Raw genomic sequence first — 57671 nt, 5'->3', positions numbered from 1 at the left:
CGTATCTGCGGAGATCATGGCCGAGCTGGAACGCAGCGGCGAGGCCTGCGTCTACCTAGATGCCACCGAATTCGGCGACGATTGGCGAACTACTTTCCCGCTCATCTTGCAGCTTTGTAACAGCCGAGGCGTCGATCCGATCTCCTCCCCCATCCCGATTCATCCCGCAGCGCACTATTCCTGCGGGGGTGTCGAGGCGGATCTGGACGGGCGCACCAGCGTCGACGGACTCTACGCGGTTGGCGAAGTGGCATCAACCGGAGTGCAGGGTGCCAACAGGTTGGCTTCTAATTCGTTGACGGAAGCTCTCGTGGCCGGCGATCGGCTGGGCGCGGCTCTAGCGTCTGGGGCTTTCCCCTCTCCTGGCACGCCGGTTGCTCGCCAGCCAGAAGATTTCGTCTCGGCGGAATCGATCGAAAAGATAAAGTCGAATATGCAGAGCCATGCATTCGTCACCCGCGACGAAGAGGGTCTGCTGCGCCTGAGCGAAGAGCTCGGCAGGCTGGGCGCCGGTTGCTACAGCGATCGCGCGCTGACCGCGACGAATCTGGCTACCGCCGCCGAAATAATCGGCTTCGCTGGTTTAGGTCGGGAGGAATCGAGGGGCTGCCACAGGCGCAGCGACTTCCCCGACAGGCGGGACGAGTTCCGCTATCGGCAGGCCGTCGTGCGCGGAGTGCATGGCATGGAAATCATCAAACAACCGATCACCGGAGGCCTCAAATGAGCGACTATTTTGCAAGCGACGTTGAGCGGGCTGTCGACGCCGCTCTGGACGAGGATTTACGGCTCGGCCCCGACGTCACGACTCAAACCACCGTGCCAGCCGACGCAACCGGCGTCGCGTTGGTGGTGGCCCGCGAACCGGGCGTGATCTCAGGCGTTACTCCCGCACTGCTGGCGGCCAAAAAGGTCTCCGAGCGGCTGGGGACGCCCATCGAGGTGGAGAAGGTTTTGGACGACGGTGCCCGCGTTAAAGAGGGCGACATCGTGCTGAAGGTCAGCGGCCCGATTCAGGCGATCCTGACCGCCGAACGCACGATGCTCAACTTTTTGGGCCAGCTTTCCGGCGTCGCCACGGCAACCGCGCGCTGGGTGGACGCCGTCGCTGACACCGGCGCCAAGATCCGCGATACCCGAAAGACCGTGCCGGGCCTGCGCCTGCTGCAGAAGAAGGCGGTCGTAGATGGCGGAGGCGTTAATCACCGCATGGCTCTAGGCGACGTCGCGCTCATCAAGGACAACCATGTTGCGGCGGCCGGCGGCGTGAAGGAGGCGTTCGATGCCGTGCGGGCCAAGGCTCCTGATGTGCCCATTGAGGTCGAGGTGGACACGCTCGAGCAGATGCGCGAGGCCATCGATGCCGGCGCAGATCTGATTCTGCTGGACAATTTTACCCCCGAGCGGATGCGCGAGGCTGTCGAGATTTGCCGTGCTGCCAACGTGAAGACCGAAGCCAGCGGCGGTTTGCATTTCGATGTAGCGAAGGCGGTTGCCGCCAGCGGGGTGGACTACATCTCCATCGGTGCCCTGACCCATTCCTCCAAGGTACTAGATCTGGGCCTGGACTTGCAGTAGCAGAGTTGGAAGACTGTTCGCGCCGCAGAAAATTTAGTTGGTAACATGATTTTGGGCCGGCAAACCGGCTCAGATTCTAGCCCTTTCTAACTAACTGGAGAATCGATGAGCCAGGACAATTTTCCTTACGGCCAGGACAACAACCGGGCCCAAAACAACGAGAATTATCTGTACGACAGCTACCAGCCGAACCCGCAAGATGACGACCTAGACCTAAACCTGCGCAACGAGCAGCCCAGCCAACCAGATTTTCAGCAGTCGGGAGCCTCTCAGCAGAATTTCTCCAACCCTGCGCCTACGGATGCTTACCGCCAGCCTGGATACCAGACGGCGGTGAATCAGCCTGCGCAAAGTCAGCCCGGCTATCAGCAGCCGCCCGCCTATAACCAGCAGCCGAGCTACGGCAATTTCCAGCCCAACTACGCCGTCTCGCCGGCTCAGCAGTACCCTCCGGCCCAACAAAAGTCGAAGGTTGCTGCCGGCCTTCTCGGAATTTTCTTCGGCTCGCTGGGCATCCACAATTTTTATACCGGGCGCACCAATATTGCTCTGATCCAGCTGATTGGTTTTCTCGGCAGCTTTATCCTCTACATAATTTTCATCGGCCCGCTCATTCAGATGGCCATCGGCCTTTGGGCATTCATTGAGGGCATCCTCTACCTGTGCGGCTCGGGCTCCTACGCCTACGACGCCAAGGGCATCCCACTAAATTAACTGCAGCAGATGACCTGCTGGGTGGCGATGTCGCTGTAGAGCACCTGGCCATCCAGCTTCGCCACGTGGAGGACGTCGGCCAGGCTAGCTAGGCCCGGTTCGACGTCCACCAAATGATTTGGCAGGTCAGTTATCTTTTCGATGTCGAAGACGACGTCCCTAGATTCGGTGAACAGGGCCAGGTAGAACATTCCCTGCTCGACGATCTCCTGGAAGAAGTGGCTGCCTTGGCTCAGCTCCGGGCGGAAATTGCCCTTCGGGTAAGTGAATTCGGCAAGCACCCCGGCGTTGTTCAGCTCCGTGAAGTGGCTCGGCACGCCCAGCGAGGGAGTTGTCGTCCCCCAGCGCCCAGGCCCGGCGATCATGAACGACGTGTCCGAAAGCGCGCGGTTCAACCGCCCGATTCCGCGGGCAACCGAGTAGCGCTGCTGGGTGGAAAGCTGCAGATAGGCTTCCGGACGCACGATAACCGCGTATTCGATGGGCATCCGCACATTGCCGCCCATGAAGTTGCCGCGCTGCTTGATCAGCACATCTTTCGGGTCCTTCGGCATCTGGACGCGGCTGCCCAGGCCTTTTGTCTGTAAAGGACGGCACTGAACCAGGTTGATTAACGGGACTCCTTCGGCGTCGATGTTCACCGTGAATTCGGTGTCGACCGGGTAGTCGTACGCATTCGCCAGGGTGGCAAGCATCTCGCAGATGGTTTCGGCGAAGTCCGTGCCCTCCAACAGGCCCTTGAAATCCAGCACCTTCGGGGTCTGATTCAGCTTGCGTCCGGCGTGGCGAAGCCGCATGACGGTTGGGTGGTCGACGGACGCGAACAGCCTCCAATCGGCGTCGATCGGGGTATCGATCAACGTGTTGAGCGCGATCGTCGAAAGTTTAGAGTTCTGCAGGTCGAGCACGTCCACGTATCGCTGGCTGTGGCTGCTCGGGTCTCGGACGTCGACGGGCAGTTCGGGTTTGTCGAGCGCCACCAGCTTCGGGTAGTCGCTGAGAGTGCGGTCCACCGCCCTAGTGCCGAGCCCGAACACCAGCCGCATCAACCCGGCCTGCGGGTCTAGCGTGGCGTCCCACACGTAGATGTTCGACGAGTTTCCGACACCCGCCGCGTGCGGAAAGAAGAGGTCGCCGTGGCGAGCCCCCGAGACGCGCTGGACGAGGATCGACATCTGTTCTGGCGACTGATCCAGGCCCCTGTTTAAACGGTAGACGAGCGCCTCATCGCCCATGACCGACGCATAGACGGTTCGGATGGCGTCCTCAAGTTCCTTCAGCTGGCTTTCTCGGCTGCCCTGATTGGTGCAGAATACGGACTCGTATTTGCCCGCGAACGCGTTTCCGAAGTTGTCCTCGAGCAGTGAACTGGAGCGAACGATGATCGGTGCCCCATCGAAATATTCCAGCATCTGCGAGAATTTTGCCCGCACACTAGGCGGAAACGTGCCGTTTTTTAGGGCTGCGTTCAACTGGGCTCCAACTGGAAAATAGCTGGTGGGAGTCTTCTGCTCGCTCCACAGCTGCCACAGATCGTTGGCGATTATGTACTCGAAGAACAGGTCCGAGCCGAGAAAATAAGAATCGTGGGCCTCCATTTTGCCCTCGAAGCGCCCCGTGTGCTCCAGAATCGAGCGTGCCACTAGCACGCCGACGGACTTTCCGCCGATCGGCCCAGAGCCGATCTCGCGTTCCGCTATTTTGACGGCGTCGCCCAGCGTCATGTTGCGTTTCGCCAGCTCGACGAGGTCGCCCTCGGAACCCATCGTCGTTTCGATTAGCAAGTCGCGGTTCGCCTCCCCGGTTTCTCCGGCGGCAAGCAATCGTTTGGATTCCTCAATCAGCGAATTCCAGCCGTCCAAGCCAGCTGGGTCGACGACCGTAGGGGTCTCGACGGCCTCGCCCGCTAGATTTACCGGCCCAGGAGTCTTCCGTAGCCAGAGCTTCAGCGGGTTGATTCGGCACTCGTCGCCGAAGCCGAAGACGTCGCAAACCACCTGAGCGCTGTCCAAAATCTTGTTCAGAGCAGGGTTTGTGTGGGCGCTCTTTTCCAGACCGAACGCGCTGACCGCGTTCAGCTCAAAAAGCCGCTGGGAGGTCACGTGGAAGAAGTTCGCGATGGAAAGATCGGAAAGCCAGCTCGATTTAAGTTCGCTCAGCGGATCGAAGACGTATGCTCCGCCGGTGCCATTGCCCAGCAGCAAACGATTTATCTGGGATGTAAACGACTCGAAATTGTTAGCTTCCAGCTCAAAAACCCGGACCTCGGAATCCAGCAGAACAGGGTTGGAACCGAACCGCACGTAACTGACCTCGACGCCATCGTCGAGAGCGGCACCGGCGAATGCCCTTACCAGGGCTAAGTATTCGGAAAAATCCGAGTACTGCCAGACGACGTTATCGCCTGGCAGGAAACGTCCCAAGACGTGATCGAGCCCAGCAAAACCGGTACTTAACCGTTCGTAGCTCATGGCTAGAACATACCGCGCTTTGCTGGGCTCAGATAAATTTACGCAGCCACGACCTCTACGGTTACGTGGGCAATAACAGCGTCGGTCAGTTCGATCTCGATGGTGTGCTTGCCAACCTGCTTAACCGGCTTGGCGGTGGAGATGATGCGACGATCCAGATCCGGGCCGCCGGCCTTCTTGATGGCCTGAGCCAGGTTCTTGGTGGTCACAGCGCCGTACAGGCTGCCAGACTCGTCAGCGCGAGCCGGGACGGTGACGTCCAGGTCCTCGAGCTGAGTGCGAATGGCCAGAGCGTGCTCGTTGTCGCGAATGGTCTTCGCGGCGCGGGCGCGCTTGATGCCCTCGATCTGCTTTGCGGTGCCGCGGTTGTACGCAATAGCGAGGCCCTGCGGAACCAGGTAGTTGCGGCCGTAGCCGTCACGAACGTCAACGACGTCGCCGGCGATGCCCAGGTTTTCGACGGAGGCGGTCAAAATTAGCTTCATTTTATTCCCCTCTTATCGGTTGTTGGACGTGTACGGCAGCAGTGCGAGCTCACGCGCGTTCTTGATGGCGATGGCCACCTTGCGCTGATCCTGAACGGACAGGCCAGTTACGCGACGGGCGCGAATCTTGCCACGCTCAGAGATGAACCTGCGCAGCAGCGCGGTGTCTTTGTAGTCAACTTCGCCGATGCGCGTCGTCTTGACGGGCACGACCTTCTTTTTGCTCACAATCTTGCGACGATTTGCCATTGTGGTGCTCCTTAAATGGGCCCGGCGTGATGCCGGAATGGTCTCGGGTAATTACTGAAATTTATGGATCAGAACGGAGGCTCTGAGCTCTGTGCGTCGGCCCAGGGATCTGGGTTGGTGCGGTTGAAGCTCTCGTCCTGGCTAGGCTGCCAGGAGTTGCCGCCGTCGGAGGGCTGAGAGAACTGCTCGCCAGACTGGGACTGATCCCAGTTACCGCCGCCAGCGTTGAAGCCGTCGTTGTAGCCGCCGGACGAACGCCCCGAAGTGCGGTTGACGGTTGCGGTGGCGTAGCGCAGCGAAGGACCGATCTCTTCAACGTCGATCTCAATGGAGCGACGGTTGTTGCCCTCGCGATCTTGATACGAGTTGCTCTTCATCCTGCCGCTGACGATTACCCTCGAGCCCTTTGTTAGGCTGTCGGAGATATTCTGCGCCAGGTTCCGCCATGCAACACAGTTCATGAACAGAGCCTCGCCGTCGCGCCACTGGTTCGTGGTGCGATCGAACGTGCGCGGAGTGGATGCCACGGTGAAGTTCGCCACAGCGTCTCCGCGCTGGGTGAAGCGGATCACCGGGTCCGCCGTCAGATTGCCGATGAGAGTGATGATTGGTTCACCAGTCATTGTCTGCCCTTCCAGTTGTGCTGCATTGAGTAATAGCTAGCTTGCCACCAGCCACTGACAATTTCGGATCTGGAATCTGAAATTGTGGATAACTTATGCAGCAGCAGGCTTTACTTGCTGTCGGTGCGCATGACCTTGGCGCGCATGATCTTCTCGTCGATAGCCATCAGACGATCGATCTCGGAAACAGTCGCCGGCTCGCAGGTGAGCTGCAGAACGGCGTAGATAGCCTCGGCCTTCTTGTTGATTTCGTAGGCCAGACGACGCTTGCCCCAAACGTCAACGTTGTCGACGACACCGTTCTCGCTGGTAACAACCTTGGTGTACTTCTCGATCAGCGCGGGAACCTGACGTTCGTCAACCGCGGGATCGATAATGACCATAATTTCGTACTTGCGCATGCTTGACCCCACCTCCTTCGGACTAAACGGCCACGAGACGTTCCCGTGGCAGGAGGGATATTGCTTGCGAAAGCTAATAGTACCTGCTGAAAACTTCGAAAGTCGAACGTGGGTTACTTCGGCTTGCCAGGCACCAGCGGCTGGCCGTCGGCGACCCAGGCCAGCAGGCCACCAGCCAGCGACTTTGCGTCGAAGCCCTGTTCGCGAAGCATATGCGCGATCGCCGACGCGTGCTTGGGTGTGGCGCTGACCACGACGATGGTTTTGTCGGTCTCCGCGAACGGGTCGTTGGCCCAGATGGCGTCGACGGGAGATTCGCGCAGCGCGCTCAACTCGACGAACTTGGCTCCGGGAATGTGGCCCCGCTCGTAGTCAACCTCCGAGCGCACGTCGATGAAGACGCCGCCCTCAAGACGCGCCTGCAGTGCGTCCAACAGGCTGAGTTCGTCTGGCCCGGGCTCGGGCGCGGCCGGCTTGAACAGATCGCTAAATGCCATGAGCCAAGCTTAAGGCCTTAAACTTGCACCCATGAGAATTTCTCGGTTGTCCTGCGCTGTGATGCTCGCTTCTTGCCTGGCGCTATCTGCGTGCCAGTCGCAGCCATCGCAGCCGGCCCCATCCACGCCGTCGTCGACGCCGGTGAAGGTGAAGATGCTGTGGTGGGGAACGCAGCAGGAAGAAAGAGTGCTTAACGACCAGATAGCCGGGCTGGGGCTTGACGTCGAGGTTGAGAAAGTGGCCGCCGACGAGGTGGAGGACGTTCTGGCTGAGCGCGTCGAGGCCGGGGACACGCCCGATATCGTTCGCACGCTGCGTCCCCGAGAGGTCGAGACCAAAGAGTTGAGCATGGAGTGGGACTTCGTCGACGAGGCTAAGGCGGCGGCAACCGACGACGGCTCGCTGATCGCCGCCCCCTACGACGCGGCCATGACGGCTACGTACGTGAATAGCGAAGCCTTCGCCAGGGCCGGCGTCGATGTGCCACCTTCCGGGCATCCGTGGCGCACCTGGGAGCACCTGATAGCCGACGCCGAGCGCGTGAAGGACGCAAACGGCATGTCCAACGCTTTTGCGATAAGCAACGATCCGCAGACGCTGGCAGCCTTCTTCGGCAGCTACGACAATTCTCTGATGGGAAAGAACCCGCTGCACGTGTCTTTCGACGGCAACACCGCCGTCAAGAGCCTGAAAAATCTGAAGGGCTGGGTGGAATCTGGCGTGCTGAACGCCGATGTCTTCCCCAAATACGTGGCGCCGGACCCCGATTCGACTCCCACCCCCTCTCCTAGCGCCTCGCCCAGCGCGACTCCGAAGCCTTTCGAGCCGGCAACCGCGACCGCTCTGCAGCTTTTCGAGCAGGGCAAAGTGCCGGTGGTGATAGTGCCAGCCAGGACGCCCGCGCCAAGCAATTCCGTCCGTGTGGATAATCCCTGTCAAGAGGTCTGTGGTGGCTTGCCGCAGTTCAGCTATCTCGCCGCGCTGACTTCAGACGGTGTCGCCTCTAAAGTGATCGAGGCGCTTACCAGCGTGGACGCGGATTCGGCGCGCGTCCAGGCAACCGGCGGGCTGCCCGTCCATCCGGAGCTAATCCCGCAGGACGTGCAGGACGAAGAGGGGCTGCTCGGTGAGTACGCCCGGCTGAGTGTCCAACAGATGTCCAGCGGCATATCCCCCATCACCGCAGGCTTGACGGATTGGCCCGGCGAACAGATCGCCAAGCTGTTGGCCGATGAAGCCACCGAGCTGGAGGCAGCCAGTCAAATGCGAGAGGTGTTGACCAAGAGCGTCAAGGCTTATGAATAAATAAGTTCCTAAATGCCCTCCGCAAAGCGCGGGTAAATAAAAATGTCGGTGCTCACCGATAGCCTTGAATCGTAACTTCGACGATTGGTAATCGATGGCACAAAAGATATTTTCCAGGCTAGCAGCGGCCGCTCTGGCTTGCCTTTTTATTGCGGGCTGCAGCAAGCCCGGATACACCCCGCCCGATGGTGCCGAGGAGATAGGCGAGGCTTTGGCAAATGTGCTAGCCAGCGGCCAATTCAATGGTCTGCAGGTGGCCGGAGACACCCAGGCAGCCGAGGCCGATTTCGACGAGGTCATCGCGGGAATGCAGGGGCTGCGTCCCGAGGTCAAAGTCGGCGAGATCAAATACGAAGGCACGATGGAAAACCCGGCGGCTCAGGTCTCGCTGAATCAGAACTACACGTTCAGCCGCAACGTCGAGCCGCAGGACGAGTCCGCCAGCCCCGAGCCCACCCCTTCAATTAGCCGTTGGGCCTTCACCAGCAAGGCGAATCTGGTCTACGAGGGCGGCTGGAAGGTGTCGTGGGCCCCCAGCATCGTCCACCCGCAATTGGACGAATACACCCGCCTGGTTTATGAACGGACCAGCCCCAAGCGTGGCATCATCACGGACCGTAACGGAGCCGCGATCGTTTCCGAGCAGCCGGTATATAAGGTCGGTGTCGACAAAACCAAGCTGAATGGTGCCGATGGCGACGAATCCGCGCGCAGACTCGCCGAGTTGGTGAAGGTGGACGTCGACGCCTACGTTTCTCGTTTCCAGGCCAGTGGGCCACAGGCTTTCGTCGAGGCGCTCACCGTGCGCTCCGAAAAGCTGCCCGAGGGCATCGAGGAGATCCCGGGCGCGATCGCGCTGGGCGCCAACATGCCCCTTGCCCCGTCGGAGAACTTCGCCGGCAACATCTTCGGCACGGTTGGAGAGGCAACCGCAGAGGAGATCAAGAATTCCGACGGCCTGCTCAGCGCCGGCGATCAAGTGGGCAAACAGGGGTTGCAGAAGAGCGCAGACGCCAGGTTGCGCGGAGACACCGGCCACAAGATTTCGCTGAAGTTCCGAAAGAGCGTCAGCAAACAGACCCAGGAGGAGCTGGCCAAGCCGGCCACTCCCTCGGCAGAGCCCATAGTCGAGGCCGATCTGTTCTCGCTTTCCCCTAAGGGCGGCGAGGCCGTTCAGACGACCCTGAACATGTCGATCCAGACTAAGCTCGAGGCCGCGCTGGCGAAGTCGCCGGGCAAGATCGCCGTCGCCGTCTTGGACAAGGATGGCGGAATCCTCGCCGCCGGCACGTCACCGGATGTTGGGAGCCAACCGCTAGCCACCGTCGGGCAGTTCCCGCCGGGTTCGACGATGAAGGTCGCCAGTTCTCTGGCCTTGCTGCGTCGCGGCGAGAAACCGACGTCGAAGGTGGACTGCTCCGAAAAGGCCGAAGCCGGAGGCCGCGAATTCACCAATTATCCGGGTTACCCCAAGGTGTTTATCGGAAAGATCTCGCTGGCCAATGCACTCGCCCAGAGCTGCAACACCGCATTCGTCAACGCGAAGATCACCAGCAAGGAGCTCAGCTCGGCGGCAGCCAGCCTGGGCATGGGCGTGGATTACGACGCTGGCTTCGACTCGTTCTACGGTTCCGTGCCCGCCACCGAGGACCCGGTGGTGGCCGCAGCCAATTCCTTTGGCCAGGGTCACGTGCTTGTCTCACCGATGGCGTTGGCCGCGATGTCCGGGTCCGTGAACTCTGGCAAATCGCTGGTCGCCCACCTGCGCACGGACGTCGTCCCCACCCTGGATGCCAGCCCGATCACCGAGGACGAAGCAGCCCAGCTCAAAGAGATGATGGAGGGCGTGCTCAAGGGCACTGGCTCCAGTTACGCTAAGTGGTTAAGCGGCGCCAAGACCGGCACCGCGGAGTTCGAAGAGGGGTCCGAAACCAAGACCCACATCTGGGTGACAGGTTTCTCTGGCGACATTTCAGTAGCGATAATCGATTATGACGCTAAGGATGGCAAGAATTTCGAGCCGATCCTAACCGCTATTTTCAAGTAGTTAAGGATATTGATGATTCCCGCACAGATTAAGTTCGTTTGGCCCCAAACCCTGATCGAGATTTTGATCATCCTGGCGATAATCATCGTCGCTCGCTGGACGCTGCGAAAGGCTGTGAAGGAGCTGGTCCATACAGCCGAAGCCAACCCAGCTAAGACGTTCAAGCGTCTGGGTGCCAAGGCAACCAAGACCATGAAGGGCTCCAAGGACCCGACGGAAATGTTCATGAGCGTGGATCCCAAGGAAGACGAACGACGTCACGCGCGCATGAAGACGCTGGCGTCCATCCTCAACTCGGTGATCACGGTTAGCGTCGTCATCATCGGTTCCTTTTGGCTGCTGCGCGCAGTGAACATTGACATCACGCCGGTGCTGGCCTCCGCCGGTCTGGGTGGTTTGGCGATCGGCTTTGGCGCGCAAAGCCTGATTAAGGACGTCATCAGCGGCACCTTCCTGATCCTCGAAGATCAGCTCGGTGTCGGCGACATCATCACCATCGGCGACGTCACCGGCACAGTTATTGCAATGCAACTGCGCGTCACCCAGGTTCAGGACATGAATGGCGAGATGTGGTACATCCGCAACGGCGAAATCACCACCTTGGGCAATATCTCGCAGGGCTGGTCGAACTCCGTCATCAGCATCCCGGTCAATATTGACGAGGATCCTTTCAAGATCATCAATCTGCTCAAGCAGGCAGTCAAGGAGCTCGAGGGCGATCAGGAGATAGAGAAGGTGCTGCTGGATGAACCCGCAGTGCTTGGCCTGAGCAATTTCGATTCTTACATTGCCAACTACGGCATATTGGTCAAGTGCCGTGGCAACCAGCAGTGGGGCGTCGAGCGCGCGATCCGAGCTGCCTCTCTGAAGGTGTTCCAGGAAAATGGCGTAGACACCCCCGCAACTCCGGTTCGCACTGTGGACGAAAAGTCGAACTAGACGTTGAGCAATAAGCAGATTTGGGGGTCTGCCTTAGTCGCGATCTCGTCGATAGCTGCTATGAACTTTGGCGTGTCTTGGGCGAAGACTTTGATGCTCAAGACCGGTGCCGACGGCGCTGCCGTTTAACCTCGAGTTGATCGTTCTGTCGAAAATCCCGTCTCCGGCTCTTCGCCATTCTGCAGGCCAGCGCACCCGGCGATCGCATCTTTGATGGCTTGGCTGGTCATCGGTGAAGCACTTTCGACGCTGTAATGGCTGGCCATCGCAGCCGTCATCGGGGCGGCGCTCGGGGCCACAGTGTCGACTTCTCGCAACTAGCGGACGCCTCGAAACTTTATCTGTCGGTGGTTGAAGCTAGAATCAGCGCTTATGGCCATGAAGAAAGCTCTCGCTGCTCTGTTGCCCGCGTCCGATGTCGTAAATAAGATCGGTGCGGCTTTCGGCGACGCCGGACACGAGATTTACCTGGTTGGCGGTTCAGTCCGCGACGCGCTGCTTGGCACGCTCGGACACGACCTAGACTTCACCACCTCCGCGCGCCCGGACGACACCGAGAAGCTGCTTCGTTCTTTGACCAGGCAGACTTGGGACACCGGCCGCGAGTTCGGCACCATCTCGGCGAACATTGCCGCCGAGGGCCACGTTTGGCAGGTTGAGGTGACGACGTTCAGGGCTGATTCTTACCGGTCGGATTCTCGCAAACCCGAGGTGGCTTTCGGCGAGAACATCGAAGAGGACCTGATCCGCCGAGACTTCACCGTGAACGCTATGGCGCTGAACGTCACCGGCGGCAAAACCGACGAGTGGCGATTCGTCGATCCGCTGGCCGGCATGGAAGACCTGGCTGATCAGCTGCTTCGCACGCCCACCAGCCCGCAGGTCAGTTTCGGCGACGACCCGCTGCGCATGATGCGCGCCGCCCGTTTCTCCTCCCAGCTCGGTTTTTTGGTCGAGGAAGAAACCCTCAAGGCGATGGGTGAGATGGCCGAGCGCATCGATATCATCAGTGCCGAGCGCGTCCGTGAGGAGCTGAGCAAGCTGCTGCTCACCGATCGTCCCCGCGCCGGCCTGGATCTGCTGGTGAGCAGCAAGATCGCGGACCGAGTGCTGCCGGAACTGCCTGCAATGAAGCTAGAGCGTGATGAGCACATGCGTCACAAGGATGTCTACGAGCATTCGCTGACCGTTTTGGATCAGGCGATCGAGCTCGAGAAATCTCGCGACCTGGTGGACGGCAAACCCAACCCCAACCACGAGCCAGACCTGACGCTGCGCCTGGCCGCGCTGCTGCACGACATCGGCAAACCCGTCACCAGGGCATTCGAGAACGGCAAGGTCACGTTCCACCACCACGACGTGGTCGGCGCCCGAATCGCCAGAAAGAGGCTGCGCGCCCTGCGCTACTCCAAAGAGACCGTCTCGGATGTCAGCAAACTGATCGCGCTTCACCAGCGTTTCCACGGCTACGTCGAGGGCTCGTCTGGCGGCGCAACCTGCGGATGGAGCGATTCCGCGGTCCGTCGCTACGTCCGTGACGCCGGCGATCAGCTCGAACGCCTGCACATTCTGACCCGCTCGGACTGCACAACTCGAAACCGTCGCAAGGCAGATCGGCTGCGCAGGGCTTACGACGAGCTTGAGTTCCGCATCGACGAGCTGGCCGCCCAGGAGGAGCTGGAGGCGATTCGCCCCGAGCTCGACGGCAACCAGATCATGAAGCTGCTAGATATCGCGCCCGGCCCGATGGTCGGCAAGGCATACAACCACCTGTTGAGCCTGCGCTTGGATCAAGGGCCGATGGGCGACGAGCGCGCGGAGGAAGAACTTAAGAAGTGGTGGGCCCAGCAACAGGGCTAGCCAGCACGGCTATTTTCCATTTACTAGCTATTGGCAGCTCTTTCCGATAGAGTTTTCCGGCTGTTTACTCAGCATCTTTCGCGTCTTGGCCGACGCACAAGCCACATAGATGTCGTTTCTAGGGACGCCTGTGGCTTTTGGTTAGGAGAATTCATGGATGACGACATTATTCGCGTAGAGGGCGTGGATAGGGTTTTCTCTAGGAAGAAGATCCTGATCATTTTGCTCTTTGGCCTGGCGTTGGCCATGATGTCGATTAGCTCTGTTAACGTCGCGCTGCCGTCGATTCAAAAGTCGATTGGCTCCTCGGATACCGATCTTCAGTGGCTGCTTTCCGGCTACGCTTTGACGTTCGGCATCGTGCTCGTCGCAGCCGGACGAATCGGCGATCTGCTCGGGCGCGGCATCACCTTCATAATCGGTATCTTTCTTTTTTCGACTTCTGCTCTGATCTGCGGTTTGATTCACGATCCGGGCCTGCTGAACATTGCACGCCTGGTGCAGGGCATCGGCGCGGGGTTTTATTCGCCGCAGACCAACGGCATGATCGTGCAGTACTTCCGCGGCCAGGCGCGAGCAACAGCTAACGCGCTGTTCGGCCTGGTGGTTTCCGTGGCTGTTGCGATCGCCCCGCTGCTCACCGGCTTCCTGATCCAGTGGTTCGGCCCCGACTTGGGGTGGCGGGCGTCCTTCCTGTGGAGCTTCCCGGTTGGTGTCGTGACGATGATTCTGGCCATAATGTGGCTCCCTTTTGAGTCTGAACGACGTCTGTGGAATCACCGCAAGCTCGGCATGGCCCGCGCTGCTCGCTTGGACCTCGACCCGGTCGGCATGATCCTGATGGCGCTGAGCGTGATGTGTGTCATGTTGCCTTTCATGATTAAGACTGCGCTTTCGTTCGCGCTTCTGCCGCTGGGTGGCCTGCTGCTTTACATCTGGTACCGCTGGGAGAAGGCGTACAAGAAACGCGGCAATCAGCCGATGGTGGATCTGCACCTTTTCAAAGTCCGTTCGTTCACGAACGCGACGATGGTTTCCGGCATGCAGTTCTTGGGCGGCACCTCGGTGTTCGTCATCATCGCGCTTTACCTGCAGAACGGCCTGGGTGCCAGCGCGCTTGTCTCCGGTTCTATCGGCCTGCCGAACGCTATTGGTTCTGCGGTTGCCGCGATGATCGCCGGGCGTAACGTGCTGCGCCGCGGACGCACGATGACGATGCATTCGCTCGGTATCTACATCGTCGGCCTGCTGATGCTGATCACTTTGATCCAGTTCGTGCCCGCTATCAGCTACTGGTGGCTGTCGATTCCGCTGGTGTTCACCGGCATCGGCGTCGGCGCGTTCAACTCCGCTAACCAGACCCTGTCGATGCTCGAGTTGACCCCTGACATGGGTGGCACAGCTGGCGGTGTCAAGCAAACGATCGAGCGCACCACAACCGCGATCGGCAACGCGATGCTCACCGCGATCTGTTTCATGTTCGTTGCGCAGGGCTGGCGGATCGCGGCAACAATGGCCTATAGCGTCATCACTTTGATCATCGTGCTTTCCTTGTTGCTAGCCTGGTACGACAAACGCAAGTTGGGAGACCCGGAGCCTCTCGCATAGGAGCCGAATGGGACGCAGGATCAGCCTTTTCCTGGTCGTCTTGATGACGATCTTGTGTGCTGGCGCACCCTCTTTCGCCGACGAGCAGGCTCCCCGCCTCGACGTCGTTGTGACGCAGATGAGTCCGCAGTACGTGACTACCACGGGCGAAATATCCATCATTGGCACGGTGAAGAATCCTGGCTCGAGCGCGTTGAACAACGTTTCGGTGGGGCTTTGGCGAGACGCCACCCCGCTCACCACGCCTGCGCAATTGAAGACTGCCCTCGATCAGCCCGGTGGTGGAGCGGTAAGCAACGCCTCTGGTGCCAGCATGAACCTGGGCTCTGTAGAGCCAGGCGAGACAAAGAATTTCAAGGTTTCTGCGAGCCTAGACCCAGGAAACGACAGCGAGCCTCTTTGGTTGAGCCAGCAGGATGCCGCATACCGAATCGGCGTAGAGGCCCGCTCAGATGGCCTGCTGGTTGGCGCAGCGCGAACCGCCATCGTCAACCCCGGCAGTTCCGCAACCACCGCCCAGCTAGTCGTGTTGAACTCGAAACCCGCGCTGAATCCGCTGACCCACACTCCCGGCTCCGAGCCGGCGACCGCTGACCTGCTGGACGCTGACGCGTTGAGCGCAGACCTGAGTCAGCGCCTGGAGCCGCTGCTGAGAGCAGCAGACAGTTCCGATGTTCTGGTGGACCCTGCGCTTATCGATCAGCTGACAGCGCTCGGCACCCCGCAGGCGACGGAGTTCCTAACCCGCTTAAAGGCTAGGATTTCTAAGTCAGGTGCCTATCGGGGCCTCTACAATTCTCCTGATGTCGCAACTGTTCGCGCCTCTGGTACGGATAAGTGGCTAGATGCCGCCAACCGCGTAGACGCCGAAGGGGTCGTCGAGAGGCTGCCGCTGATTGTCTCCGCTGGTGAAGTTAGCGGCCAGGATGTCGAGGTGTTGGCTGCTGCCAAGCCCGTTGCGGTGCTCGCTAGGAATTTGGTTACTGGTCCTGCAGTTTTGGATGGCGTCCGTTTGGTGGCGGCGGATTCCGTGCCGTCGAATAGTTTCTCTGCGGCTGGTATGCGTGCCCGGCAGCTGATTTTCGGCAAGGAAAATCCGCTCGTCACGCTCGTAGCCAGCCCTCAGGCCATCGTTGACTCCCGATCGGGTTGGCTCGAAACGGTCTCGATCGACGGCCTGCTCAGCTGCCAGCCGGAATCGGAGATCAACCTGTCCTCGACGTCTCAGCCCTCCAAGATGCCCGATACCGAGGTCCTCAGCCGCTGGGTGACTTTCACGGGTAACTCGAAGAATTACCAGAAGATTCTCGATTCCGTCGCTAACGCTTATGCCTCCAGCGCGTTCACTGGCTCGCAGCGCGATGCCTGGCTTGCCAAAGTGTTAGAGCCTGCGCGTGCGCTGGACAACCCCAACGCCGTCCAATTGCTTGCCACGGACACGGTCACCACGTCTGAAAAGGACAACGCTTTGCCGGTGACTATCGTCAATTCGACGGGCTCTCCTGCGCTGCTTCGGGTCAGGTTCGACTCGGATAACGACCAGCGCGTGTGGATTAATGACACTTCTTTGGTCGAGTTGGATGCCGGTGAGCAGTTGACCCTGCGCGTGAACCCCCACTCGAAGGCCAACGGGCCGGTGGAGGTGAGGGCCCAGCTGGTTCTGGAGGACGGCCAGCCCATCGGTGAGCCGGTCTCGTTTCTGGTGACGGCCACGAAGGTCGGGAACGTCGCCTGGGTGTTGATCATCGCCTCCGGCGCGGTGCTGTTGACTGTCACCGCATGGCGGGTTCATCAGGTAAGACGCAAAGGTTCCACGCACGTCGAGGACTAACAATGTGCCGTTTCCCGCTAACATGGTTAGCTGTGGGAGGAAATGATGGCAAAAACTAAGAAACTTGGGGTCACTGCGACCTTGCTGGCGCTGCTGCTGGCTTGTTCTCTGATTGTTCTGATCGCCAGCCTCGCTATGGTCTTCTACAGCCAGGCCTCTCTCGTTATCACGGTTTTGACGATAGTTTTGGGCGGTTCTTTGCTGGCCTGGCACATCCGCGTGCTGATTGGCGGGTCTGGACGCACGAAGTCCACCATCACCACCAACTTCTCGATCGCCCTGATTGTTATTGGTTGTTTCGCGATGATCACCGGCTTCGGTCTTTTCGATGTGCTGGGTGGCAGGGTCGAACCGACCCGTATCGTGCTTGCAATCGCTGGTTTTATCGGTCTGGTCTGCGCGCTGATTGCCTTCATTCGTGACACCGGCCAGGAGCATGAGGCCCGCGAGTCTGAGGAGAAGAAGGAAGAGCTGGGAGAATCCGAGTCCGATGATTCTGCTCTTGAGGCGGGTGATGATGTGCTCGAGTCCTCCGACGATGGTTCGCTCGAGTCCTCGGACGATGATCTGGGGGCTACCCCATCCGAGCCCACCGCCGTCGAGGAAGCCGAATCGGCTGCGGAGGTCGAGGAAAGCGACGTCGAAGACTCCGACGAGCCGCTCGATAGCACCGTCGCTCTTTATGAAACTCCGGGCCCCGAAACTGAATCGGATGTGGACGATTTCTCCGCTGCCGAGATGACCATGATTGTTCCGCCGCCGAGCCCGCGTGCCCGTCGTGCGGCCGCCAGCATGGACGATTTGACCTGGCTCTACGACTCTCCCGAGGCCGCCAAGGCCGAGGAGGAAGAGCCGCGCCGAGCCCGTCGCGGAATCTAGTAAAACCGCCTTTTTAGCCTGCTGGAATCGACGCCGTTTTAGGGGTATCGTCGCTTCTCGCTATGACTTCTTCCGCCTTCGAGCGAATTTCTCCTGCCTTCCCCCGGCGAGCTCCGTGGGGCACGTCTGCGTCCCTGCGCGCGTGGCAGGCAGAGGCGCTGGAAAAGTACATGGACGAGCAGCCCCAGGACTTCCTCGCTGTGGCTACCCCGGGCGCGGGCAAGACGACGTTCGCGCTTAGGATCGCCTCCCAGCTGATATCGCAGCGCATCGTTCATCGGGTGATTGTCGTGGTGCCGACAGAGCACCTAAAGACGCAGTGGGCTGATGCCGCCAGCCGCGTCGGTTTGCAGATCGATCCAACCGGGCGCGGTGGTCGGGCTGGACGCAGCCGCGAGTACGTCGGGGTGGCCACCACTTACGCAGCCGTCTCGGTTCGGCCGTGGCACTACGAGGCGCTGTGCGCAAACAACAAGACTTTGGTGATCTTCGACGAGATTCACCACGCTGGTGATTCCCGCAGCTGGGGCGAGGCTGTGCACGATTCTTTCCAGTACGCCACCCGTCGCCTCGCGCTGACCGGCACCCCGTTCCGCAGCGACGACAACCCGATTCCGTTCGTCGAGTACGAGATGCGCGACGATGGTTCTCAGATCAGCCGCGCAGACTACGTCTACGGATACGCGGATGCGCTGCGGGATCACGTAGTTAGGCCCGTGATTTTCATGGCCTATGGCGGCCCGATGCGCTGGATCACCAACACTGGCGACGAGATCGCGGCAAACCTGGGCGAGCCGATGACGAAGGCGTTGACCTCCCAGGCTTGGCGGACCGCGCTAGATCCGAAGGGCCAGTGGATATCTTCGGTCCTGCAGGCCGCGGACAAGCGCCTTACGCAGGTGCGTCGTCACCTGCCGGACGCCGGCGGTTTGGTGATTGCGTCGAATCAGTCCACGGCTAGGGCGTATGCCCGGCTGCTCGATCAGATTAGCGGCGAAGAAACCACTGTGGTGCTCTCAGACGATGCCAAGTCGAGCGCAAAGATCGAGGAGTTTTCGGGCTCCGAGACACGCTGGATGGTGGCCGTGCGGATGGTCTCCGAGGGCGTCGACGTGCCTCGCCTGGCTGTCGGTGTCTACGCCACCAGCACCTCTACCCCGCTTTTCTTCGCCCAGGCCGTCGGTCGTTTCGTGCGTGCCCGCAAGCGCGGCGAGACTGCAACGGTATTCCTGCCCACGGTTGCGACCATCCTCGATCACGCGGCAAGCCTGGAACTGCAGCGCGACCACGTCCTCGGCGGCCGCAAACCCGACGAAGGCATCTGGGACGAATCCGAGGCCTTGTTGGGGCAGGCCAATGCCCGTGAGGCCGCCAGCGACGAGCTCAACAACGAGTTCAAGATGCTGGACTCGGACGCCACCTTCGATCATGTCCTCTACGACTCCCACACCTACGGCATGTACGCCGATCCGTCTAGCCGTGACGAAGAGGAATACCTGACGCTGCCCGGCCTTGCCGATTCGGATCTGATGGGCACCATGCTCGCCGATCGCCAGCGCAGGCAGCTCGCTAGGCACAAGCGCGAAATCAACAAGCAGGTGCGGCGGAAAGAAGTTCCCCCAGACGAGCCGTTGCACCGTGCATTGGCCAATCGCCGCAAGGAACTAAATACCCTAGTTAGCCGTTTCGCCAGGGTGCGGGGCGTGCCGCACTCACACATTCACGCCCAACTGCGACGCGAATGCGGCGGCCCGAAACTCGCCCAGGCAAACACTGGACAGGTCGAGGCGCGAATCAGGCTCGTCCAACGCTGGCTTAACCGCAACGGGTAGCCTAAAAGACATGCAGAAAATACTCTTTGTTTGCACCGGAAACATCTGCCGCTCGGCGATGGCCGAACAGATCGCCAATTACCTGAGCGGGCAGCGCGGCCTAGACCTAGAGTTCGACTCCGCCGGCGTCAGTGACGAAGAGCACGGCAACCCGATGGACTCCCGTGCGGTTCGTGTCATGAAGCAGCACGGCTACCCCGTCGGCCCACATCAGGCCAAGCAGGTCAGCCGTCGAATGCTCGACGAAGCCGACCTGGCCATCGGGTTCACCAACGCGCACGTTTCCCGCATGAAGCGAATCGCCCCCGACGCCAACATTCGTCTTATGACTGACTTCGACCCTGAAGCCGTGCCTGGCGCCGACATCAGCGACCCCTGGTACGGCGGCTCGGAAGACTTCGAGATCGCCATCTGCGAAATCGAGTCGGCACTCAAGGGGATGCTCGAAGAAATCGTCTAAACTCGCCCTTTACGGCGGGGACTTCCCGGCCCTTGAGTGAGGTGCTGGCAAACTGGTGGTGCAAGAAAGGAACCCACGTGCAATCTGATGAGCTCTTCTGGTGTCCGCAATCGGGCCAGATGGTTGGTGGCCGTTATCGGCTGAACCATGAGCTCTTCGTTTCCGGCCCTGAGGTCGACGGCTACCGTGCAGCCACGTGGCAGGCCACCGACAACGCCCTTTCGCGTTCGGTCCAGATGCAGATTCTGGGCCCTAGGGACCCGCGCGTCCCCCGCTTCTTGATGGCTGCCAGGCAGACGGCCGCCACCGACGATTGCCGCTTCTTGAGGGTTCTCGACGCGATGGAGGCCGAGGGGCAAGAGCTGCTCTCTTTCGTCGTGTGGGAGCATCCCGAGGGCAAGAAGCTGAGCGACGTTCTTTCTTCAACCAGACTGAGCAACGCTGAGGCGGCATACGTCGTTCGCGAGGTCGCGGCGGCTCTGGCCGCCCCGCACGCTGCAGGAAAGTTCCACGGCAGGCTCGGCTTGCGAAACATCCTGGTGACGCTCGAGGGTGACATCAGGGTGTGCGGTTTTCTGACCGACGGCGTCATTTTTGGCGACGAGCACGAGCAAAACTGGTCTAGGCGCGAGCAACAGGATCTTCGCGATTTGGGTGTGCTGCTCTATACCTGCCTGACTGGTTGCGCACCTGTTGCCGACGAGGCTTCGCGCGACGGGCTGCCCGCGGCACCCAGGCGTGGGGCCGGTGAAAAGCAGCACTGGGTCACCCCGAAGGAACTGCGCACATCCACAAATTCTGGCCTGGACAAGGTGGCGATGATGCTGCTCGGCGAGGCCAAAATGCGCTTCGGCACAGCTGATGAGCTTGCCACCACGCTCACCAGAATCTTGGCCAGCACCGAGCCGAAGGCCGAACTGCAGTCGAAGATGCGTGCCATGCGTTTTGCCAATTTGTCGCCCGAAATGCCGATGGCTAGCCAGGACGACAAAGCCACTGAGATCGTTTCCAATAAAACCTCTGTGACTAGGCAAGATGGCGCTTTTCAGGGGTCAGAAGCGCCAACCCAAGAGTCTCGCGAAGTGGTGCCCGACGAGGCACCGACGCAGATTGCCCCTGCCGTCGATGTGTCTGCCTACGAACCCCAATACGATGACCCCCCGACTGCTTTGCAGCCCGCTTACGTCGATGAGGTCTCTGACGTAGCGGAACCGGAGAAGTCCATCCCCATCTCTGCCAGGCAGAGTCCGGTGGCTCCTGCCAAATTCGCCCAGCGTAGGATTATCGCGCTCGTGGCGATCTTGGTGGTGCTCTGCTTGGTGCTGGTGATGGTCGTCCGTGGTTGCTCAGGTGCAGGCGAGCCCGCAGCAGCCACCGAGATCGTAAACGTTTTCAGCTTTGACCCTGTCGCAGACGGCGGCGGCGAAGACGAACGCTCCGAGACGGACCAGCTCGCCCACGACGGCGACCCGAACACTGCCTGGACCACCTGGACCTACTACGGCAGCGAGAAATTCGGCAATCTGAAGACCGGCGCCGGAATGGTTCTCGACCTCGGAAAGCCCCAGCCGCTCGGCGGGGTGCACCTATTGCTGGATAGCTCCCCCGTCGATGTTCAGCTGATGATCCCAGCTGCCGATCCTGGTGCCGATCAGCCTCCGATGGACACCGTCAACAGTTGGCAGACCGTCACGCAGGCGTCGCAGGCGGGTTCCGATATAGTTTTGCGCCCAGACCAACCGGTCACCACCAGGTGGGTGCTGGTCTACTTCACCACGCTGCCGGCCATCGCCGAGGGGCAATTCCGCACAGGTATTTCCGAGGTGAATCTCGTCGAGTAGAAACTCTTTGTCGTGCCAGGACATAAAACGGGCGATTCTTGCGTTGCATAGAGAAAGTTCTTAAGGAGAGATATGCAGTCAGTTCAGCTGAACACCGGCATCACGCTTCCGGACGCCTCCACACAGGCGGTTGACGTTTCTCAGGAGATCCGCGATGTCATCATTATCGGCAGCGGCCCGGCCGGTTACACGGCGGCTATTTACGCTGCGCGGGCCCAGCTCAAGCCCTTGGTGTTCGAAGGTCAGCTCGATGCAGGTGGCGCCCTGATGACCACCACCGAGGTCGAGAACTTCCCCGGTTTTTCGAAGGGCATTCAGGGCCCAGACCTGATGGCCGAGATGAGGGCCCAGGCAGAGCGTTTTGGCGCTGAACTGGTAGCCGAGGACGTCGAGAGCGTTGATTTGAGCAGCGACATCAAGCTGGTGACCGATTCTCGCGGCACACAGCATCGCGCCCGCACGGTGATTCTCGCCATGGGTTCCGCCTATCGCAAGCTTGGGATTCCAGATGAGGAAACCTACTCTGGCCGAGGCGTCAGCTGGTGTGCAACCTGTGACGGTTTCTTCTACCAGGGCAAGGACATCGCCGTGGTCGGTGGAGGCGATTCCGCGGTCGAGGAGGCCACTTTCTTGACCCGATTCGCTAATTCGGTGACGCTCATTCACCGTCGAAACGAGCTTCGTGCCTCCGCGATCATGGCTGAGCGTGCCAAGAACGATCCCAAGATTAAGTTCGCCTGGAATAGCCAGGTCGTCGGCATGGGTGGAGACGGTAAACTCGCTGAGGTAACTCTGCGCGATACGGTCACCGGTGAGGAGCGCAAGTTGGCTGTGGAGGGACTTTTTGAAGCTATTGGTCACGACCCCCGCTCTGCTCTCGTCAAAGATCAGATCTCTTGTGACGATTCTGGTTACGTTTTGGTTGCGGGCCAGAGCTCTGCAACTAACGTTTCTGGTGTTTTCGCCTGCGGTGATCTCGTAGACCACACTTATCGTCAGGCAATTACGGCTGCCGGCTCCGGAGCTAAGGCCGCGCTGGACGCAGAACGCTTTCTACTCGATAACTAATAAGGAGAAATATCTATGGCAGTAAAAGAGGTAACGGACGCTGACTTCGACTCCGTTGTGAAGGGCAGCTCAAATCTGGTCATTGTGGATTACTGGGCAGACTGGTGCGGCCCCTGCCGTCAGCTCGCTCCTATTCTCGACGAGCTCTCGGGTGAATACTCCAACGTAGATTTTTTGAAGTTGGACACCAACGCTAACCCCAAGATTCCGATGCGCGAAGGTGTCATGGCTCTTCCGACGCTGCAGTTCTGGAAGGACGGCGAGATAGTCAAGGTCGTTCAGGGCGGCAAACCGCGTAATGCCCTTAAGAGCATTATCGACGAGTTAGCTTAACCGTAAAGCGGTATACCTATAAAGCGCTATGTCGAAATGTCGACATAGCGCTTTATTTATGCCTTTTGGCGTCCTCGTTCGTTTCTATGCGCATCCAGGCCATTTGCTTTCCTGAAACGTTGCCGGTCGCCTTGCGGCGCTTGTTTTTGAGAGGCCGCTGGGCTTTGCAAACATCCTTCGACGTCTCGAGTAGTTGTGTTTCACGTGAAACATTTTCTCTTTAATTACTTAGTGTCACGCGAAACGGTCTCTTGAACTAGGTTGGTGGGGGATTCGATTGTTGCGTAAAGACTAGAGTTTGGGCTGGCTGCTCTTGTTTCACGTGAAACACTTTCAGTCGTTCTCCCTTAAATTCGAGCATTTGTCGGGAAAGCGAAAAAAGGCTCTAGGTGTTAAACCTAGAGCCTTCATGTTTCACGTGAAACTATTCAAGTATTTGCAGTATTCTCTTCAGATCGCCTTCGTCCGCGAATTCAATGGTGACTTTGCCCTTCTTGGCACCCATTGTTAGCTTTACCCGAGTGTCGAGGAGGTCGGCAAGCCTATCTGCGACGCTGGCAAGCTCGGGCGATACTTCTCTTTTTGCTGGTGTAGGTTTTTTCTGCTCCCCTCCTGGCTTATACATGGCGACGAGCTCTTCTGCTGCTCGCACCGAAAGACCTTCTGCAACGATTCGTTGCGCCAACTGTTCTTGAGCTAGAGGATCGGTTAAAGCAAGGAGTGCTCTAGCGTGACCCGCGCTCAAAACCTCCGCTGCCACCCTGCGCTGAACTGAAGCCGGAAGCTTCAAGAGGCGAAGTGTGTTTGAAATGTGTGGACGAGACTTCTTGATGCGGGTGGCCAGTTCCTCTTGTGAGCAGTCGAAATCGTCCAAAAGCTGCTGATAAGCAGCGGCTTCTTCGAGCGGGTTGAGTTGAACCCTGTGTAGGTTCTCCAAGAGAGCGTCGCGAAGTAGGTCTTGGTCGTCAGTGGCTCGAACAATTGCAGGAATTGCCTTTAGGCCAGCTAGTTTGTGTGCGCGCCAGCGTCGCTCACCCATGATTAACTCGAAGCCGTCTCCTTTTTCACGTACCACAATCGGTTGCAGCAGCCCGACTTCTTTTACAGAAGCTGCGAGCTCCTCAAGGTCTTCTTCGTCGAATACCTGACGTGGCTGCGCTGGGTTTGGATGAATCTTCGAAACGGCGATTTCTTTGAAATACGAGCCGTCTGGCATCTTATCCGAAGCTTGCTGAGGGTTAGCCTCTGAAATTCCATCTGTCCGCGTGAAAAGTTCGCCCAGTCCCCTGCCAAGTCCGCCTTTGCCAGCGCTCATTCAAGCTCCTAATAAAAAAAGTCTGCCGAACGTTTCGGCAGACTTTAGATTATCATCGAGTGGAAAGCTCGTAGGCAACTTTTCTGTAGGCCTTCGCACCAACTGATTTCGGGTCGTACTCCAAAATCGTTTGACCATAGCTCGGTGCCTCGCTGATTCGCACTGATCTCGAGATGACGGTCTTAATGATCTGGTCTGGGAAGTGTTTAGCGATTTCCGCTGCGACCTGGCTTGAAAGCTTCGTGCGAGCGTCGTACATCGTCAGCAAAATTCCGCTGACACGAAGATTAGAGTTTAAATTCTGTCGAATCATCGAGATGGTGTGCATCAACTGGGTTAGACCCTCGAGTGCGTAATACTCAGTTTGGATAGGTATCAAAAGCTCGTTTGCTGCGACCATTGCGTTAACGGTCAATAAGCTTAGTGACGGAGGGCAGTCGAAAAAAACCCAATCGACGTCGTTTGACTCTTCGTAGTCTTTTAAAGCCTGAGCAATGCGCTGCTCACGTGCAATCAACGACACTAGCTCGATCTCTGATGCTGAAAGATCGACAGTTGCTGGCAAAACCTTAAGGTTTTCCGATTCCGGAGACGTCTGAGCTAGATCTGCGATGCTCTCGTGGCCGATCAGCACCTCATACGTGCCTTTAGTGCCAGGAGAATGCTCGATTCCTAGCGCAGTCGACGCATTTCCCTGTGGGTCCATGTCTATCAACAGAACCTTGTGACCCTCGCGAGCTAATGCGGAAGCTACGTTGACTGCAGTTGTTGTCTTCCCCACTCCCCCTTTTTGGTTTGCCACAACCACTCTGCGGGTTTGTTCAGGAACAGGAATGGTGAAATCCGTTTCACGTGAAACATTCGCCATTACTTCTCCTTAGATGTGACTCGAACGATCCATGTCGGTTCTGAATTGGCCAAAGCGTGAACCTCGATAATCTCTGCGCTGGCCCTAAGCTTCTTAAGTTTAGCTCTACTCTTCTCCACTTCAACGGAAGCGTTTTTGCCTTTGAGGGCAATCAGTTGTCCCTTTGGCAAGAAGAGATCGCAAGTGAATCCTAAAAGTTTTGGTAAAGCCGCAACTGCCCTAGCCGTAACGACGTCAAACTTCTCTTGGACGTCTTCTGAACGGCCTCGAATTACTCTGACTCGATCGGCTAGACCAAGCTCGTCAATTGCTAGCTCAAGAAATTTTGCCCGTCGTTCAAGCGATTCAATGAGCGTGACGTCGATGTCATCCCTAGCTATCGCTATTACCAAGCCTGGCAGGCCGGCTCCGCTGCCGACGTCAGCGACTTTCGCATTTGCAGGAATGAAATCAACAAGAACTGCGCAGTTGAGGATGTGTCGACTCCAAATGCGCTCGTTCTCGCTTGGGCCAAGGAGGCCCCATTCGTTTCCACGATTAGTCAATATGTCGACATATCGACTAATCGCTTTCTCGTCTTTGAATAAATTGAGGGTGCCCTCCGGCATCTTCTCTGTCGCCACCAGGGCACCTCCCAACTGACTAGCTCTGCTCGGACATTACGATGACGCAACGGTTGGGCGCTTTACCCTCGGACTCGCTGTAGAGGCCAGCCTCCGCTACGGCGTCGTGAACAATCTTGCGCTCGAACGGATTCATCGGCTCGAGCTTTACAGATTCTCCGGAGTCCTTAACTTCATGAATCACCTGCGCGGCAAGGTCCTTTAATTCCTGCTTGCGCTTTTCGCGGTAGCCAGCGATGTCCACCATCAGCTTGCTGCGGTTGCCGGTCTCGGTGAGCACGGCAAGACGAGTCAGCTCCTGAAGAGCCTCGAGCACTTCCCCATTCTTGCCGACGAGCTTATCGTCATCGGTGATGATGGAAACGTGAGCGCGATCGCCCTCGGTATAAATATCGATGTCGCCGTCCAGGTCCGAGATCTCAAGTAAATCCTCGAGATAGTCGGCAGCGATATCGCCCTCGGTGTCGAGAATCGCGAGTTTCTCGTCTAGTTCTTCGTCGTGCGGTTCAACATTTTCGTCAGTCATGGATTACTCCTGAACTATTTCTTTTTCTTACGGGCTGAACGAGGCTGGCGCTGAATCTGCTGCCGTTGAACTGTACGTTTCGGAGCCTCGGAGTTCTTTTTGGTGGTCTTACGGTTGGTGCCCTGTCGAGTCACGCGAGTGGTGTCGGTGACGGTCTTGGAATCGGCTTTGCGAGGTGCCTTGCGGGCCTTATCGGCGCGACGACGCTCGATCTCTTTCGGGTCCTTTCCCTTGGTCTTCATGCGGTCTTCCCAGTCGAGGTACGCGGGAGTGCCGGGCGTCGGGTAGGTGCGGATGATGATCATCTGCTGGCCGACGGTCCAGATATTGCTGAAGAACCAGTAGACCAGAACGCCGATCGGGATGATCGGGCCGGAAATGAAGTACATGAACGGCAGTATGTACAGCATCATCTTCGATTGCTGCCCCATCGGGCCCTCGAGTGCACTCGGCGGCATGTTGCGGCGCATCATGTGGATCTGCTGCCAGAACAGCAGACCGGTCATGCAAAGAATAAGAATAATCGCGAGGATCTGGGTGGCGCCGAAGCCGTTGTCGAGCGGAAGGAGCGTGCCGGATAGTTGAGCGCCGAAAATGTTGGCGTCGGACAACGACTTGACCAGTTCGGGGTCTTTTTCAAACCAGTAGCCAACTGGATTGTTGCGCGCTGCGCCGTTAAGTACGCGGAATAGCGCCCAGAAGATCGGCAGCTGCAGCAGAAGCGGCAGGCAGCTGGCCATCGGGTTGACGCCCTCTTCCTGATAGAGCTTCATCGTCTCTTGACCGATGCGCTCGCGATCGGCGCCGTATTTCTCCTGCAGCGCCTTCATCTTGGGCTGCAACGTCTGCATTGCCCTAGACGAGTTCAACTGCTTGATGTACAGGGGAAGAAGCAGCGTGCGGACAAAGATGGTCAGCATCGCGATGGCGCAGATCCAGGTGACGCCAGAGTAGTAGCCGAATAGCGGCGTGATGATGTCGTGGAAGAGCTTTAGTAATCCCGAGATCGCCCAGTAGAGCGGGCTCATGATGGCTCGGCCGATGTCGCCAAGCCCGAGCGGGATTAATGCGTTCAGGGAAATTAGCACTGTTGCTTCACCTTTATTCTATTCGGCTGGTGCGAAGTTTTTGTAGTCGTCTAGCTCGGTGCCAGGCACCAAGTCGAAGCCGCCCGCCGACCACGGGTGACAACGAAGTATGCGTCGAATCGTCAGCGCCCCACCGCGAAGCGCACCGTGATTTGTCACAGCTACCAAGCCGTATAGAGAGCAGCTGGGATAGTACCTGCACACGTCTCCGTAGAGCGGCGAAACGAATCGCCGCCAGGCCTTGATGAACCAAATCATTAGGTGCTTCATCGGTTTTGTCGGGCCACCAATTTTTTCTCTGCCCTAGACCAGGTTTTCGCTAGATCGTCCTCGACTAGCTCCGGTAGCTTCGCCGCGTCTGGAAGCGCGCGTACGACAATCTGACGCAATCCGGCCTGCGAGGCGGGAGTGGCGGACGAGGCGTCCTCGTCGGCCAAAAGTTTGCGGCACATATGTCGAAGCCTGCGCTTGACGCGGTTTCGGGTGACGGCGTTTCCAACCCGCTTAGACACGACGAAACCCACCTGCGTGTTTGCAGGTGGGCGCGTTATGCCTTCGGCGCTAGATGCCGAAGTAGTATCCGCTAGTCGCGCGTGTACCACCACGGTGGATCCGCCCGCCCGGACGCCTCTCTTTACAGTCGAGGCGAAGTCGGCAGTCGAGCGTAGCCTGGCCTGGGCGGCTAGCACGCTAGGCCGACAGGACTGCGCGACCCTTGCGGCGGCGTGCGGAAAGAACTGCACGTCCTGCGCGGGTACGCATCCTCGCGCGGAAACCATGCTTGCGCGAACGGCGACGATTGCTCGGCTGGTAAGTGCGCTTGCTCACGATTTATCTCCGTTAGTTGTTGGGGGCCGCCTTGCGAGCATGATGCTTGCGAGGCGGTATTTTTCGGTCTTGGTTGCCGCGTCGTGAACGTGCCCGTCCCCTGTCTTGGCGCAGGGCTACCCAGGCAGCAACTAAAGCGGCTATCCAATGTTAGGCCCTCGAGGCCTTAATAACAAAAGAGTTGGCAAAGTGTTGAGTTATTTGCAATCGCTCTCATCTTTGATTTTAGGGCTAGGCTAGCTTTTACCACTTTTAAAGGGGGCCGATTAAAGTTATGGCCCTGAGGCAGAAATTTTGAAATCTTCACCGATTGGAGGGGCGGCGTGAGCGAATTAGGTTCCGAACTTGGAGCTCTCCCTGATCGCGTCGAAACCCCATCCGCCCAGGATGCCTGGCAGAAAGTCCTGGACGCGGCCGATGCCGCCGCCCGTGCCTGGCTGCGCAGCTCGAAGCCGCTGACCGTCCACGAGTCGACGCTGATGGTTGCGGTGCCGAACGAATTTACCCGCGAGCGCATCGAGAGCAGGCAGCGGGTGCAGATCGAAGACGTGCTCTCGGACCTCTTCCATAAGTCAATGCGGCTGGCCATCACCATCGAACCTGATCTGGAACTGGCGCTCGAGCCGCCGGTGCGCGACGACGAGGACGAGGAACCCGTAGAGGTGGCTAAGTTCGTCCCCAAGCAGAACGTGCACGAGCTGATCGCCTCGGATGCACAGCCCGCCGACGACGGTGACAGGCTGAACCCGAAGTACACCTTCGACAACTTCGTCATTGGTAGCTCAAACCGCTTCGCGCACGCGGCTGCCGTCGCTGTCGCAGAGGCCCCGGGCAAGGCGTACAACCCGCTGATGATTTACGGTCAGTCCGGGCTGGGCAAGACGCACCTGCTGCACGCGCTCGGACATTACGTTCGAAACTACTACCAGGACGTGCGGGTCAAATACGTCTCCACCGAGGAGATGACCAACCACTTCATTAACGCCATTTCGGAGAACCGCACCAACGAGTTCCGCCGCTCTTACCGCGAGGTGGACGTGCTCTTGATCGACGACATTCAGTTCTTGGAGTCGAAGATTCAGACGCAGGAGGAGTTCTTCCACACCTTCAACACGCTGCACAACGCGCAGAAGCAGATTGTGATGACCTCCGACCGCCCGCCGAAGGCGCTCGAGGCCCTCGAACCCAGGCTACGCAGCCGGTTCGAGTGGGGGCTGATTACGGATATTCAGCCGCCGGACCTAGAAACCCGAATGGCAATTTTGCAGCGCAAGGCAATCAGCGAGCGCCTGAAGGTGCCCGTAGATGCGCTGGAATTTATCGCCTCGAACATCACCACGAACATTCGTGAGTTGGAGGGTGCGCTGATCAGGGTGACGGCGTTCGCGTCGCTCAATGGCCAGGCCGTCGACCTCAAGCTGACTGAGGACGTCTTGCAGGACCTCATCCCTGCCGGCTCGGAGCGCGAGGTCAATGCGCAGACCATCATCGAGGAGACCGCCAACTACTTTGGCATCACCCCCGAGGAGGTTTGCTCCACCTCGAGGACGCAGACTCTGGTGCGCGCTCGTCAGGTGGCCATGTATCTGTGCCGCGAGCTAACCGAGCTTTCGCTGCCGAAGATCGGCACCGAGTTCGGCGGCAAAGACCACACGACGGTCATGCACGCGGTGAAGAAGATTCGCCAACTGATGGCCGAGCGCAGGAGCGTCTACAACCAGGTCACCGAGTTGACGAACCTAATCAAGAACGGCGGTTAGTCGAGCGGCTAAACCGCTCGGTGGGGGAGTTAGCTGAGCGCTTCTTTCGGGTTCCAAATCACCTTGAGCGCGTCGGGCACGATTTCGTAGACGAAGTCTTGTCCCTCGCCCATGGTGTCGCCGTCGATCTCGTAGGGGGTTGGTTCTTCCATTTGAATGTGCAGGCGCTGCCCGGAAACCATCGAGATCGCCTCTCGCTTGAACAGCAGCTTGCCGAGCAGTTTCGCCCAACCGCCCAGGCCCTTCGGCGAGGCCATCATAAGGTCTAGGACCCCGTCGTTCGGCTTGGCCTGGGGGATTAGCTCGAAGCCGGCCTGCAACTTGGCCACGTTGGCAACGAGCACGAGCGCGGCCTTTCGGTTGTCCTTCTTGTATCGCCTGCCGTGGTCGTCGTCCATGCGGTATTTGAGCCGACGCAGGGGAGCGTCGAAGTTCTTGATGAAGCTGGCGGCGTACGCGCCTGCCCCGACTACGGACTTCAATTTTTCGTCGGTGTTCTCCATCAGCTGGGCGTCGAAACCTATGCCGCCCATCACCATCAGGTGCTCGGCCTCGTCCTCGTTGCCGTCGACGGTCAGCTTGATCGCGTCTAGCGCGTTGGCTTCGCCGCTAAAAGCGTGTTTGGCTGCGTCGGCCATATCGAGTGGGATGTTCAGATTTCGGGCAAGCAGGTTTCCTGTGCCGCCGGGCAGCAGGGCGACAGGAATGTCTGAACCCACCAGTTTTGAAAGAACAACCCGCACTGTTCCGTCGCCGCCGCAGACCAACACCAGGTCGCAGCCGGATTCGCGCGCCTGTTTTGCCATCTCGTAGCCCGGATCATCTTCGGAAGTTTCCAGGTATTCGGGCTTGTCGTAGCCGGCCTCTTGGGCCTGGGCATCAATAAGTTTCTTGAAATCCTGCTCGTCAACCTTGACTGGATTGAAGATAACCACCGCTTTTGACATGTCATAACGCTAACAGGTGTTCGCCAGCGTGAACCGCAAATAGTAAGCTAATGGACATGATTGACCCTAAGTTGATCCGTGAGGATCCTGATTTAATTCGTCGCTCGCAGGCTCGTCGTAACGCGCCGGTGGAATTGGTAGACCGGGCGGTCGCCGCAGACCAGAACCGTCGATCAACCATCGCAAAGTTCGAGTCAACCAGGGCCAGTCAGAAGAAGATCGGTGGCCAGATCGCCAAGGCGTCGGATGAGGAGCGCAAGGAGCTGCTCGCCAAGACTAAGGAGCTGGCCGCTGAGGTTAAGTCTTTGCAGGCTCAGGCGGACGAAGCCGAGAAGGAATTCCACGACGTAGCCATGGCTCTCGGCAATATCGTCATCGACGACGTACCGGAGGGCGGCGAGGACGACCTTTACGTCATCGACGAGTGGGGCACTCCCCGAGATTTCGAGGCCGAGGGCTTCGAGGCGGCAGACCACTTGGAGATCGGCGAGAAGATCGGTGCTCTGGACATGGAGCGCGGCGCCAAGGTTTCCGGTTCGCGCTTTTACTTCCTGACGGGTCCGGGCGCGATGCTCGAGTTCGCCCTGATTCAGCACTCGCTGTCGAAGGCGCTTGAGTGGGGCTTCCAGCCGATGATCGCTCCGGCGCTGGTTAAACCGTCTGCCATGGACGGCACTGGATTCCTCGGTCAGGCCGCCGACGACGTCTACCACCTCGAGCGCGACGACATGTATTTGGTCGGCACCGCGGAGGTTTCGCTCGCCGGCTTCCACTCCGACGAGATCTTGCCGCAGGAGACCCTGCCCAGGCATTACGCGGGCTTCAGCTCGGCGTTCCGTCGCGAGGCCGGCAGCTACGGCAAGGACACCCGAGGCATTTTCCGTGTGCACTGGTTCGACAAGTTCGAGATGTTCGTCTACTGCGCGCCCGAGGACGCCGAGGCCGAGCACCAGAAGCTGCTGGGCTACGAGAAGGACTTCCTGACTTCTCTCGAGATTCCGTTCCAGGTTCTCGACGTCGCCAGCGGCGATCTCGGCCTTTCCGCGGCCCGCAAGTACGACTGCTACGCCTGGTTCCCGGGCCAGCAGCGCTACCGCGAGGTGACCAGCACGTCGAACTGCACCACGTTCCAGGCCCGCCGACTGAACATCAGGATGCGCGGCGAGGACGGCGTCCGGCCGCTGGCCACCCTGAACGGCACGCTGTGCGCCATGACGCGAATCATCGCAGCGATTCTGGAGAATTACCAGAACGAAGACGGTTCGGTGACCATTCCGAAGGTTCTTCGCCCCTACTTAGGTGGCCGCGAACGTTTCGAGGTCCTGTAAATAATTAAAAATTTGGCCCGCCGGATTTTTCCGGCGGGCTTTTTTTAATTGTTAAAAAGTTCTTTTTACTTAATTCACAGGAGTATCTTTTCTTTTTGCTTAGGTGAGCCTTGCAAAAAATGTGACTGAAACCATTTCGTTATGAAACATTGCTTTCAGATAGGGATACCTAACCTAATTAATGCTATATATTGTTTGCGAGAAAGACCGGTAAAGGTTTTTCTGCTCAGAAGGGGAGCAGCCTTCTGAAGCTAACTTGACTTGAGAGTTGACGTGAATAAAGAAAATATCGATATAGCCATTCGGCCCAGTGCGGAGGAGGACGGCGCATCGCGCGCGAGCCGTCCTAGCCGGATGAAGGCTTGGGCGCTGCCACTTCTTTTGGTGGCGGTGTGCATCGGCATGTTCAGTAATCTTTTCGCCCCGGTCGCTAAGGCGGAGCAGAACTACGACGAAGTCGTCGCTGCGATGTCCGAGAAGATCCAGCAGATCCCGGGGCAGTACGAGGCCGGCGATCTGGACGGTATTAAGACGTCTATCCGTCAGGCTTACTACGAGAACTACCAGACCAGCGGTCTCGAAGATCAGATCAAGCACCGTCTGGGTGATGAGCGCTCGGCCGAGTTCGTCAAGGCGCTGCTAGACCTACGCACGCAGGCGAACTCAGGGGTGCCTGCCGCTGATCTCGAGAAATCCTCAATGGACGTGATAGGCAAGCTGGAGGCCAACGTCAAGGAGCTCGAAGATGCGCCGGAGCTAAACGACCAGTGGACGCGCGTCGCAGGCAACATTTCGGAGCTGCTGACCACCGCCAAGGACGAGTACGCGGCCGGTAACTTCGAGAAGGCGTACAAGGCTGCGACCGACGCCTACCTCGCCCAGTACGAGGCGAATGGCCTTGAGAAGGCCACAATCTCTTACATCGGCCAGTCCCGTGTGTCTCAGCTCGAGGGGCTATACGCCGACATGCGTCAGATGGCCAAAGACCAGTCGAAGAGCGCCGACGAGTACGCCGCTGTTGCTGATGAATTGATCTCTTACGTCCAAGAGGACGCCAAGGAGCTCGACGAGCTGACCGCACCGGACGCCGAGCTCGGCTGGCGTGGCTTCTTCGCGTCGTTCCTGATTCTGCTGCGTGAGGGCGCCGAGGCTTTGTTAGTTGTTGCGGCGGTCGTCACCTACGCTCTCAAGGGACAGCGTCGCGACCAACTGATGGGCATCCTCGTTGGCGTTCTCGCTGCGCTTGCCATCTCGGTTGGCCTGGCAATCGTGTTCGCCAATATCACCGCATCCGCGTCGAGCGGTTTCTCGCAGGAGTTCATCGAGGGCATCACAGGCTTGCTGGCCGTCGTGATGCTGATCTGGGCGTCGAACTGGATTCTCAACAAGGCCAGCGGAAACAAGTGGGAGCAGTACATCGAGCGCACCGCGGGCGAGAAGGCCGCGAAGGGGGGCGTGTTTGCGCTAGCCATGGTGGCGTTCCTGGCCGTGCTGCGAGAGGGGTCCGAGACGGTGCTGTTCTATCTGCCGATCATCGCGGGTGCAAAGAACGGCGCCGACCACGCGAAGATCTGGCTGGGCGTCGGCCTCGCAGTGCTGATCCTCGCGATCTTGTTCCTGTTGGTCTGGAAGTTTGGCGTCCGGCTGCCCATGAAGGCCTTCTTCAAGTGGACGTCGATTTTGCTTGGGCTGCTCGCCATCACCATCGCTGGTGGTGCGGTGAAGGAGTTCCAGGACGCGACAATAATTTCGTCGCATCGGGTCGAAGGTATGCCCGAGATATCTCTGTTGGGTGTCTACCCGACTGTCGAATCGCTGGGGGCGCAGCTGCTGGTAATCGTCATTTTGGCGGTGCTCGGCTGGCTGCAATACCGGCAATCAAATAAATCCGGGGAAGCCACCGTCGTGGCCGAAGCCCCACAAAACTGAAAGGAGTAATCAGTGAAGAAACTTATTGCGCTGATTGCCGCTTTGCTCATGGCGCTGGCCTTCACGGCTTGTGACAGCACCGACAAGAAGGCCGATAGCGATGCTAAGCCGGCCGAGTCCGCTGCCGCTACTGAGGCTGCCGAAGAGTCCACCGATCCTGACGTCATTGGTATCAATGAGATTCCGGTTGGCGATTCTGGCCCGCAGAAGAATGGTTCCCTCGAGGTAGACCTGGTTTACTTCCAGGCTGTCGACATGGAGCACGGCTCGATGTCCATGCCTCCGGCTTCCGAGTCTGACATGCACTTCGAGATCGATGTAAAGACCACCGACGAGGCCAAGGCTTGGGGTTACGACGCCGATCAGTTCCTGCCTTACCTCGACCCGAAGGTTGAGATCAAGGACGTCAACACTGGTGAGGTAATCGATCCGGGCACCATGATGCCGATGATCGCTTCTGACGGCCCGCACTACGGCAACAACATCAAGCTGAAGCCGGGCAAGTATGACGTCACCGTCACCATCGCCTCGCCCGCCGACGAGTTCATGCTGCACACCGGCAAGGACTCCTCTGGCGTTAAGGGCCGCTTCTGGACCGAGCCGCTGAAGTTCGAGTTCAAGAACTGGAACTGGGACGGCCAGCTCGTCTAGTTAGAGTTCTCGCGTGCACCCCGGAAGGTTTCTGCCTTCCGGGGTGTCGCAGTAAAAGCGGTGAGTGGACGAATAACTCGTTTCTTGGAGCTCGTCGTATGATTGGAAAATCTGTTTGCTGAATAATTAGCTGAGGCTTAACAAATGCTTAAACTCTTCGTTGCCGCTGTACGGCTGTCGATGCCGCTGCTGCTGACGATCGCCATTTTGTTGGCGTCTCGCGCTCACGCACCGATGGAGCGTAGGACGGTTTCTCGAATTACTTGGGCGGTGACCGTGCTTTCTCTCGCTTCCGGTGCCGTGTTGGCCCAGCTGCGAATAAACACCACGCTCATCAACATCCCGACGATGAATACTATCGTCGGCATTCCCGCGATTATCTCCGCGATCGTCTTCCTGGTTGCCGTCTGGATGTTCGGCAACCGAGATCTGCACGACATCGAGCAGACCGGACGTCATCGCTTCTTGACGATCTCCGCCCTGGTGACCCTAGCGTTCAACTCGGTATTCCTGGGCTTCCCATACTTCTTCGGCACGGACGGCGTCGTCTTGATGGGTTCGAGTCTGTTCGAGTCAGAATCGCTGCTTCGCTTGGCCGGCTTTGTGCTGGGCACTCTGCTAGTGCTGGTCGCCTGCTGGTGTTACGTGAAATCCGCTCGCCGAGTTCCCTGGGTGGTCAGAACGGTCATCACCGTCGTCGTCTTTTTGGCCATCATCGGCCCGCGCGCGGTGCTGCTTTATCAGCAGCTTTCCACCAGGGGAGTGCTGCCCAAGAGCAACCTGATCTTCGACATGGTGTTGTGGATTCAGTACAACGGCCCGATCACCCAGCTGGTGCTCGCGGTTCTGATCGGCGTCCCGAGCTTGATCGCGCTGTGGACGCATCCGCGTGGGCCCGTCGCAAATCCGGCACTGGGCAGGATCCGCAAGGCCGACATGATTTCACGGCGCAAGTTTTTCGCGCTTTCGCTGGTGCTTAGCATCCTGTTCGGCGTGACACTGACCCTCGGCCACGCGAAGGCCGAGGCTAAACCGGAACTTTCGCCGATCGAGCCATCGGTGATCCAGGACGACAAGGTGCTCGTCGACCGCGCCACCGTCTCCGACGGTCACCTGCACCGCTTCGCCATCACGACCCGTGCCGGCAAGGAATACCCCGGCAAGGCAGGCGGCATCTACAAGACCCAGGGAGGGGTGGAGGTGCGCTTCATTGTCATCATGAAGAACGAGACGGCGTTCGGCACCGGCCTGGATGCCTGCGAGATCTGCGGCGATTCGGGCTATTACGAGTCCGACGGCAAGGTGATCTGCGAAAAGTGCAACGTAATGATGAACATCCAAACCATCGGATTCCCCGGTGGCTGCAACCCGATTCCGATTTCCTACGAGGTGGTTGGTGACAACCTGCAGTTCTCGCTGGACGAGCTGGAATCTCAAGAGAACGTTTTTAGGTAAACATGTTTTTCTGGCGAATGATTTTCCGCGCGCTGCGCAGGCAGATGTCCAAGCGTCTGCTGGTTGCGGTGACTATCTTTTTGGGTGCGAGCCTGACCACGTCGATGTTTGCCGTAATGCTGGACGTTGGCGACAAGATCAAGCAGGAGCTCGGCAGCTACGGCGCCAATATTCAGGTGCTGCCTAAGGGCGCCGCGGTGATCTCCGACATGTACGACGTAGACACCGACCAGGCCCAGGGTGCTTTGCGCGAGGACGAGCTGCCCAAGTTGAAGACGATCTTCTGGGCGTACAACATCGAGGACTTTGCACCTTTTTTGGAGACCCACGCGAACGTCGGTGGTGAGGATATGAAGGTGCAGGGAACTTGGTTCCACAACACCATCGATCTGCCGACGGGCGAGGACGTCACCACCGGTCTGCAGGGTATGCGCGACTGGTGGCAGGTTGAGGGCCAGTGGGCCTCTGACTTTGGCGAGGCCATGGTGGGTAGCTCTGTGGCTAAGAAGAATGGTTGGTCGGTTGGCGATCAGATAGAAATTTCCTCCGACAAGGGCACTTCTTCCCTGAAGATTGCGGGCATCTACACGGCTGGATCCGACGAGGATCGCACGATGTACATTCCGTTGTCCGAGGCGCAAAAGCTGAGTGATCGTCCGGGCCAGGTCGGAAAGATCGAGGTTCGCGCGCTGACCACGCCGGATAACGAGTTAGCTAGCCGTGCGGCCCGCGATCCGAGCACGCTTTCGCTTGAGGAATGGGAGACCTGGTACTGCACGGCCTATGTTTCTTCGATCTCGTATCAGATCGAGGAGGTCATGACTAACGCCGACGCTAAGGCCGTCCGTCAGATCGCCGACACCGAGGGCGTGATCCTCGACAAGACGCAGATGATCATGACGATGGTCGCCGGCTTCGCGATGATCGCGGCAGCGCTGGGCATCGCCAACTTGGTTACCGCGTCGGTGATGGAGCGAAGCAAGGAGATCGGCCTGATGAAGGCGCTGGGCGCCAGGAACGGTTCGATCATCGGGCTGATCCTGACGGAGACGCTGGTTGTCGGCCTGATCGGTGGCGGCCTCGGGTTCTTCGCTGGCGTCGGGCTGGCGCAGCTGGTTGGGCACCTGGTGTTCGGATCGGCAATCACGATCCGGCCTGTGGTTGCCCCGCTGATGGCATTGATCATCTTGTTGACTGTCGTCATCGGCTGCATCCCCTCGATTCATTCGATGCTCAAGCTGACACCTACCCAGGTTTTGCACGGACGGTGATTTGATGAACAGCAAGCAAAGGCGCATGTATCTGCGCATGATCACGAAGTCGCTGTGGCGACGGATGTCTCGAGTGTTGATTGCGTCGCTTTCTATCGCGGTTGGCGCGGCAACGCTTTCCGGGCTCGGCCTGGTGGCGTACACCGTCCCCAAGCAGCTGACAGCCGAGCTGCGCAGCTACGGCGCTAACATGGTGGTGCTGCCGCAGGGAGCCGACGCGATCAGTCCCGACAAAGTCGAGGACGTCGACAAGCTGGCCGGCGACAAGACTCTCGGCAGGGCCGGCTATCAATACTCGAACCTGCTGTATAACCAGCAGTCGATTCAGGTGGTTGCAACCAACATGGACGACGTCGCAAAGGTTCGTCCTTATTGGGAGATCGACGGCGAAAGGCCAACCGGGCCCGACCAGATTTTGGTGGGGGAATCGGTGGCGGAGCTTTACCGCTTCGAGATCGGTAAGAACGTCGGACTGACAGAACCGACCACCGAGAAGGGCACGGCCAAACAGCTCAAGGTCTCCGGAATTCTGCGCACGGGCGGGCCAGAGGACGACTCCATCGTCATGACGCCCGAGGGCCTAGCGCAGTTCAACGTGCAGCCCGGCTACAACCTAGTGGAGTATTCCATCGACGGTGATACGGCGACAATCAACCAGCTAGCCGGCGAGATAACCGAGTCCAACGAGGGCGTCGAGGCCGAGGTGGTTCGTCGCACCAGCGAGAACGAATCCGGCATTGCGCAGACCATGCAGACCCTGATCTGGATGGTGAGCGCGATCATCGTCGTGCTGACCGTCATCTCGGTTTCGGCGACATTGAACGCCATCGTCACCGAGCGCGCCAAAGAATTCGGCCTGAAGAAGGCGCTGGGCGCGCTGAGTAATGACATCATGGGCGAGCTGCTGGGCGAATCCGTGCTGCTCGGCCTGTTCGGTGGCGCAATCGGTGTGGCCGTCGGCATCTGGATCGCCGACGTCATCTCGGTGCGCGCTTTCGCCATCGACCTAAACATCAACTGGTGGGTTGTGCCAATCACACTGCTAATTTCCACCGCGATCAGCCTGGCGGGCACGCTGCTGCCCGCCCGCAGGATCTCGCAGATCAAACCAAGTAACGTTTTGAGCGGAGAATAAGAAATGGACGCGAAAATTCAGCCAGCCGAATCGGTTTACTCGGTTCGCGGGGTCAGCCGCAGGTACGGCGACCTGGCCGCGCTCGACAACGTCAGCCTCGAGATCACCCGGGGCGAATGGGTGAGCATCGTCGGGCCTTCTGGCTCCGGAAAGTCGACGCTGATGAACATTCTGGGCTGCATGGACACGCCCACCGACGGCGTCGTGCTGCTGGAGGGCGACCGCCTGGACAAGATGGGCGAGCCGGAGCTCGCTAACGTGCGTCGTCACAAGATCGGCCTGGTTTTCCAGCAGTTCCACCTGGTCAAGCACCTGAATGCGGTGGAGAACGTGATGTTGGCGCAGTACTACCACTCGATTCCCGACGAGCAGGAGGCCATGGCCGCGCTCGAACGTGTCGGCATGGCGGATCGCGCCACGCACCTGCCAAGCGAGCTGTCCGGTGGTGAGCAGCAGCGCGTTTGTGTTGCCCGCGCGCTCATCAATCACCCGTCGGTGATCTTGGCCGACGAGCCCACCGGCAACCTGGACGAGGTGAACGAGAAGATCGTCATCGACTTCTTCCACCAGCTCCACGACGCCGGCACCACGCTGATCGTCGTCACGCATGACGCCGAGGTGGCTGCCCAGGGGCAGCGTCAGATCATCCTCGAGCACGGCAGGATCGCGCGCGAGGTGAACGACATTTCCGCGACACCGACCAAAGGCAGCGCCCGCTACCGCACCGAAGAAAAGGAAGCCTAATGCGCAAGACAGACGCCACACTCATGCTGGCCGCGGCCATCGGAACGATGTTACTGAGCGGGTGCGTGCCTAAGTCCGCACCTGTTTCCGAGCTGCCCGACGGCTCTTACACTGGTCAGTCCGAGCCTGAGCGCGACGGCTCGGTCGGCACTGTTGACTTCACCATTTCCGGGGGCAAAGTCACCGACGTCTCGTTCATCATTCGAGACAAGGACGGCACTCCTCACGACGAGAATTACGGCCTGGGATCCGACGGAACACCTGCTGACAAGACGTTCTACCAGCGTGCCCAGAACGCGATCGAGGCCGAAAAGTCGTACATGAGCCAGTTGAAGGAAACAAATAATCAAAATGAGGTCGAATCTATCGCTGGCGCCTCAGTTAGCTATAGGGTCTTCTTAGGTGCTATCCGCGACGCCGTCGAGTCGGCTAACGAAGCTGGTTAACGTCTTGCGGTTGTGTCTTGGTTCGAAAGGGGAAAATTTACCGAATGGATGATTCGGTAGGTTCAAGAACTGTAAAGACCACTTTTCGCACGATGGGCACCCTGGCCAGCGTGTCGTGTAGCTACGACACTGCTCCTCCTGGCGTCGATACGGGGATCACGCTCAAAGCGCGGCTCCAGGAGGAGTGCCGCCGGCTCGAGCTGTTGCTCAGCCGGTTCATCCCCGATTCCGACGTTTCTCGCATCTGCGCTAACCGCGGTTATTGGGTTTCGGTTAGCCCGGAAACTTTCGAAGTTCTCTTCGCAGCACTTCGGCTGAGCAAACGGCTGGACGTCTTCAACATCTTCATGGGTGCCCAGGCATCTTCCTGGCAGCAGTTGGGGGAGAGCGGGTTCCCTCGTGCGTCTGCTGCTGCCGGCAGCCTGGAACTTCGCGACGGTCAAGCCCGTCTGGATGCTCCTGCGGGCACGATCATCGATCTCGGGGCGATTGCGAAAGGTTATGCTGCCGATCGGCTAGCTCAGATTGCGCTCGATGCTGGCGCTACCAGCGTCGTTTCTAGTCTTGGGACGTCGTCCATTCGGGTGAGTGGGCGTCCCGTGAAAATCGGCGTCCAAAGCCCGTGGGAGGGTTGGGAAACATTCGGAACGTTGACCATCTCGGACAGGTCGCTTTCTGTTTCCGCGGATATGGGCAGCAAAATCACCCGTGGGCGTCAGGGCAGCCACGTCCTGCATCCACAGACGGGGGCGCCAGCACTGACCGACCTGGTGGCAGTGCTCGTCGTCGGGCCTGACGGCATGACCTGCGAGGCCTATTCCACCGCGTTTCTTGCGATGGGTCTCGACGACGCGATCGTGTTAGATCAGCAAACCCCGCAGATCGACTGCTTATTCATGACACTCGACGGGCGTTTTTTGGCTAGCCCGAACCTGGATCTCACCGCGATGCCGGGCCTCCAGACCTGGTTGCGGGCAGTTCGCGGTTAAATTTCTGCCAAATCGTACTCGCTATTTCTAAAAATCGAGTTCTTTTTTTGCGGCCAACACTCTGACTAGGGGTTTTGTGGTGCGCTTCCAGGAAAGCTCGATTAGCGAGTGGGATTTGGCAGAAATACGGCTCGGTGGCGGGCCGGTTATTCCACTGCCGCGGTCATGACTTCGTCGATGGAATCGCGAATAACCAGGTCTGCCTGGTTATCGGCCGGGGTAGCGTCCCTGTTAATTAGCACTAGGTGGCTGCCCCGGTAGTAATTGATCATGCCTGCTGCAGGGTAGACGTTGAGCGAGGTGCCGCCGATGATGAGCAGGTCTGCGCTCTCGATCGCCCTGACGGCCTCGCTGATGACCTCGGGGTTGAGGCCCTCCTCGTACAGCACGATGTCTGGGCGAACCTGCTTGCCGTCGACGGGGCAGTGCGGCACCCCGGTGGACTCCTTCATCCAGACCTTGTCGTAGACGTGGCCGTCTGGGCAGTAGTTGCGGTCGACGCTGCCGTGTAGCTCCCAGACCGTTTTCGAGCCGGCTTCTTGGTGTAGGCCGTCGCAGTTTTGCGTCACGATTGCCTTGATGTGGCCGAGCTCCTCGAGTTTGGCGAGCGCGGTGTGTGCCCCGTTTGGCTTGGCTTCGGGGAAGATCATGTGCGCGCGGTGGAAGTCGTAGAACGCTTCGGGGTCTTGCAGGTAGCAGCTGTGGCTGAGCATGTATTCGGGAGGCATGTTGCCTTTGGCCGTGGTGTACAGGCCGGTGGCTGAGCGGAAATCGGGGATGCCGGAGGCGGTGGACACCCCGGCGCCGCCAAAGAAGACGCCTCGTTTTGCTTTAGATAGCCACTGGGCTAGCTGTTGGATTTCTTCCTTATTTAACTCGCTCATGACCTCAAGTCTACGAGTGTGCAGTCTCAAGTGAGGGTTTAGGCATTTAACGGCCTTTATTTAACGTATCGGCGTCTTGCTGGTTAGCGTGCGTGTCAAGACAAGAGGGGAAGATCCATGTCCAAACTTTCTAAACTGCTTGCAGCCCCACTGGCTGCTGTGCTGCTGGTTGGTGGTTACGCCGCAACGTCGTCGGCTTCGTCCGCCAAGGACGCGGAGCTGGGTGTTTCGCTGGGCGGCACTGATACTTCCGTCGTCGGAGAGGCGACCGTCTCGCTGAGTCAGGACGAGGTCATGGCCACTAGCCAGGCGGAGCTGAAGAAGCTGCGCGGTGCCATGTTCGACAAGAACGTTAAGTTCGACGGCAAAGCGCTGCAGAGCGTCGTCGCTGAGAACGGCATGAACAAGCAGCAGTACCTTGATGCCGTGGTCTGGGACTCGGCTCTCGAGAAGGTTGCTGTTCAGCGTGCGTTCGAGCAGACCATCGCTAAGGGTCACACCCGTCCGGATGGTTCCAAGCCGAAGACCGCAACTCTCGACGGCCGCGATGCTGGTTTCGAGATTTTGGCGTCCGGCACGAGCATGGACGTCAAGGGTGCGATTGATCTTTGGGCATCCGAGGAGAAGGACCTGGCCGCAACTGAGGGCAAGTGGACCAGCGATACCGCCCATCTGCACAACCTTTTGAACCCGAAGAGCCGCGCGCAGGCATTCGCTCTGGTTTCCGGAGCCGACCGCAGTTTCGTTGCTGGCCAGTTTTATTTCGACGGCAACGCTGACGCCAAGCCTGCCGGCCTGAATGGCGATTACAAGCTGTCTTCTGTCGTCAATGTGAACGCCAACGAGGTCACTTCGGTAGCTAACTCCAATCTGGCCGTTGGCGAGTCCACCAAGATGGTGGTTAGCGCCGGCAACCTTACCCTTAGGGTGAAGGAGTTCGCCTCCAGCGCGCCCGAGATTGCGAAGGTCGACTCCGCCACAGGTGAGGTGACCGGCGTTGCTGCCGGCGAGGCCACCATCACCGCCACTCTGGCCGACGGCGCCACCACCGAGTCCACCTTCACCATCGGTGGCACAAAGTCCGGCGATAAGGACCTCGGGAAGGCCACTTTGACCACCACCGCAGGTGAGGGTCTGAAGGCCGGCGACGATGTTGGTTTCAGCGTTAAGCTGGACGACCAGTCCATCACCCCGACTCTTAAGTGCGAGTATGCTGCCGACGGCACCACCTTCGAGGCCGTCGAGTGCGACGCCAAGCTGAAGATTGCCGCCGATGGCTCGAAGCTGCGCGTCACTGTTGCGGCTGACGGGTACCAGCCCAAGCAGCTGGGACACACTTTCGCTTTCATCGAGAAGGTTGATGCCAGCGGCACAAAGACTAAGGAGCCGAAGGCTGATGCGGTTCCGGAAGCGGGCGCCACCGAGTCCGCTGCCCCGAACGCTTCCGTCAAGCCTTCCGCAGCGCAGACCAGCGCTACTCATCCTGTTGCTTCCGAGTCGGCGACCAAGTCGTCTGTCGAGACTCCTGCTGCAGAGGCGAGCGAGACCTCGGCCGAGGAAACTCCGTCTGCTGCCTTGAGTGAGTCTCCTGCTGCCTCGCCCGCGGAAACTGAGACCAGCACTGGGAAAACCGAAAAGGTGACTGAGGAGAACACCGAGTCGGCGGAGCCTTCACCAACCGAAACCTCTAAGGCCCCTGAGGCTAAGGTCGTCCTGGACAAGTCCGAGATCTTCCCCGGCGAATCAGTGATGGCCAATGGCTCCGGTTTCGTGCCTGGCGAGAAGATCGAGGTTGAGTTCCACTCCACCCCGGTAAGCCTCGGCACTGTGACCGCTGAGGAGGACGGCACTTTTGTCGCCGAGGTGAAGACCCCGAAGGCAGCCCAGGCTGGCGAACACAACATCGTGTTCAAGGCAAAGGAAACCACTCTCGAGCTGCCGATCACCGTGAATGCAGTGACCAAGGCTTCCCCGACTGCAACTCCTGTTGCCGCGCCAAAGGGCCTGCCGAGGACGGGTGGCCCGGTTGGCGTGGGAATCCTGGCGATTGCAGTGTTTGGTGGCTGCGCGATTGCCTTCGGCGCCCGCAACGCAGCCCGAAGGGGAGACCTATAAATCGCCCCTACATATAAGGTGTAAAAACAAGTTAATAACTGCTTTTCGGAAGCAATCTAAATAGCGTTTTGCCGCGGCCCTCGCCGCGGCAAAACTGCGTATAGGAGGGGTAGCGAGGTGTGAAATAACAGGTGTAATAAGTGCGGTATGACGGAGAAATCTCTGTCTATGAAACCTATCTTGCTCAGGTGGAGGCTTGGGGGTAATGTTTTATTCAAGCTTAGGTGTCTTTGTGCATCTAACTGAAAGAAATAGCGTCGGGGGGGGGAAGCTGTTCGGCTTGGCTATTGCGAGGCTTGATTTTCTCTCCCCGTGCTTCACCCCCCCCTACATGGAGAAGCAATGACTAAAATACCGAGCCTGCAAAGGCCGAAAAGTCGCGTAGCTTCCGGAAGAAGTTGCTGGCAGGCCTGTCTGCAGTAGCAATGGTGACGACATTCGTTCCCTCGCTAGCTGCTGGCACTGCTCACGCGGCTCCCGGAGATGCTGCTGTTGCGGCAGCGGGTAATTGCCCCACTTACATTGGCGACACTGCTATTGAGGGCAAACCAGGAGAAGCCACTGAAGGAAACAAGCCTGAGATTGCTCTCAAGGCTGACAACATTATCGAGGCTGACGCCTTCAAGTCCGGTTACATTAAGACCACGACTGACGCATCGAACGCCAAGAATACGCTGTCTGGGCGCGCATTCTTCGGCGGCGTAGGAACTCCTGCCACCACGTCTAATGGGGCTACTCCGGTACCTGATGGCACGAAGGTTTATCTGCAGTGGCGAGATACGGACGGGGCAGCATCTCCGATATATTCGACCATAGTAAAAACGTTAGATCAGTCGGATGGCAGCCAGGTTGGTCCTGGTGCATACGCATTTGATCTGCGTAAGCCTTGGGTAGATAACACCGGAAAACAGCACGTTTATAAATCTATAAGCGGTCAATACTACAGGATTTGGATTCAAGACTTCACCGATCCTGCTGGCAATGATGTGTCCATGGTTCGTCAGGCTGGCGGATTCTTCCCCGGTTCCCTCGTTAACTCCGTAACTGGCAATAATCTCGGGCAATTCCCCCTAATCGGCACAAACATGCAGCGCACAGCAGTCTTCATGTACACCATGCCGAATGATTATATGACTCGCCCTAAGGCTGAATGGATCCACGACGAGAAGGGTGCTCTGACCGCCCCGGCGACTGATCTTTCTGTAACTGATTCGGTCTCCGGCAAGGTCTGGTTTGAGTCGGCCGCTGGTGATTTAGCTAATTCGGCTACTGGTCCCAACTTTAATAACTCCGGTGATGTCGCTGTCGAAGGCTACAAGGTAGTTCTTTCCATGCTTACCGCTGAGGGGAAGGCCGCGCTTGCTCAGCTCCGCAAGGCAACACCGAACGTTAATGACAGGGAAGTTGCTGTTCGGGACATGCTTACTGATCATCCCGAATACATACAGGGCACTTATACCGCTCTCACTAACGAAAAAGGCATGTACACCATTCGGCTGCCAGAGAATGCTGGTGCTGATGTAGACCGCATGTACATGTTCGTTCTAGACAAGAACGGTAAGCCTGTTCCGAATTATTCCTCGTTCATGCGCCCGACGTTCAACATGTTCAACTCGAACGCCTCTTGGACACCGCAGCCTTCTTCGGCTGAAAATCTGATCCGCCGCAACTGGTACAACGTGAATCTGGCTCTGGTGCTTAGCGTTCAGGTAGAGCTGGACATCACTAACTTTGACGCTCAGGACAACTTTGCTCAGCCTGGCCAGACCGCTGAGTTGAAGCTGGCCGGTAAAGAGTTGTCTCCCCTTCCGAATAAGATTGTTTGGAAGGATTCCAATGGCAAGATCGTTCAGGTTACTGAAGGCTTGACGAAACTGAGCGATGCCAGCAAGGCGAACTTCCGGGTACCTGAGAACGCTAAAGACGGAGAGGTTTACACCGCTACGCTGATGGCTGCGGATAACGAACTCTCTGCTGACTCTTTCATCGTTCGTACGCTCAATGCGAAGTACGATGCAATCGAGGTTAAGAAGGGCAGCACTAAGGCAACCGAAAAGCCTTACGCAACCAGGGAAACCAAGGGTCTTAACAAGATCTCTGATGGCAAATTTGGTTTCCCCGCGGATGCAACTTTCAAGCTAGGTAAAGGCGCTAAGGACTGGGCAACTATTGGTACCGATGGTGTAGTGACTGTAAAGCCTGGTGCAGATGTTAACCCTTGTGCTTACCGCATTCCGGTTGAGGTCACTATGACCGATCCGCTAAACAATAAGCAGAAGCTCACTGTTAAGACTTGGGTTCCCGTTAAGGTTCTGCCTTCTGACGCCGACACCTACGAGCCGGCTTACGTCCAGGACTCCAAGGTTGAGGCTGGCAAGGAAATCGTCATTGCCAAGCCGACCTTCGATAACACCTCCACTCCTGATAAGGAGACGGCTGAGGCTCCTGAGGGCACCAAGTTCGAACTCGGTGGCAAAGCACCGTTCCAGACCGTAGAGGTTTGCGCCGAAGATGGTTCCATCAAGGTAGCTCCGACCGCCGAAACCAAGCCCGGTAAGTACGAGATCCCCGTAAAGATCACCTACCCCGACCGCTCTTCTGAGGTCGTTAACGTTCCGGTTGAGGTTCTCACTAACGACAACGACGGCGACAACGTCCCGAACGACAAGGACAACTGTCCTGACTTGGCTGGTCCGGCTTCCAATAAGGGTTGCCCTGCTTGGGGTGATGGTGAGGGTGAGCCTGGTTCTGATGTAGTCCTGCCTAAGGATGAGAAGAATGGTCCGCTGCCTAAGGACACCAAGTGTGAGGCTGATAATGGCGCTACTTGTGTCATTGATGAGAACGGTGATGTCAAGGTAACGCTTCCTAAGGACGCTAAGCCTGGCACCGAGGTCACCGTTACTGTTAAGGACAAGGACGGCAAGACTCTGGACACCTCTAAGGTGACTGTTACTAAGCCTGCTGATGGCGACAATGACGGTGTTCCGGATGCTGAGGATAACTGCCCGACTATTGCTGGTCCGGCCTCTAATAAGGGTTGCCCTGCTTGGGGTGATGGTGAGGGTACTCCTGGTTCTGACGTAACTCTGAACAAGGACGCTGCTAACGGCAAGCTGCCAGATACCGTCAAGTGCGAGGCAGATAACGGCGCTACCTGCACCGTTAACCAGGACGGCAACGTGACCGTTAAGGTTCCTGAAAATGCTGCTCCTGACACCATAATTAACGTCACCGTTAAGGATGGCGACAAGACTCTAGACACCTCCACCGTTACCGTTACTAAGCCTGATGCTAAAGATGACGACAACGACGGCGTCCCGAACGACAAGGATAACTGCCCGACTATTGCTGGTCCGGCCTCCAACAATGGTTGCCCGGCATGGAATGACGGCACTGGTGCTCCTGGTTCTGATGTAACTCTCGACAAGGATCCGGCTAACGGTCCTCTGCCGAAGACTGTTACTTGCGAGGCCGACAAGGGCGCTACTTGTGCCATCGATGAGAATGGCAACGTAGTTGTCAAGGTTCCTGCTAATCTGAACGACGGCGACAAGATCGTTGTTAAGGTCAAGGACGGTGACAAGGTTCTGGACACCTCCACCGTTACCGTCAAGGACGGCGACGATGACAACGACGGTGTTCCGAACTCCAAGGACAAGTGCGCTGACACCCCTGCTGGCACCAAGGTCGACAAGGACGGCTGCCCGATTGTTGCTGACTACCAGCCTGGTTACGGTGATCCCGTTGTAGTTGCTCCTGGCGAGTCCAAGACTGCCGCTCCGGTTTACGCCGGCGACAAGAAGGCTCCGGAAGGCACCAAGTACCAGATCAAGGACGGCTGGAAGGCCCCAGAAGGCTGGACTGTGACTGTCGATCCTATGACCGGTGTTGTCACCGCTAAGGCTCCTGCCAAGGCTGACCTCAAGGGCGACACCGCTGAAGAGGTTAAGGTTCCTGTTGTAGTCACCTACCCCGACGGCGCAACTGCCGACGAGGCTGAGGCTATCTTCCAGCTCGATTCCGACAACGACGGCACCCCCGACGTTAAAGATGATGACGACGACAACGACGGCGTCAAGGACGAGGATGAGAAGAAGGACGGCACCAACCCGAAGAATCCCGACACCGACAATGACGGAGTTTCTGATGGTCGTGAGAAGGACCTTGGTACCGATCCTAAGAATGACGACACTGATGGTGATGGTCTGAAGGATGGTGAAGAGGCCGGTACCGATATTGACGATAAGGGCAACCCGACCAAGAATGATGACGGTACTCCTAAGGTCAATAAGGACAACGCCACCAATACCGATCCGAAGAAGGCTGACACTGATGGTGACGGCATCTCTGACGGTCGCGAAAAGAACATCGGCACCGACCCAAACAAGGGTGACACCGATGGCGACGGTCTGAATGATGGCCAGGAGGCTGGCACCGACGTCGACGAGAACGGTAATGCCGTTAAGGACGACAAGGGTAACCCGAAGGTCAACAAGGACGGTGCTACCGGCACCGACCCGTTGAAGGCCGATACCGACAACGACGGCATCAACGATGGCGACGAGGTCAACGGCACCAAGAACCCGTTCAAGAACGACAAGTTCGACCCGAACGGCAAGCCTGGTAACACCAACCCGCTGAACCCGGACACTGACGGCGACGGCCTGACTGACGGTGACGAGGTCACTGGCGCCAAGAATGGCGGCAAGCCTACCAACCCGAACGTGGCTGACACCGATGGTGACGGAATCAACGACGGTGACGAGATTGCCAACGGCACCGACCCGCTTGACCCGAACGACCCGGGCAAGAAGGCTAAGAAGTTCAAGAAGAAGGCAAAGGCTGGTCTGCCGACCACCGGCGCCGACGCACTGCCTATCGCAGCGTTTGGTCTGATTGCCGCTGGTGCTGGCGCTTACGCGATCCGTCGTCGCAAGCACTAACAGCTGCTAGCTAAATAAAGAGGTTTGGGCCGTCCCACTTGGGGCGGCCCAAACTTCTTGTTTGGAAACAACTGGCCGTAACAAGGCGTGATTCATTGCTAAAACTGTTAAGTAGTGTAAGAATATCTATTTGTTAGGCAATCCGAACTTGCCTAATAGCCGGTACAGGGAATTTGGTGAGAACCCAAAACTGACGCGCAACGGTAAGACGTAAGTCGAGTCCGACCTCTAACCGGCAGGTATCATTAGCCGCGCGAACCGGCCCGACCGAAAGTAACCGAATGCAGGAAAGTGCTACCGCCAAGGGGAGCACAATCCTGAGGCGGAGAAAAAATAAACGCAAGCGCAATGTGCGTCTTGTAATTCTGCTGCTCTTGATGGTCCTCACCCCGCTGCTTTCCATAGTTTTCGGGTCAGCAAACGTGAGCATCCCAGACATCGTTGGTGTCACACTCGATCATCTTGGTTTCAACGTCGATAAAACCTGGACGCCAGCCATCGATGCGATCGTCTGGCAGAATCGTGTCCCAAGAATCATTGCTGGGCTGGCTGTTGGCGCGATTCTGGGCGTTGCGGGTGTCGTTCTGCAGGCGTTGGTGCGTAACCCGCTGGCGGAGCCTTACGTGCTCGGCGTTTCTAGCGGTGCATCGACTGGCGCGGCGCTTTCGATTATCGTGCTCGGCGCGTCCAACTACATGGTCACGGGCAGCATGGCTTTCGCGGGAGCACTCATAGCTACGCTGATGGTGATGGCAGTCGCCGGTCAAGGCTCGACGCCACTGCAGCTTATACTCGCAGGTCTTGCAGCTGGCTTCGGTTTTCAGGCAGTAACGAACCTGCTCATATTTTCTTCTGGCAGCCCCGAAACATCGCAGGCCGTTATGTTCTGGATGCTTGGGTCGTTGGCTCGCGCACAGTGGCCGCAACTCCCGCTGTTAGTGATCGTTGCCGTGGTTTTCACGGCTGTGATGTTCTTCTGCGGCCCGATCCTCGACGCTCTGGCGAGCGGAGACAGAACGGCCGAGTCGGTGGGAGTGAATGCATCGAGGATGCGGGTCGTCATGCTGATTATCGTTTCGGCTTCAGTGGCAATAGCAGTGGCGGCGGCAGGCGGAATTGGCTTTGTCGGGCTGATCGTGCCGCACGTCATTCGATCATTCATCGGATATTCACATCGCTTCCTAGTGCTCGGATCAGCACTCGCTTCATCGCTGTTCCTGGTTTGGATGGATGCAATCGCCCGCGTCGCATTTGCTCCTGCAGAGCTACCGATCGGGGTAATCACAGGTTTAATTGGTGCGCCTTGTTTAGTAGTCCTCATTAAGAGGCAACGGCGTGCAAGTTAAGAAAGGAAAAAGAATGAGGAAACAACTCATCGCCGGAGCGCTAGCGCTCGGTCTTGCTCTCACCGGATGTTCCAGTAACAATGCTGAAAGCGAGTCTTCAGCTCCGGCATCGTCCGCCGCGCAGGCAGGATTCCCTGCCAAGATTCAAAGCTGCAACGAGACTTTGGAATTCGAGAAGGCTCCGGAGCGCATTCTGTTGCTCTCTGAAACCGACTTCTCAATCCTCTACGACCTAGGCCTGGCCGACAAAGTAGTCGCCAAGTCCGGTAACCGCCGCATCGACGAGAGCTACCCCGAAATGAACAAGGCTCTCGACGCCATCCCGCAACTTGAGGCCGGCGACACCGGCACCGGCGGCGCAAAAGTGTCCACCGAGGCCGCGCTGTCTGTAAACCCCGACGTCGTCTTCGGTTATGACGAGGGCGCCGACCGTGAAAAGCTGAAGGCATCCGGTGTTCCGCTGTACTCGCCCGACGCGATGTGTCCGGGCTACACCACCGATCACGCGTCTTACGATCTCGTCTACAACGAGATCGACAAGATCGCCACCATGTTCGGCGTTCAGGACAAGGCCAAGGAGGTTAAGGACAAGGTTGCCAAGCGCCTCGAGGATGTCAAGAAGGCAGCTCCTTCCGGCAGCAAGGCCAATGCCGCAGCGCTGTTCGTGATGCCGGGATCCACCGAGTTCTACACCTACGGAACCAGCTCCATGGTTCAGCCGATCTTCGAAGCCAATGGCCTGAAGAACGTCTACGACGACTCCAAGGAGCGCGTATTCGACGCATCCATGGAATCCCTTCTCGAAAAGGACCCCGAGTGGATCGTGCTGATGGCCGACTCCTCCACGCCGGAGGAAGCCAAGGCGATCCTCAAGGGTTACGCCGGTGCTGACGGCCTGCAGGCTGTGAAGAATGACAAGATCGTCTACCTGCCGTTCGTCCTCACCGACCCGCCGACAACCCTGTCTGTTGACGGCGCCGTCAAGCTCGGAGAGCTGCTGAAGAAGTAATGATTACTGTCAACCGCCTCTCCGTCAGCCGTGGAAAACGTCGGATTATCTCCGACGTTAGCTTTAGCGTGTCTGACGGCGAGGTGGTTGGCGTAGTCGGCGTCAACGGGTGCGGAAAATCTACCCTTCTGATGGCGCTACACAATGCTCTGAAGCCAGACACTGGTGAAGTGCTGGTGGACGGCAAAAACATTGCCGAGCTGAGTAGGCGAGAAATCGCCAAACAAATAGCCGTGGTGGCTCAGGAACGCGATGCGGTTTTGCCGCTGACCGTTCGTGATGCCGTCGGCCTCGGCAGGCTGGCTAGCCGGCATCTGATTGGATACGGCGACGACGCCGACCAGAGCCTCGTCGACGAAGCGATGGCTCGTGTCGAACTTACAGACCTAGCCGATCGGCTAGTCACAAATCTTTCCGGCGGTGAGCGTCAGCGCGTGATGATCGCCCGCGCGATCGCCCAGCAGTCCTCGCACCTGCTGATGGACGAACCGACCAACCACCTAGATCTGCGGCATCAATTCGCGCTTCTAGACCTGATCTCGGAGCTCGGGCGGACTACGGTAATTGTGCTTCACGATCTAAACCTGGCGGCTCGGTGCTGCGGCCAGATAATCCTCCTCGATGGCGGTAAGGTTGCTGCCAGAGGAACTCCCACTCAAGTTTTCACCCCCCAAATTTTGGAGCCTATTTATGGGCTCAAGGTTCGCACGGTTGAATCCGGCGGCCGTGTGAACCTGCTATTTGATAACCGCCCATAAGAGTGAGGAAAACGATGATTTCAAACATTGACAGCCGTCGAGAAGGTTCAAAACTCTCTATTGTCGGTGCCGGTGCGGTCGGTTCGTCGCTGGCATACGCGGCGATGATCGAAGGCGTCGCCAGGCACATCGTTCTCGAGGACATCAACGGGCCTAAGGTCCGCGCAGAAGCCCTCGACCTTATCCACGGTGGCCAGTTCGTGCCCGAGGCGCTCATCGAAGGCTCCGATGACGTCGATTCAACCGCAGATTCGGACGTCGTTGTAATCACCGCTGGCGCCAAACAGCAGCCTGGCCAGTCACGCCTAGACCTGGCGGGTTCGACGGTCAAGCTGATGCAGAACATTCTTCCCCCGCTGGTCGAGCGCTCCCCAGACGCCATCTTTCTGATGGTGACCAACCCCGTGGACGTCACCACCCAGGCCGCTTTGAAGATCTCTGGGCTGCCACCGTCGAGGTTGTTCGGTTCAGGCACAGTGTTGGACTCTTCCAGGCTTCGTCAGCTGATCGCCGAGACTTGTGCTGTCGCCACCGGCAACGTGCACGCATACATGTGTGGCGAGCACGGCGACTCCGAGACCCCGATGTGGAGCACCGCTAGTATCGGCGGCGTGCCCATCCTCGACTGGAAATTTGGCAACGGAAAGTGCTTCACCGGGGAGAAGCTCGACGAGATGTCGCAGCGCGTCGTGAACGCCGCCTACGAGGTCATCGAGGGCAAGGGCGCGACGAATTTCGCGATTGGTGTCAGCGCCTGCCGCATCATTAAGGCGATCCTGCGCGACGAGCGAGCGGTGCTACCGGTTTCGAGGATGTTGACCAATTGGCACGGCATCGGCGGCGTCTGCATGTCGGTGCCGACGATCGTTGGCGCTCGTGGCGCGGTCCGTCAACTGGAGCTTGAGGTCAGTGAATCCGAGCTTTCGCAGCTGAGGGCAAGTGCGGATCAGATCCGCGAGGCCGCCACCAGCCTGGGCTACTAGCCACATGGGTCCTGGCGTAAAATTTGATCCGACTACGGATTATTTTTTACGCCAGGAGCAGCCTTCTTGTTGCCGTGGATTAGCTCGCCGCTCAGCCGCATACTCTCGCGCAGTTTGACGCTAGGAAGGTAGGCGTGGCCGATAGCCAGTCCAACCGCAGGCAAATTTGAGAGTGCCGGAATCGTCAAGAAAATCTGTTCATAGCGAGGCTGGAATTTCGACTTGAAAGCCAGTAGCGAACGGAACCCGTAAACCGGCTCCAAAATTTTACCCAGCCACTCGAGCCAGCCATCGGTCTGCGACTCGATATTAGCCAGCGGCGCCCCCGAAAGGCTGATGAAACTCAACCCCTCAGCTTTTGCGTCCAATGCTGCTTGGGCAATCAAAAGCTCCATTACCTGAGAAAAACCGTGTGAGCGTCGACGCATAAAATCTAGGGTTAAGCCAACTAGCTGACCTTGCCTATAGACCGGTAGCCAGCTAGTGATGCCATGAACAGTATGTTCCTCATCAAGCGCAATTAGTAGCCGTACATTAGGGTCTTTCAGCTCGTCAATAGAGCCAAGGGTGTAGCCCATCTCAGGCAGCTTCTTAGCCTTCATCCACTCCTCAGAGATCGTCAAAATCTGTGCGACGACGGCTGGGCTAGCATCCCCAAAAGTTGTCCAAAGTGTTGAAATATTCTGTTTTTTCGCTTTGTTGATGGCAGTGCGGACGTCCTGGATTTTTTTACCCTTAAACTCCAGGTCTGGCAGGTCTAAAATGGTTTCTTCCGCAACCTGCAGACGGGACCAGCCCAGCCGACTGGTCGCGGCCTGGCAGGGGGCATGAACCGAATAAAACGCCGGGATCAGTCCAGCATCGGTAGCAAAAGCGGAAAATTCGGCAACTACCTTGTCGAGGTCTTGCGGTGCACACACCGGATCGGCGGTTACCAAAGCCACCCCACCCCAGGGACGATAGGCCAAACCAGCAGCCGAATCCTTACTGAACCAGTACGAATTACCTTGCCAGGTGGCCCACCAGCCAAAAGACGAACCACCATTTTTCACCAGCAAATCGCGCAGCCGATCACGCTCAGCTACAGTTTCTACCGCTCCGGTGTACAAAAAGATTCGCAGCAAACCAATCAGCAGCGTCAACCAAGGCAGCATCGGAACCCAAGTCAACACCAACTGGGTGAAGAAAGTCATTGGAACTATCGGCGCAACCAGCAGCCCCATTGACCACATCGGTGCCGAATGAACAAAAAATTGGCCAATCAATGCCCAGACAGTGGCCTGCGGATAGAACTCGTCGGCTGAAGCCGCGCCAACGAAAACACAGACCAGCAAAGAAACGACGAAAACAGCCGCAACCGTCAATAACAGCCGCCGCATGGGTGCCTTCGGGGTGACGACCTTAAACCACCTGCGGGTTGCCACCAGCAAAACCAGAATCGCCAATGGCAAAGCAACCGGAATAATTAGCCGGACAACATTGACCGCCTCAAACAGCGCCAGCTGACCCAACATGTTCAGGGTCGCGATCGCCGCGATGAGCAGGTTCACGACACACGCTAACGCCCAAGCCAGCCTTCGTCCCCGACGCAGCCCTTCGGCCAGAACCAAACAGGTGAATTGGGGCAGCAGCATAGTTAGCGCTGCACCCAGAGAATAATTGGCCGCTCGCGAAAGCGTGTAACGACACAGCCGGTCTTGGGTAGGGTCGTCACAGATATGAGCCAGCGCATCTGCGTCAAAATCAGGGCCGTGGATCATTGCGCTGATCTGAGCTAGCGGACCAATAGCATGCGGGGCAAAAACAGTCAGAATAGTCGCTGTGCTAACTGAAGCCAGCACTAACGAAACCAGCACCCGGCCTTCGTGAGTCGTGCCGATCAGCGAGCGGCTAGGAGAATTTTTCTGCCAGGCCAACCTGCCAACCGCCAGGCCAAAAAGTGCGGCGAATAGCCGCTCGAAATCCTGCAAATGACCAGAAAAGGCAAGCAAGGTGAAAAGCACGACGAAAGAGCTCGTGCGCACGCGCCGTCGCCAAAGGGTGTCAAGCTTTCCGGTGGCGGCCAGTAAAACAGCCATCAACCAGGGAGTGCAGCCGACGTCCAACGCGTTATACAGGCTGCGTTCAGTGGCGCTGAATAGACCCAAAAATTTGACGCTTACCGCCGTGGCTAAAGCACCGATAGCCTGCCCAGCAATTCCGATGACGAAAAAACGAATACTGCCTAGCTTGGCTTCGACGCGGGCCGAGATGGCAACTAGCAGAATCGTGCAGCCAACCGCCGCACCGACGTGGCTGGCGAAGAAAGCCGAAGTCAGTGCCGGCCACCATTTACCGTCAAATAGTCCAGCCGGGCCAACCCCGAAGTGGTTCAGCAGCCGGCTAGGGATTCGTACCCCAGTGGTCACCAGCACGGCCCACATAAAAATCAATAGGGTAAGCGTTACGGGCGCCTTTGTTACGCCATATTTTGCTAGCCGCCCCACGCGGGCGATTAAGTGTTTAAACGGTCGCATAGCCAATCAATCTGGTCGCTTAAAGCATGATTCCAAAGTGCCCAGGAATGTCCGCCGGGATAGTTACGCAATTCAACATTCATCCCCGCATTCCGGGCGGCCTGAGCCAACTGGGTGGTCGGCGGGCCGTATTTTTCGTCGTCGTCGCCGGCGGTAAAAATTCCGGCAATCTGTGGATAGCTATTTTTCGCCATCAAATCTTTTGGATTGTTTTGCTGAAAATTAGCCAGATCGCCGAAACCTTCATTTAGGGTGCGGTTGCGATCGCCTAGGCTTGGTTCCGGCTCGCCCGAAAAACTCAAGAAAGTGTGGAACAAGTCAGGTCTGCGGGTGACGACCTGTAGTGCACAAGTTGCCCCATTGGACACGCCCCCGATAGCCCAACGCGCCGGGTCATCAGAGACATTCAAATTAGCCTTTGCCCACTCCACCACGTCTTGTTGCAGATAGGTTGCCGCATTGCCCAGCAGCGCATCCGAGCAAAGCGGGTTAGCTACGGGGCTGCCCAATTGATCGGCCACCACTACGACGGGCATCTTGCCCCGGTGCTTGGCTGCGTAGCCATCCATAGTTTCAACCAAGCCACCACCGGAAACCCAATCTTGTGGGTTGCCTGGTTGGCCTGCCAGCAACACCAGCAGTGGGGCCGGTGAATCGTCATCGGAATAGCCGGGTGGCAGATAGACCAGCGCGTTGCGGGCCTTAAACCCCGATTTAGTTCCCGGAATTTGTGTCTCGGCCAGGGCGCCTTTCGAAGCATCCACTTGTGCTTTAGCTTGAGCTAGCGGTTGAGCTTTGGCATCTAAACTGAACAGCCGATTCAAGTTTTGGTAGGCCCCGAATTTAGCGTTGACTGCAACTAACGCTCCGGTCATAACCAGTAACAGCGCGATCAGGTCGCGAAGCATTTTGGCCGCCCTAGAAAACAGGGTTCCTTGCCGGGCACCTTTTGGCCGGGCGAGCGTCAGCGTCGCAGCGAATACCACGCAAGATGCCATCACCCAGACAAAACGGCCAACTGGGTCGGCGAATGGACGCCAGGTTTGGTCTATGAGTATCCAACCGGATAAACCGACTAGTGCTGCTGGCAAAAACGTCAGCAGGCGCCCTTTCGTAGACAACGGACGCCAACGACACCAGACAAGCAGCAACAACGCAAGCCCGCCGAGAACGCCAAATGCCGCGATGGTGACTTTGTTTAGCAATGGAAAAGTGAGAATTCCCACGCTTAGCGGCTTTCTATCGAACACGTGGTAGTTAACAAGAACATGCTTCTTTCAAGACACCCAGCCAAGGCCAGGACAGCGGCTTCGTCATGCCCGGACAGGACAAAATGCTTTGGTCAAGATTCGGGCAAGAGCTAATTTAGCCGCACTAAGCCCGCTTGCTGCATGTTACCTGGCAGATCCTTAAGAACCTCACAGTTCACTAATAGGTGGACGTGCGTCCGCCAATAAAATGTCGGGTGCATGAAACTGAGCAGACGCCAGATTTATGCACCCGATGTTTATAACGGTTATGTGCGACGACTAGGGCTTGCGCTGCCCTAGCTGGGGAACCTAGTTTTACAATGAGGTATGCGAATCAGGCAGACCGCCATGGATGACTTCGACGCGATCGTCGCGATCTATGATCAAGCGCGCGCCTACATGGCCGACGAAGGCAACTACACCCAGTGGGGGTTTGGGTATCCTGACAGCGACATCGTGCGAAGCGACGTTGAAAGTTCGAACAGCTACGTGATCGTCGCGGACGACGAAATCGTTGGCACCTTCTACTTCTCGGTCGAGGACGACCCAACCTATCGCGTAATCGAGGGCGGCGTCTGGGGTGGCGATTCGCCCTACGGAGTAATTCACCGGCTGGCATCCAGCGGCAAAGCCCGAGGCGTCGGCCGCGCCTGCTTCGAGTTCTGTGCCGAAAAGATCGGCTACCTGCGCATCGACACCCACCGCAACAACCAAAGCATGCGCAAGGCGCTCACTGAATTCGGGTTCGTCGAGCGCGGAATCATCTACACCCACGACGGAACCCCGCGTCTGGCCTTCGATTACTCGGCCAAGTGACTCCAACCACTAAACGATGCCGGCTATTCCGACAAAAACACCCCAAATGTCAAAAAATTGTTAGATTAGCTCCCCTCTAATCTGTCATTAAATTGATATTTGGACGATTCGTGACAGATTACG

At 58.1% G+C, this 57671-nt stretch carries 51 protein-coding genes and 1 riboswitch (1 of these 52 only partly in view); of the genes, 33 read left to right on the top strand and 18 right to left on the bottom strand.

What is annotated here, in order from left to right; genetic code table 11:
- The 3 genes from nadB to HMPREF1255_RS06165 all read left to right on the top strand — a co-directional run.
- On the top strand, positions 1–727 hold the 3' end of the coding sequence (gene nadB, locus HMPREF1255_RS06175; RefSeq protein WP_036917268.1) for an L-aspartate oxidase. The gene continues 869 nt to the left of window position 1, outside the view; the window shows 727 of its 1596 coding nt (coding positions 870–1596); its start codon lies off the left edge, out of view; its stop codon occupies positions 725–727.
- Positions 724–1578, top strand: coding sequence for a carboxylating nicotinate-nucleotide diphosphorylase (gene nadC, locus HMPREF1255_RS06170; RefSeq protein ID WP_024111149.1), 855 nt, complete (start codon positions 724–726; stop codon positions 1576–1578). The genes nadB and nadC overlap by 4 nt, the downstream gene beginning before the upstream one ends.
- 105 nt (positions 1579–1683) lie before the next feature.
- A complete protein-coding gene (locus HMPREF1255_RS06165) occupies positions 1684–2292 on the top strand; it encodes a TM2 domain-containing protein (RefSeq protein ID WP_024111144.1) in 609 nt (202 codons plus the stop codon).
- Here HMPREF1255_RS06165 and HMPREF1255_RS06160 read toward each other — a convergent pair.
- The 6 genes from HMPREF1255_RS06160 to HMPREF1255_RS06135 form a co-directional block, all read right to left on the bottom strand.
- Positions 2289–4763: a PEP/pyruvate-binding domain-containing protein gene (locus HMPREF1255_RS06160; RefSeq protein ID WP_024111279.1), complete on the bottom strand. Its 2475-nt coding sequence runs from the start codon at positions 4761–4763 to the stop codon at positions 2289–2291. The genes HMPREF1255_RS06165 and HMPREF1255_RS06160 overlap by 4 nt on opposite strands.
- Before the next feature lie 38 nt (positions 4764–4801).
- Complete coding sequence (gene rplI, locus HMPREF1255_RS06155) at positions 4802–5248, bottom strand: 50S ribosomal protein L9 (RefSeq protein WP_016454999.1); 447 nt, start codon at positions 5246–5248, stop codon at positions 4802–4804.
- A gap of 12 nt (positions 5249–5260) precedes the next feature.
- On the bottom strand, positions 5261–5497 hold the full coding sequence (gene rpsR, locus HMPREF1255_RS06150; protein ID WP_016455000.1) for a 30S ribosomal protein S18: 237 nt from the start codon (positions 5495–5497) through the stop codon (positions 5261–5263).
- A 68-nt stretch (positions 5498–5565) separates the two neighbouring features.
- Entirely contained in the window at positions 5566–6120 is a 555-nt protein-coding gene (locus HMPREF1255_RS06145) for a single-stranded DNA-binding protein (RefSeq protein WP_016455001.1), read from the bottom strand.
- A gap of 110 nt (positions 6121–6230) precedes the next feature.
- Positions 6231–6521 (bottom strand): 30S ribosomal protein S6, encoded by a 291-nt coding sequence (rpsF, locus tag HMPREF1255_RS06140; RefSeq protein WP_024111011.1) that lies wholly within the window; start codon positions 6519–6521, stop codon positions 6231–6233.
- Positions 6522–6634: 113 nt separating this feature from the next.
- Positions 6635–7018 (bottom strand): rhodanese-like domain-containing protein, encoded by a 384-nt coding sequence (locus tag HMPREF1255_RS06135; RefSeq protein ID WP_016455003.1) that lies wholly within the window; start codon positions 7016–7018, stop codon positions 6635–6637.
- A gap of 31 nt (positions 7019–7049) precedes the next feature.
- Between HMPREF1255_RS06135 and HMPREF1255_RS09435 the strand changes: the two genes are divergently transcribed.
- The 13 genes from HMPREF1255_RS09435 (at position 7050) to trxA (ending at position 23022) form a co-directional block, all read left to right on the top strand.
- On the top strand, positions 7050–8324 hold the full coding sequence (locus HMPREF1255_RS09435; protein ID WP_081717344.1) for an extracellular solute-binding protein: 1275 nt from the start codon (positions 7050–7052) through the stop codon (positions 8322–8324).
- 94 nt (positions 8325–8418) lie between these two features.
- A complete protein-coding gene (locus HMPREF1255_RS06120) occupies positions 8419–10371 on the top strand; it encodes a penicillin-binding transpeptidase domain-containing protein (protein WP_024111209.1) in 1953 nt (650 codons plus the stop codon).
- A 12-nt stretch (positions 10372–10383) separates the two neighbouring features.
- On the top strand, positions 10384–11310 hold the full coding sequence (locus tag HMPREF1255_RS06115; RefSeq protein ID WP_024111125.1) for a mechanosensitive ion channel family protein: 927 nt from the start codon (positions 10384–10386) through the stop codon (positions 11308–11310).
- A 3-nt stretch (positions 11311–11313) separates the two neighbouring features.
- On the top strand, positions 11314–11439 hold the full coding sequence (locus HMPREF1255_RS10125) for a hypothetical protein (RefSeq protein ID WP_255325105.1): 126 nt from the start codon (positions 11314–11316) through the stop codon (positions 11437–11439).
- 243 nt (positions 11440–11682) lie between these two features.
- Positions 11683–13170 carry a CCA tRNA nucleotidyltransferase gene (locus HMPREF1255_RS06110; protein WP_016455007.1) on the top strand — a complete coding sequence of 496 codons (1488 nt, stop codon included), beginning with the start codon at positions 11683–11685 and terminating at the stop codon, positions 13168–13170.
- 153 nt (positions 13171–13323) lie between these two features.
- On the top strand, positions 13324–14778 hold the full coding sequence (locus HMPREF1255_RS06105) for an MFS transporter (protein WP_024111264.1): 1455 nt from the start codon (positions 13324–13326) through the stop codon (positions 14776–14778).
- Positions 14779–14785: 7 nt separating this feature from the next.
- Positions 14786–16609, top strand: coding sequence for a hypothetical protein (locus tag HMPREF1255_RS06100; protein WP_016455009.1), 1824 nt, complete (start codon positions 14786–14788; stop codon positions 16607–16609).
- 45 nt (positions 16610–16654) lie between these two features.
- The gene (locus tag HMPREF1255_RS06095) at positions 16655–17488 is read left to right on the top strand and encodes a hypothetical protein (RefSeq protein WP_024111068.1); all 834 of its coding nucleotides are present in this window, start codon (positions 16655–16657) and stop codon (positions 17486–17488) included.
- Positions 17489–17550: 62 nt separating this feature from the next.
- The gene (locus HMPREF1255_RS06090; RefSeq protein WP_024110994.1) at positions 17551–19320 is read left to right on the top strand and encodes a DEAD/DEAH box helicase; all 1770 of its coding nucleotides are present in this window, start codon (positions 17551–17553) and stop codon (positions 19318–19320) included.
- A 10-nt stretch (positions 19321–19330) separates the two neighbouring features.
- Positions 19331–19780, top strand: coding sequence for a low molecular weight protein-tyrosine-phosphatase (locus HMPREF1255_RS06085; protein ID WP_024111086.1), 450 nt, complete (start codon positions 19331–19333; stop codon positions 19778–19780).
- Positions 19781–19857: 77 nt separating this feature from the next.
- Entirely contained in the window at positions 19858–21621 is a 1764-nt protein-coding gene (locus tag HMPREF1255_RS06080) for a hypothetical protein (protein ID WP_024111159.1), read from the top strand.
- Positions 21622–21693: 72 nt separating this feature from the next.
- Positions 21694–22689 carry a thioredoxin-disulfide reductase gene (gene trxB, locus HMPREF1255_RS06075; RefSeq protein WP_016455014.1) on the top strand — a complete coding sequence of 332 codons (996 nt, stop codon included), beginning with the start codon at positions 21694–21696 and terminating at the stop codon, positions 22687–22689.
- 15 nt (positions 22690–22704) lie between these two features.
- Positions 22705–23022 carry a thioredoxin gene (trxA, locus tag HMPREF1255_RS06070; RefSeq protein ID WP_016455015.1) on the top strand — a complete coding sequence of 106 codons (318 nt, stop codon included), beginning with the start codon at positions 22705–22707 and terminating at the stop codon, positions 23020–23022.
- Positions 23023–23446: 424 nt separating this feature from the next.
- Here trxA and HMPREF1255_RS06065 read toward each other — a convergent pair whose 3' ends face one another.
- From HMPREF1255_RS06065 to rpmH, 8 genes are all read right to left on the bottom strand, one after another.
- Positions 23447–24337 (bottom strand): ParB/RepB/Spo0J family partition protein, encoded by an 891-nt coding sequence (locus HMPREF1255_RS06065; RefSeq protein ID WP_016455016.1) that lies wholly within the window; start codon positions 24335–24337, stop codon positions 23447–23449.
- A 52-nt stretch (positions 24338–24389) separates the two neighbouring features.
- Positions 24390–25205, bottom strand: coding sequence for a ParA family protein (locus HMPREF1255_RS06060; RefSeq protein ID WP_016455017.1), 816 nt, complete (start codon positions 25203–25205; stop codon positions 24390–24392).
- Positions 25205–25813, bottom strand: coding sequence for a 16S rRNA (guanine(527)-N(7))-methyltransferase RsmG (rsmG, locus tag HMPREF1255_RS06055; protein ID WP_036917407.1), 609 nt, complete (start codon positions 25811–25813; stop codon positions 25205–25207). The genes HMPREF1255_RS06060 and rsmG overlap by 1 nt, the downstream gene beginning before the upstream one ends.
- A 34-nt stretch (positions 25814–25847) precedes the next feature.
- The gene (locus HMPREF1255_RS06050) at positions 25848–26354 is read right to left on the bottom strand and encodes a R3H domain-containing nucleic acid-binding protein (RefSeq protein WP_024111096.1); all 507 of its coding nucleotides are present in this window, start codon (positions 26352–26354) and stop codon (positions 25848–25850) included.
- A 14-nt stretch (positions 26355–26368) separates the two neighbouring features.
- Positions 26369–27382 carry a membrane protein insertase YidC gene (gene yidC, locus HMPREF1255_RS06045; RefSeq protein ID WP_051112325.1) on the bottom strand — a complete coding sequence of 338 codons (1014 nt, stop codon included), beginning with the start codon at positions 27380–27382 and terminating at the stop codon, positions 26369–26371.
- A gap of 78 nt (positions 27383–27460) precedes the next feature.
- On the bottom strand, positions 27461–27700 hold the full coding sequence (gene yidD, locus HMPREF1255_RS06040; protein ID WP_231376295.1) for a membrane protein insertion efficiency factor YidD: 240 nt from the start codon (positions 27698–27700) through the stop codon (positions 27461–27463).
- 8 nt (positions 27701–27708) lie between these two features.
- The gene (rnpA, locus tag HMPREF1255_RS06035) at positions 27709–28131 is read right to left on the bottom strand and encodes a ribonuclease P protein component (RefSeq protein ID WP_024111187.1); all 423 of its coding nucleotides are present in this window, start codon (positions 28129–28131) and stop codon (positions 27709–27711) included.
- Position 28132: 1 nt separating this feature from the next.
- Positions 28133–28270 carry a 50S ribosomal protein L34 gene (rpmH, locus tag HMPREF1255_RS09630; protein ID WP_024111162.1) on the bottom strand — a complete coding sequence of 46 codons (138 nt, stop codon included), beginning with the start codon at positions 28268–28270 and terminating at the stop codon, positions 28133–28135.
- A gap of 323 nt (positions 28271–28593) precedes the next feature.
- Here rpmH and dnaA point away from each other — a divergent pair, with 323 nt between their 5' ends.
- Positions 28594–30030, top strand: a complete 1437-nt coding sequence (gene dnaA / locus HMPREF1255_RS06030) for a chromosomal replication initiator protein DnaA (protein ID WP_016455023.1) — start codon at positions 28594–28596, stop codon at positions 30028–30030.
- 29 nt (positions 30031–30059) lie between these two features.
- Here the strand turns inward: dnaA and HMPREF1255_RS06025 are convergent, their stop codons facing one another.
- Entirely contained in the window at positions 30060–30977 is a 918-nt protein-coding gene (locus HMPREF1255_RS06025; protein ID WP_016455024.1) for a diacylglycerol kinase family protein, read from the bottom strand.
- 56 nt (positions 30978–31033) lie between these two features.
- On the opposite strand from HMPREF1255_RS06025, the gene serS reads away from it, so the two are divergent.
- The 9 genes from serS to HMPREF1255_RS05980 all read left to right on the top strand — a co-directional run bounded on the left by serS (position 31034) and on the right by HMPREF1255_RS05980 (position 40925).
- Positions 31034–32305: a serine--tRNA ligase gene (gene serS / locus HMPREF1255_RS06020; RefSeq protein ID WP_036917399.1), complete on the top strand. Its 1272-nt coding sequence runs from the start codon at positions 31034–31036 to the stop codon at positions 32303–32305.
- Positions 32306–32578: 273 nt separating this feature from the next.
- Entirely contained in the window at positions 32579–34234 is a 1656-nt protein-coding gene (locus HMPREF1255_RS06015) for an FTR1 family protein (protein ID WP_024111152.1), read from the top strand.
- A gap of 12 nt (positions 34235–34246) precedes the next feature.
- Positions 34247–34885, top strand: coding sequence for an iron transporter (locus HMPREF1255_RS06010; RefSeq protein ID WP_016455027.1), 639 nt, complete (start codon positions 34247–34249; stop codon positions 34883–34885).
- A 144-nt stretch (positions 34886–35029) separates the two neighbouring features.
- Positions 35030–36340, top strand: a complete 1311-nt coding sequence (locus HMPREF1255_RS06005) for a DUF2318 domain-containing protein (RefSeq protein ID WP_024111008.1) — start codon at positions 35030–35032, stop codon at positions 36338–36340.
- Positions 36341–36342: 2 nt separating this feature from the next.
- Positions 36343–37611 (top strand): ABC transporter permease, encoded by a 1269-nt coding sequence (locus tag HMPREF1255_RS06000; protein ID WP_016455029.1) that lies wholly within the window; start codon positions 36343–36345, stop codon positions 37609–37611.
- Positions 37612–37615: 4 nt separating this feature from the next.
- A complete protein-coding gene (locus HMPREF1255_RS05995; protein ID WP_024111202.1) occupies positions 37616–38746 on the top strand; it encodes an ABC transporter permease in 1131 nt (376 codons plus the stop codon).
- Between the two features lie 3 nt (positions 38747–38749).
- Positions 38750–39490 (top strand): ABC transporter ATP-binding protein, encoded by a 741-nt coding sequence (locus HMPREF1255_RS05990; protein WP_016455031.1) that lies wholly within the window; start codon positions 38750–38752, stop codon positions 39488–39490.
- On the top strand, positions 39490–39936 hold the full coding sequence (locus HMPREF1255_RS05985) for an FMN-binding protein (RefSeq protein WP_024111053.1): 447 nt from the start codon (positions 39490–39492) through the stop codon (positions 39934–39936). The genes HMPREF1255_RS05990 and HMPREF1255_RS05985 overlap by 1 nt, the downstream gene beginning before the upstream one ends.
- 44 nt (positions 39937–39980) lie before the next feature.
- Positions 39981–40925 carry an FAD:protein FMN transferase gene (locus tag HMPREF1255_RS05980; RefSeq protein ID WP_024111155.1) on the top strand — a complete coding sequence of 315 codons (945 nt, stop codon included), beginning with the start codon at positions 39981–39983 and terminating at the stop codon, positions 40923–40925.
- Between the two features lie 146 nt (positions 40926–41071).
- Here HMPREF1255_RS05980 and HMPREF1255_RS05975 read toward each other — a convergent pair whose 3' ends face one another.
- Entirely contained in the window at positions 41072–41809 is a 738-nt protein-coding gene (locus HMPREF1255_RS05975) for an NAD-dependent protein deacylase (RefSeq protein ID WP_024111177.1), read from the bottom strand.
- 117 nt (positions 41810–41926) lie between these two features.
- Here HMPREF1255_RS05975 and HMPREF1255_RS05970 point away from each other — a divergent pair, with 117 nt between their 5' ends.
- From HMPREF1255_RS05970 to HMPREF1255_RS05945, 6 genes are all read left to right on the top strand, one after another.
- The gene (locus HMPREF1255_RS05970) at positions 41927–43924 is read left to right on the top strand and encodes an Ig-like domain-containing protein (RefSeq protein ID WP_024111228.1); all 1998 of its coding nucleotides are present in this window, start codon (positions 41927–41929) and stop codon (positions 43922–43924) included.
- A 428-nt stretch (positions 43925–44352) separates the two neighbouring features.
- The gene (locus HMPREF1255_RS09430; protein ID WP_197016982.1) at positions 44353–48870 is read left to right on the top strand and encodes a Rib/alpha-like domain-containing protein; all 4518 of its coding nucleotides are present in this window, start codon (positions 44353–44355) and stop codon (positions 48868–48870) included.
- A gap of 117 nt (positions 48871–48987) precedes the next feature.
- Positions 48988–49118, top strand: a riboswitch (cobalamin riboswitch).
- A gap of 33 nt (positions 49119–49151) precedes the next feature.
- Complete coding sequence (locus HMPREF1255_RS05960; protein ID WP_051394998.1) at positions 49152–50216, top strand: iron ABC transporter permease; 1065 nt, start codon at positions 49152–49154, stop codon at positions 50214–50216.
- Between the two features lie 13 nt (positions 50217–50229).
- A complete protein-coding gene (locus HMPREF1255_RS05955) occupies positions 50230–51225 on the top strand; it encodes an ABC transporter substrate-binding protein (RefSeq protein ID WP_051395007.1) in 996 nt (331 codons plus the stop codon).
- On the top strand, positions 51225–51983 hold the full coding sequence (locus HMPREF1255_RS05950; protein WP_016455041.1) for an ABC transporter ATP-binding protein: 759 nt from the start codon (positions 51225–51227) through the stop codon (positions 51981–51983). The genes HMPREF1255_RS05955 and HMPREF1255_RS05950 overlap by 1 nt, the downstream gene beginning before the upstream one ends.
- 14 nt (positions 51984–51997) lie before the next feature.
- Positions 51998–52966 carry an L-lactate dehydrogenase gene (locus HMPREF1255_RS05945; protein WP_024111167.1) on the top strand — a complete coding sequence of 323 codons (969 nt, stop codon included), beginning with the start codon at positions 51998–52000 and terminating at the stop codon, positions 52964–52966.
- Between the two features lie 32 nt (positions 52967–52998).
- Here the strand turns inward: HMPREF1255_RS05945 and HMPREF1255_RS05940 are convergent, their stop codons facing one another.
- Both HMPREF1255_RS05940 and HMPREF1255_RS05935 read right to left on the bottom strand, forming a co-directional pair.
- Entirely contained in the window at positions 52999–55389 is a 2391-nt protein-coding gene (locus tag HMPREF1255_RS05940) for a DUF2156 domain-containing protein (protein ID WP_024111109.1), read from the bottom strand.
- Between the two features lie 71 nt (positions 55390–55460).
- Positions 55461–56708 carry an alpha/beta hydrolase-fold protein gene (locus tag HMPREF1255_RS05935; protein ID WP_155948498.1) on the bottom strand — a complete coding sequence of 416 codons (1248 nt, stop codon included), beginning with the start codon at positions 56706–56708 and terminating at the stop codon, positions 55461–55463.
- Positions 56709–57059: 351 nt separating this feature from the next.
- Between HMPREF1255_RS05935 and HMPREF1255_RS05930 the strand changes: the two genes are divergently transcribed.
- The gene (locus tag HMPREF1255_RS05930; protein ID WP_024111165.1) at positions 57060–57548 is read left to right on the top strand and encodes a GNAT family N-acetyltransferase; all 489 of its coding nucleotides are present in this window, start codon (positions 57060–57062) and stop codon (positions 57546–57548) included.
- The last annotated feature ends 123 nt before the right edge of the window (positions 57549–57671 follow it).

The organism is Propionimicrobium sp. BV2F7, from assembly GCF_000510445.1.
In the GTDB taxonomy this organism is placed as follows: Bacteria; Actinomycetota; Actinomycetes; order Propionibacteriales; family Propionibacteriaceae; genus Propionimicrobium; species Propionimicrobium lymphophilum.
Note: the sequence above shows the minus strand (reverse complement) of the source record. Positions and strands in the feature narration are given on the sequence as shown.

What these genes read in the sequence shown, in the direction of transcription:
- HMPREF1255_RS05955 (WP_051395007.1), top strand. Translation starts at nt 50,230, where the DNA reads ATGAGGAAACAACTCATCGCCGGAGCGCTAGCGCTCGGTCTTGCTCTC.
- HMPREF1255_RS05970 (WP_024111228.1), top strand. Translation starts at nt 41,927, where the DNA reads ATGTCCAAACTTTCTAAACTGCTTGCAGCCCCACTGGCTGCTGTGCTG.
- HMPREF1255_RS05945 (WP_024111167.1), top strand. Translation starts at nt 51,998, where the DNA reads ATGATTTCAAACATTGACAGCCGTCGAGAAGGTTCAAAACTCTCTATT.
- HMPREF1255_RS05960 (WP_051394998.1), top strand. Translation starts at nt 49,152, where the DNA reads ATGCAGGAAAGTGCTACCGCCAAGGGGAGCACAATCCTGAGGCGGAGA.
- HMPREF1255_RS06065 (WP_016455016.1), bottom strand. Translation starts at nt 24,337, where the DNA reads ATGAGCGCTGGCAAAGGCGGACTTGGCAGGGGACTGGGCGAACTTTTC.
- HMPREF1255_RS06105 (WP_024111264.1), top strand. Translation starts at nt 13,324, where the DNA reads ATGGATGACGACATTATTCGCGTAGAGGGCGTGGATAGGGTTTTCTCT.
- rpsR (WP_016455000.1), bottom strand. Translation starts at nt 5,497, where the DNA reads ATGGCAAATCGTCGCAAGATTGTGAGCAAAAAGAAGGTCGTGCCCGTC.
- HMPREF1255_RS05940 (WP_024111109.1), bottom strand. Translation starts at nt 55,389, where the DNA reads ATGTGGGCCGTGCTGGTGACCACTGGGGTACGAATCCCTAGCCGGCTG.
- serS (WP_036917399.1), top strand. Translation starts at nt 31,034, where the DNA reads ATGATTGACCCTAAGTTGATCCGTGAGGATCCTGATTTAATTCGTCGC.
- rpsF (WP_024111011.1), bottom strand. Translation starts at nt 6,521, where the DNA reads ATGCGCAAGTACGAAATTATGGTCATTATCGATCCCGCGGTTGACGAA.
- HMPREF1255_RS06100 (WP_016455009.1), top strand. Translation starts at nt 14,786, where the DNA reads ATGGGACGCAGGATCAGCCTTTTCCTGGTCGTCTTGATGACGATCTTG.
- trxA (WP_016455015.1), top strand. Translation starts at nt 22,705, where the DNA reads ATGGCAGTAAAAGAGGTAACGGACGCTGACTTCGACTCCGTTGTGAAG.
- HMPREF1255_RS06135 (WP_016455003.1), bottom strand. Translation starts at nt 7,018, where the DNA reads ATGGCATTTAGCGATCTGTTCAAGCCGGCCGCGCCCGAGCCCGGGCCA.
- HMPREF1255_RS05995 (WP_024111202.1), top strand. Translation starts at nt 37,616, where the DNA reads ATGAACAGCAAGCAAAGGCGCATGTATCTGCGCATGATCACGAAGTCG.
- HMPREF1255_RS06025 (WP_016455024.1), bottom strand. Translation starts at nt 30,977, where the DNA reads ATGTCAAAAGCGGTGGTTATCTTCAATCCAGTCAAGGTTGACGAGCAG.
- HMPREF1255_RS06060 (WP_016455017.1), bottom strand. Translation starts at nt 25,205, where the DNA reads ATGGCGAATGTTTCACGTGAAACGGATTTCACCATTCCTGTTCCTGAA.
- nadC (WP_024111149.1), top strand. Translation starts at nt 724, where the DNA reads ATGAGCGACTATTTTGCAAGCGACGTTGAGCGGGCTGTCGACGCCGCT.
- HMPREF1255_RS06160 (WP_024111279.1), bottom strand. Translation starts at nt 4,763, where the DNA reads ATGAGCTACGAACGGTTAAGTACCGGTTTTGCTGGGCTCGATCACGTC.
- HMPREF1255_RS06120 (WP_024111209.1), top strand. Translation starts at nt 8,419, where the DNA reads ATGGCACAAAAGATATTTTCCAGGCTAGCAGCGGCCGCTCTGGCTTGC.
- HMPREF1255_RS05985 (WP_024111053.1), top strand. Translation starts at nt 39,490, where the DNA reads ATGCGCAAGACAGACGCCACACTCATGCTGGCCGCGGCCATCGGAACG.
- rsmG (WP_036917407.1), bottom strand. Translation starts at nt 25,813, where the DNA reads ATGCCGGAGGGCACCCTCAATTTATTCAAAGACGAGAAAGCGATTAGT.
- HMPREF1255_RS06000 (WP_016455029.1), top strand. Translation starts at nt 36,343, where the DNA reads ATGTTTTTCTGGCGAATGATTTTCCGCGCGCTGCGCAGGCAGATGTCC.
- trxB (WP_016455014.1), top strand. Translation starts at nt 21,694, where the DNA reads ATGCAGTCAGTTCAGCTGAACACCGGCATCACGCTTCCGGACGCCTCC.
- HMPREF1255_RS05990 (WP_016455031.1), top strand. Translation starts at nt 38,750, where the DNA reads ATGGACGCGAAAATTCAGCCAGCCGAATCGGTTTACTCGGTTCGCGGG.
- HMPREF1255_RS09435 (WP_081717344.1), top strand. Translation starts at nt 7,050, where the DNA reads ATGAGAATTTCTCGGTTGTCCTGCGCTGTGATGCTCGCTTCTTGCCTG.
- HMPREF1255_RS06085 (WP_024111086.1), top strand. Translation starts at nt 19,331, where the DNA reads ATGCAGAAAATACTCTTTGTTTGCACCGGAAACATCTGCCGCTCGGCG.
- HMPREF1255_RS06090 (WP_024110994.1), top strand. Translation starts at nt 17,551, where the DNA reads ATGACTTCTTCCGCCTTCGAGCGAATTTCTCCTGCCTTCCCCCGGCGA.
- HMPREF1255_RS06095 (WP_024111068.1), top strand. Translation starts at nt 16,655, where the DNA reads ATGGCAAAAACTAAGAAACTTGGGGTCACTGCGACCTTGCTGGCGCTG.
- HMPREF1255_RS06050 (WP_024111096.1), bottom strand. Translation starts at nt 26,354, where the DNA reads ATGACTGACGAAAATGTTGAACCGCACGACGAAGAACTAGACGAGAAA.
- HMPREF1255_RS06145 (WP_016455001.1), bottom strand. Translation starts at nt 6,120, where the DNA reads ATGACTGGTGAACCAATCATCACTCTCATCGGCAATCTGACGGCGGAC.
- HMPREF1255_RS05980 (WP_024111155.1), top strand. Translation starts at nt 39,981, where the DNA reads ATGGATGATTCGGTAGGTTCAAGAACTGTAAAGACCACTTTTCGCACG.
- yidC (WP_051112325.1), bottom strand. Translation starts at nt 27,382, where the DNA reads ATGAGCCCGCTCTACTGGGCGATCTCGGGATTACTAAAGCTCTTCCAC.
- rplI (WP_016454999.1), bottom strand. Translation starts at nt 5,248, where the DNA reads ATGAAGCTAATTTTGACCGCCTCCGTCGAAAACCTGGGCATCGCCGGC.
- HMPREF1255_RS05930 (WP_024111165.1), top strand. Translation starts at nt 57,060, where the DNA reads ATGCGAATCAGGCAGACCGCCATGGATGACTTCGACGCGATCGTCGCG.
- yidD (WP_231376295.1), bottom strand. Translation starts at nt 27,700, where the DNA reads ATGATTTGGTTCATCAAGGCCTGGCGGCGATTCGTTTCGCCGCTCTAC.
- HMPREF1255_RS05975 (WP_024111177.1), bottom strand. Translation starts at nt 41,809, where the DNA reads ATGAGCGAGTTAAATAAGGAAGAAATCCAACAGCTAGCCCAGTGGCTA.
- HMPREF1255_RS06115 (WP_024111125.1), top strand. Translation starts at nt 10,384, where the DNA reads ATGATTCCCGCACAGATTAAGTTCGTTTGGCCCCAAACCCTGATCGAG.
- HMPREF1255_RS06165 (WP_024111144.1), top strand. Translation starts at nt 1,684, where the DNA reads ATGAGCCAGGACAATTTTCCTTACGGCCAGGACAACAACCGGGCCCAA.
- HMPREF1255_RS06005 (WP_024111008.1), top strand. Translation starts at nt 35,030, where the DNA reads ATGCTTAAACTCTTCGTTGCCGCTGTACGGCTGTCGATGCCGCTGCTG.
- HMPREF1255_RS06110 (WP_016455007.1), top strand. Translation starts at nt 11,683, where the DNA reads ATGGCCATGAAGAAAGCTCTCGCTGCTCTGTTGCCCGCGTCCGATGTC.
- HMPREF1255_RS05950 (WP_016455041.1), top strand. Translation starts at nt 51,225, where the DNA reads ATGATTACTGTCAACCGCCTCTCCGTCAGCCGTGGAAAACGTCGGATT.